The organism is Streptomyces actinomycinicus, assembly GCF_016741775.1.
In the GTDB taxonomy this organism is placed as follows: domain Bacteria; phylum Actinomycetota; class Actinomycetes; order Streptomycetales; family Streptomycetaceae; genus Streptomyces; species Streptomyces actinomycinicus.
The window spans coordinates 111059-168037 of record NZ_JAERRK010000001.1; the positions used below are offsets into that span (position 1 = coordinate 111059).

Annotated in this window: 48 protein-coding genes and 1 tRNA gene (1 of these 49 running past the window's edge); 18 read left to right on the forward strand and 31 right to left on the reverse strand. The window is 72.2% G+C overall.

Annotation, left to right across the window (positions count from 1 at the left end; genetic code table 11):
- Window positions 1-751 carry the 5' portion of a M6 family metalloprotease domain-containing protein gene (locus tag JK359_RS00570; RefSeq protein ID WP_201830463.1) on the reverse strand. 500 nt of this gene lie to the left of the window's left edge, so 751 of the gene's 1251 nt are visible here — the first part of the coding sequence; its start codon is at window positions 749-751; its stop codon lies off the left edge, out of view.
- Window positions 752-1072: 321 nt separating this feature from the next.
- Here JK359_RS00570 and JK359_RS00575 point away from each other — a divergent pair, with 321 nt between their 5' ends.
- Window positions 1073-2878 (forward strand): putative bifunctional diguanylate cyclase/phosphodiesterase, encoded by a 1806-nt coding sequence (locus JK359_RS00575; protein WP_201830464.1) that lies wholly within the window; start codon window positions 1073-1075, stop codon window positions 2876-2878.
- Here JK359_RS00575 and JK359_RS00580 read toward each other — a convergent pair.
- From JK359_RS00580 to JK359_RS00600, 5 genes are all read right to left on the reverse strand, one after another.
- Complete coding sequence (locus tag JK359_RS00580) at window positions 2857-3954, reverse strand: LLM class flavin-dependent oxidoreductase (protein ID WP_201831627.1); 1098 nt, start codon at window positions 3952-3954, stop codon at window positions 2857-2859. The two genes, JK359_RS00575 and JK359_RS00580, sit on opposite strands and share 22 nt — an antisense overlap.
- Window positions 3955-4220: 266 nt before the next feature.
- Window positions 4221-5558, reverse strand: a complete 1338-nt coding sequence (locus JK359_RS00585) for an AAA domain-containing protein (RefSeq protein ID WP_201830465.1) — start codon at window positions 5556-5558, stop codon at window positions 4221-4223.
- Entirely contained in the window at window positions 5555-7144 is a 1590-nt protein-coding gene (locus JK359_RS00590) for a hypothetical protein (RefSeq protein WP_201830466.1), read from the reverse strand. Before JK359_RS00590 ends, JK359_RS00585 begins: the two co-directional genes overlap by 4 nt.
- Window positions 7135-8331 carry a hypothetical protein gene (locus JK359_RS00595; RefSeq protein WP_372445328.1) on the reverse strand — a complete coding sequence of 399 codons (1197 nt, stop codon included), beginning with the start codon at window positions 8329-8331 and terminating at the stop codon, window positions 7135-7137. The genes JK359_RS00590 and JK359_RS00595 overlap by 10 nt, the downstream gene beginning before the upstream one ends.
- A complete protein-coding gene (locus JK359_RS00600; RefSeq protein ID WP_201830467.1) occupies window positions 8228-9172 on the reverse strand; it encodes a phosphatase PAP2 family protein in 945 nt (314 codons plus the stop codon). The genes JK359_RS00595 and JK359_RS00600 overlap by 104 nt, the downstream gene beginning before the upstream one ends.
- Window positions 9173-9423: 251 nt before the next feature.
- Here JK359_RS00600 and JK359_RS00605 point away from each other — a divergent pair, with 251 nt between their 5' ends.
- A complete protein-coding gene (locus tag JK359_RS00605) occupies window positions 9424-10020 on the forward strand; it encodes a histidine phosphatase family protein (RefSeq protein ID WP_201830469.1) in 597 nt (198 codons plus the stop codon).
- A gap of 430 nt (window positions 10021-10450) precedes the next feature.
- Here JK359_RS00605 and JK359_RS00610 read toward each other — a convergent pair whose 3' ends face one another.
- Entirely contained in the window at window positions 10451-11992 is a 1542-nt protein-coding gene (locus tag JK359_RS00610; protein ID WP_201830471.1) for an NsdA family TPR-like regulatory protein, read from the reverse strand.
- Window positions 11993-12257: 265 nt separating this feature from the next.
- Between JK359_RS00610 and JK359_RS00615 the strand changes: the two genes are divergently transcribed.
- The 3 genes from JK359_RS00615 to JK359_RS00625 all read left to right on the forward strand — a co-directional run bounded on the left by JK359_RS00615 (window position 12258) and on the right by JK359_RS00625 (window position 14146).
- Window positions 12258-12668, forward strand: coding sequence for a hypothetical protein (locus JK359_RS00615; RefSeq protein ID WP_201830473.1), 411 nt, complete (start codon window positions 12258-12260; stop codon window positions 12666-12668).
- Between the two features lie 102 nt (window positions 12669-12770).
- Window positions 12771-13640 carry a spermidine synthase gene (locus JK359_RS00620; protein ID WP_201830475.1) on the forward strand — a complete coding sequence of 290 codons (870 nt, stop codon included), beginning with the start codon at window positions 12771-12773 and terminating at the stop codon, window positions 13638-13640.
- A gap of 155 nt (window positions 13641-13795) precedes the next feature.
- Window positions 13796-14146 (forward strand): hypothetical protein, encoded by a 351-nt coding sequence (locus tag JK359_RS00625; protein WP_201830477.1) that lies wholly within the window; start codon window positions 13796-13798, stop codon window positions 14144-14146.
- A gap of 63 nt (window positions 14147-14209) precedes the next feature.
- Here the strand turns inward: JK359_RS00625 and JK359_RS00630 are convergent, their stop codons facing one another.
- Entirely contained in the window at window positions 14210-14722 is a 513-nt protein-coding gene (locus JK359_RS00630) for a hypothetical protein (protein WP_201830479.1), read from the reverse strand.
- A gap of 99 nt (window positions 14723-14821) precedes the next feature.
- Here JK359_RS00630 and JK359_RS00635 point away from each other — a divergent pair, with 99 nt between their 5' ends.
- The 4 genes from JK359_RS00635 to JK359_RS00650 all read left to right on the forward strand — a co-directional run bounded on the left by JK359_RS00635 (window position 14822) and on the right by JK359_RS00650 (window position 19859).
- Window positions 14822-15529 carry a response regulator transcription factor gene (locus JK359_RS00635; protein WP_201830480.1) on the forward strand — a complete coding sequence of 236 codons (708 nt, stop codon included), beginning with the start codon at window positions 14822-14824 and terminating at the stop codon, window positions 15527-15529.
- Window positions 15526-16929 (forward strand): sensor histidine kinase, encoded by a 1404-nt coding sequence (locus JK359_RS00640; RefSeq protein ID WP_201830481.1) that lies wholly within the window; start codon window positions 15526-15528, stop codon window positions 16927-16929. Before JK359_RS00635 ends, JK359_RS00640 begins: the two co-directional genes overlap by 4 nt.
- Window positions 16930-17061: 132 nt before the next feature.
- On the forward strand, window positions 17062-18558 hold the full coding sequence (locus JK359_RS00645; RefSeq protein WP_201830483.1) for a glycoside hydrolase family 18 protein: 1497 nt from the start codon (window positions 17062-17064) through the stop codon (window positions 18556-18558).
- Window positions 18559-18728: 170 nt separating this feature from the next.
- The gene (locus tag JK359_RS00650) at window positions 18729-19859 is read left to right on the forward strand and encodes an SH3 domain-containing protein (RefSeq protein WP_201830484.1); all 1131 of its coding nucleotides are present in this window, start codon (window positions 18729-18731) and stop codon (window positions 19857-19859) included.
- Between the two features lie 11 nt (window positions 19860-19870).
- Here JK359_RS00650 and JK359_RS00655 read toward each other — a convergent pair whose 3' ends face one another.
- The 4 genes from JK359_RS00655 to JK359_RS00670 form a co-directional block, all read right to left on the reverse strand.
- Window positions 19871-21301 (reverse strand): GH1 family beta-glucosidase, encoded by a 1431-nt coding sequence (locus JK359_RS00655; protein WP_201830486.1) that lies wholly within the window; start codon window positions 21299-21301, stop codon window positions 19871-19873.
- Window positions 21302-21523: 222 nt separating this feature from the next.
- Window positions 21524-22411: a carbohydrate ABC transporter permease gene (locus JK359_RS00660; protein WP_201830488.1), complete on the reverse strand. Its 888-nt coding sequence runs from the start codon at window positions 22409-22411 to the stop codon at window positions 21524-21526.
- Window positions 22408-23433, reverse strand: a complete 1026-nt coding sequence (locus JK359_RS00665; protein WP_201830490.1) for a carbohydrate ABC transporter permease — start codon at window positions 23431-23433, stop codon at window positions 22408-22410. The genes JK359_RS00660 and JK359_RS00665 overlap by 4 nt, the downstream gene beginning before the upstream one ends.
- Window positions 23430-24755, reverse strand: coding sequence for an ABC transporter substrate-binding protein (locus JK359_RS00670; RefSeq protein WP_201830492.1), 1326 nt, complete (start codon window positions 24753-24755; stop codon window positions 23430-23432). Before JK359_RS00670 ends, JK359_RS00665 begins: the two co-directional genes overlap by 4 nt.
- Window positions 24756-25140: 385 nt before the next feature.
- On the opposite strand from JK359_RS00670, the gene JK359_RS00675 reads away from it, so the two are divergent.
- On the forward strand, window positions 25141-26196 hold the full coding sequence (locus JK359_RS00675) for a LacI family DNA-binding transcriptional regulator (protein WP_201830494.1): 1056 nt from the start codon (window positions 25141-25143) through the stop codon (window positions 26194-26196).
- Window positions 26197-26444: 248 nt separating this feature from the next.
- Here the strand turns inward: JK359_RS00675 and JK359_RS00680 are convergent.
- The 4 genes from JK359_RS00680 to JK359_RS00695 all read right to left on the reverse strand — a co-directional run bounded on the left by JK359_RS00680 (window position 26445) and on the right by JK359_RS00695 (window position 29215).
- A tRNA-His gene (locus tag JK359_RS00680) sits at window positions 26445-26517 on the reverse strand.
- A 115-nt stretch (window positions 26518-26632) separates the two neighbouring features.
- Window positions 26633-27235 (reverse strand): oligoribonuclease, encoded by a 603-nt coding sequence (orn, locus tag JK359_RS00685; RefSeq protein WP_201830495.1) that lies wholly within the window; start codon window positions 27233-27235, stop codon window positions 26633-26635.
- 117 nt (window positions 27236-27352) lie between these two features.
- Complete coding sequence (locus tag JK359_RS00690; RefSeq protein WP_201830497.1) at window positions 27353-28567, reverse strand: helix-turn-helix domain-containing protein; 1215 nt, start codon at window positions 28565-28567, stop codon at window positions 27353-27355.
- A 360-nt stretch (window positions 28568-28927) separates the two neighbouring features.
- Complete coding sequence (locus JK359_RS00695; RefSeq protein WP_236677108.1) at window positions 28928-29215, reverse strand: hypothetical protein; 288 nt, start codon at window positions 29213-29215, stop codon at window positions 28928-28930.
- Between the two features lie 327 nt (window positions 29216-29542).
- On the opposite strand from JK359_RS00695, the gene JK359_RS00700 reads away from it, so the two are divergent.
- On the forward strand, window positions 29543-30070 hold the full coding sequence (locus JK359_RS00700) for a universal stress protein (RefSeq protein ID WP_201830499.1): 528 nt from the start codon (window positions 29543-29545) through the stop codon (window positions 30068-30070).
- 126 nt (window positions 30071-30196) lie between these two features.
- Complete coding sequence (locus JK359_RS00705) at window positions 30197-30754, forward strand: acetate uptake transporter family protein (RefSeq protein WP_201830500.1); 558 nt, start codon at window positions 30197-30199, stop codon at window positions 30752-30754.
- A 166-nt stretch (window positions 30755-30920) separates the two neighbouring features.
- Here JK359_RS00705 and glmS read toward each other — a convergent pair whose 3' ends face one another.
- Both glmS and JK359_RS00715 read right to left on the reverse strand, forming a co-directional pair.
- Complete coding sequence (glmS, locus tag JK359_RS00710) at window positions 30921-32738, reverse strand: glutamine--fructose-6-phosphate transaminase (isomerizing) (protein WP_201830501.1); 1818 nt, start codon at window positions 32736-32738, stop codon at window positions 30921-30923.
- 46 nt (window positions 32739-32784) lie between these two features.
- Complete coding sequence (locus tag JK359_RS00715; protein WP_201830502.1) at window positions 32785-33042, reverse strand: hypothetical protein; 258 nt, start codon at window positions 33040-33042, stop codon at window positions 32785-32787.
- 165 nt (window positions 33043-33207) lie between these two features.
- Between JK359_RS00715 and JK359_RS00720 the strand changes: the two genes are divergently transcribed.
- Complete coding sequence (locus tag JK359_RS00720) at window positions 33208-34773, forward strand: purple acid phosphatase family protein (protein ID WP_201830503.1); 1566 nt, start codon at window positions 33208-33210, stop codon at window positions 34771-34773.
- A 54-nt stretch (window positions 34774-34827) separates the two neighbouring features.
- Here JK359_RS00720 and JK359_RS00725 read toward each other — a convergent pair whose 3' ends face one another.
- Window positions 34828-35700, reverse strand: coding sequence for a DUF4429 domain-containing protein (locus JK359_RS00725; RefSeq protein WP_201830504.1), 873 nt, complete (start codon window positions 35698-35700; stop codon window positions 34828-34830).
- Window positions 35701-35762: 62 nt separating this feature from the next.
- Between JK359_RS00725 and JK359_RS00730 the strand changes: the two genes are divergently transcribed.
- A complete protein-coding gene (locus tag JK359_RS00730; protein ID WP_201830505.1) occupies window positions 35763-37385 on the forward strand; it encodes a beta-N-acetylhexosaminidase in 1623 nt (540 codons plus the stop codon).
- A 62-nt stretch (window positions 37386-37447) separates the two neighbouring features.
- Here the strand turns inward: JK359_RS00730 and JK359_RS00735 are convergent, their stop codons facing one another.
- The 10 genes from JK359_RS00735 to JK359_RS00780 form a co-directional block, all read right to left on the reverse strand.
- A complete protein-coding gene (locus tag JK359_RS00735) occupies window positions 37448-39217 on the reverse strand; it encodes an IucA/IucC family protein (RefSeq protein ID WP_201830506.1) in 1770 nt (589 codons plus the stop codon).
- Complete coding sequence (locus tag JK359_RS00740) at window positions 39214-39753, reverse strand: GNAT family N-acetyltransferase (protein ID WP_201830507.1); 540 nt, start codon at window positions 39751-39753, stop codon at window positions 39214-39216. Before JK359_RS00740 ends, JK359_RS00735 begins: the two co-directional genes overlap by 4 nt.
- Complete coding sequence (locus JK359_RS00745; RefSeq protein WP_201830509.1) at window positions 39750-41027, reverse strand: lysine N(6)-hydroxylase/L-ornithine N(5)-oxygenase family protein; 1278 nt, start codon at window positions 41025-41027, stop codon at window positions 39750-39752. Before JK359_RS00745 ends, JK359_RS00740 begins: the two co-directional genes overlap by 4 nt.
- Window positions 41011-42453, reverse strand: a complete 1443-nt coding sequence (gene desA, locus JK359_RS00750) for a lysine decarboxylase DesA (RefSeq protein WP_201830517.1) — start codon at window positions 42451-42453, stop codon at window positions 41011-41013. Before desA ends, JK359_RS00745 begins: the two co-directional genes overlap by 17 nt.
- Before the next feature lie 113 nt (window positions 42454-42566).
- Window positions 42567-43421 carry a siderophore-interacting protein gene (locus tag JK359_RS00755; protein WP_201830518.1) on the reverse strand — a complete coding sequence of 285 codons (855 nt, stop codon included), beginning with the start codon at window positions 43419-43421 and terminating at the stop codon, window positions 42567-42569.
- A 105-nt stretch (window positions 43422-43526) separates the two neighbouring features.
- Window positions 43527-44573, reverse strand: coding sequence for an ABC transporter substrate-binding protein (locus JK359_RS00760; RefSeq protein ID WP_201830521.1), 1047 nt, complete (start codon window positions 44571-44573; stop codon window positions 43527-43529).
- 160 nt (window positions 44574-44733) lie between these two features.
- The gene (locus JK359_RS00765) at window positions 44734-45894 is read right to left on the reverse strand and encodes an acyl-CoA dehydrogenase family protein (RefSeq protein WP_201830523.1); all 1161 of its coding nucleotides are present in this window, start codon (window positions 45892-45894) and stop codon (window positions 44734-44736) included.
- A 5-nt stretch (window positions 45895-45899) separates the two neighbouring features.
- Window positions 45900-46841: a hydroxymethylglutaryl-CoA lyase gene (locus JK359_RS00770; protein ID WP_201830525.1), complete on the reverse strand. Its 942-nt coding sequence runs from the start codon at window positions 46839-46841 to the stop codon at window positions 45900-45902.
- Entirely contained in the window at window positions 46838-48856 is a 2019-nt protein-coding gene (locus JK359_RS00775; protein WP_201830527.1) for an acetyl/propionyl/methylcrotonyl-CoA carboxylase subunit alpha, read from the reverse strand. Before JK359_RS00775 ends, JK359_RS00770 begins: the two co-directional genes overlap by 4 nt.
- An 11-nt stretch (window positions 48857-48867) precedes the next feature.
- Window positions 48868-50484: a carboxyl transferase domain-containing protein gene (locus tag JK359_RS00780; RefSeq protein ID WP_201830528.1), complete on the reverse strand. Its 1617-nt coding sequence runs from the start codon at window positions 50482-50484 to the stop codon at window positions 48868-48870.
- Between the two features lie 97 nt (window positions 50485-50581).
- Here JK359_RS00780 and JK359_RS00785 point away from each other — a divergent pair, with 97 nt between their 5' ends.
- From JK359_RS00785 to JK359_RS00800, 4 genes are all read left to right on the forward strand, one after another.
- Entirely contained in the window at window positions 50582-51184 is a 603-nt protein-coding gene (locus JK359_RS00785; protein WP_201830530.1) for an SACE_7040 family transcriptional regulator, read from the forward strand.
- A gap of 266 nt (window positions 51185-51450) precedes the next feature.
- On the forward strand, window positions 51451-52608 hold the full coding sequence (locus JK359_RS00790) for an acyl-CoA dehydrogenase family protein (protein WP_201815619.1): 1158 nt from the start codon (window positions 51451-51453) through the stop codon (window positions 52606-52608).
- A gap of 34 nt (window positions 52609-52642) precedes the next feature.
- On the forward strand, window positions 52643-53509 hold the full coding sequence (gene tesB / locus JK359_RS00795) for an acyl-CoA thioesterase II (protein WP_201830531.1): 867 nt from the start codon (window positions 52643-52645) through the stop codon (window positions 53507-53509).
- A gap of 307 nt (window positions 53510-53816) precedes the next feature.
- A complete protein-coding gene (locus tag JK359_RS00800; RefSeq protein ID WP_201830532.1) occupies window positions 53817-54200 on the forward strand; it encodes a hypothetical protein in 384 nt (127 codons plus the stop codon).
- 85 nt (window positions 54201-54285) lie between these two features.
- On the opposite strand, the gene JK359_RS00805 is transcribed toward JK359_RS00800, so the two are convergent.
- Together JK359_RS00805 and JK359_RS00810 are read right to left on the reverse strand one after the other, a co-directional pair.
- Window positions 54286-55074, reverse strand: a complete 789-nt coding sequence (locus JK359_RS00805) for a phosphatase (RefSeq protein WP_201830533.1) — start codon at window positions 55072-55074, stop codon at window positions 54286-54288.
- A 77-nt stretch (window positions 55075-55151) separates the two neighbouring features.
- On the reverse strand, window positions 55152-56816 hold the full coding sequence (locus JK359_RS00810) for a PucR family transcriptional regulator (protein ID WP_372445329.1): 1665 nt from the start codon (window positions 56814-56816) through the stop codon (window positions 55152-55154).
- Between the last annotated feature and the right edge of the window lie 163 nt (window positions 56817-56979).

The window sequence follows — 56979 nt, forward strand, 5'->3', positions numbered from 1 at the left end:
AAAGGCCGAACTGGCTGCCCATCAGGTCCCAGTCGCCGACGTACGTGTCCCAGTCGCCCTTGCCGTCCACCGGGCGGTGGTACAGGTCGGGCAGGTCGAAGACATGGCCGGTCTCATGGGCGAGGACCAGCCGGTCCGGCGGATGGTGCTCGAACACGGTGACGACCCGGCGGACGTCCGTGCCGTCCAGGCGCAGGGGCGTGTCGAGGTTCACGACCTTGGTCGCGTCGGAGTCGACGCCGGGCGCGTCCGGGTCGGCGACGAAGTACACGACCGGGTAGCGCGAGAAGTCGACCTCCGGGTCGGCCGCGGCGAACGCGTCGCGCAGGTAGGCGGCCCGGTCCTCCTCGCTCCAGTCCCGCTTCATGGCGTACGCCGTCGACGGGTGCGGCATCCGCAGCCAGCGCTTCAGCGGGTGCGGGCGCAAGGTGAACCTGCCGTAGGAGGCCTGTTCGTAGAAGCGGCTGGTGGCCGGGAAGTGGTCCGCGGCCAGCTCGGCAGGGGTGGTGCGTGGGGTGGCGTCCGGGAAGGAGAGGAAGATCATCACCGCGTCGAGCGTGCGGGCCGGCCGGGTGTAGGCGGCGTTCCAGGTGTCCACGCCCTCCGAATGGTGGACCTCGCTGCGGCGCAGCGCGCAGGGGGCCGGCGAGAAGGGCTCGGCGACGGACGGCCCGGTGAAGATCGAGGTTGCGGCCAGCGCCGACATCGTGGTGCACAAGGCGGCGGTGCTGCGCAGCTTGGCCACGGACATGACCTCCGGATGCGGTTCACGGGACCCGCACCCAGATTGCTGGTCTCAGTCATGTTTTGCCCTGTTTGCCTGCACCAGAAGGGTGAGAGTGCCGTCACCCGGTACGGGCGGGCCGCGGCGTCCGACACCCCGAAACACTCACGGAACGTCACAACTGGTCGGTGGCTTGAAGAACCCGTCCAGGTGCGGGCAGAAACGATCTGTCAGATGCTGTGCTCCGTCCGGGAGACTGGAGAGTGGCTGGAAGGGCCCGGGGCCAGCCTCTATGATCGGCACACTTTCCGGCACGGACAGAGATCGAGTGCACTGCGGGAGCAAGCGGTGAGCGGAACGTCCGAAGGGCCGACGCCCGCGGCAGACCTCGACCGGTCAGCCGTTACAGACAGTGATTACACCACCTACCACCGTGTCTTCACGACCGCCCCGCTCGCCATGGCCGTCGTGAACCCCGAGGGGCTCGTCGTCAGCGCCAACGCCGCCCTCGGCGAACTGCTCGGCAGCGATCCGGAGACCCTCACCGGACGGGTCGGCGCCGACCTCGTGGACCTCGCCTCGGACACCCGCAGCTGGCACGCCTACCGCGAGGTGCTGCGCGGCCGGCAGGCCCGCCTGCGCTGCACCCGCCGGCTCAAACACCCCGAGGGGCACTCGGTGTGGGTGCAGGTCACCGTCGCGCCGCTGGCCGGTGGCCGGCCGGGCGTACTGCTGTCGGTCACCGACGTCAGCGCCCGCCGCGAACTCCAGGCGCGGCTGCGGCACTTGCAGATGCACGACCCGGTGACCCGGCTGCCCAACCGCACCCTGTTCTTCGAACGCCTGACGGCCGCGCTGGAGGCCGAGTCGTACGAGCAGAGCGGCACCGGCCGGATCGGCCTGTGCTACCTCGACGTCGACGGCTTCAAGGCCGTCAACGACACCCTCGGCCACCGCTTCGGCGACCGGCTCCTCGCGGCCGTCGCCGAACGCCTGACCCGGGTCGCCGACGAGGCCGGGTACGCCCGCACCGCGACTCCCCTCGTGGCCAGGCTCGGTGGTGACGAGTTCGCCCTGCTGGTGGAGGACTCCACCGGCACCGAACAGCTCGCCGATCTCGCCGAGTCGGCGCTGAAGGCGCTGGAGGAACCCTTCGATCTGGCCGGACACCGGCTGTCGTTGACGGCGTCCATCGGGGTCGTCGAACGGCAGGCGGCGGGGACCACCGCGACCGGACTGATGCAGGCCGCGGACACCACCCTGTACTGGGCGAAAGCCGACGGCAAGGGCCGCTGGACCCTGTTCGACCCCGAGCGCAACGCCCACCGCGTGACCCGCCAGGCCCTGTCCTCCACCCTCCGCCCCGCCATCGAGCGGGGCGAATTCGCCCTCGAGTACCAGCCGTTGGTCGGAATGGAGGACGGACGGCTCAGCGGGGTCGAGGCGTTGATCCGCTGGAATCATCCTCAGTTCGGCACACTGGCGCCGAATCGGTTCATCGGACTGGCCGAGGAGGACGGTTCGATCGTGCAGCTCGGCCGCTGGGCGCTGGCCACCGCCTGCCGGCAGGCCCGCCGCTGGCAGCTGGACCACCCCGGTGAGCCGCCCATCTTCGTCAGCGTGAACGTGGCCGTGCGCCAGGTCTGGGACTCCGACCTGGTGGCGGACGTCGCCGAGACCCTGTCCGAGACCGGACTCGCCCCGCACCTGCTCCAGTTGGAGCTGACCGAGTCCGCCGTCATGGGCTCTGCGGGCCGGCCGCTCCAGGCCCTCCAGGCGCTCAGCGACATGGGCGTACGCATCGCCATCGACGACTTCGGCACCGGCTACTCGAACCTCGCCTACCTGAGCCGGCTGCCGGTGTCGGTCCTGAAGCTCGACGGCTCCTTCGTGCGCGGCTTCCAGTACGAGGGCGACAAGAAGGCGATCGCCCCCAACCCGGCCGACGAGGTCATCGTGGAGGCGATGATCCAGCTGGCCCACCGGCTCGGCCTCACGGTCACCGCCGAGTGCGTGGAGACCTCGGCCCAGGCCACCCGGCTGCGCCGGATCGGCTGCGACACCGGGCAGGGCTGGCTGTACTCCCGCCCGGTGTCGCCGGACCGTATCTCCGAACTGCTGGGGGCGCAGACCTACGCGGTCGGCAACCCGTAGGCGTCCGCGATCAGTTCGTAGGAGCGCAGCCGCAGTTCACCGCGGTGGGCGTGGGAGACGAGCATCAGCTCGTCGGCGCCGGTGCGCTTCTGCAGGTCGTCCAGGCCCGCGCGGACCTCGTCGGCCGTGCCGTGCACGATGTTGCTCGTCCAGGAGACGACGAACTCCTCCTCCAGCGGGCTGAACTCGTGCCGCTCCGCCTCGGCCGGGTCGGGGAACAGGCCGGGGCGGCCGGTACGCAGCCGGAGCATGTTCAGCGCCATCGCCCGGGTCTGCCTGCGGGCCTCCCGCTCGTCGTCCGTGGCGAGGGCGGAGACGCCGATGAGGGCGTACGGCTCGTCGAGCACCGCGGAGGGGCGGAAGGTCTTCCGGTACAGGTCCAGGGCCGGGACGGTGTTCTGCGCCGAGAAGTGGTGCGCGAAGGCGAACGGCAGGCCGAGCGTGCCGGCCAGGCGGGCGCTGAAGCCGGAGGAGCCGAGCAGCCAGACCGGCGGCCGGTGCGGGGACTGAACACCGCCCGGCGCGGAGCCCTGCACGGGGCCCGGGATCGCGTGGATCCTCCGGTAGGGGTGCCCGTCGGGGAAGTCGTCGTCCAGGAACCGCAGGAGTTCCGCGAGCTGCTGCGGGAAGTCGTCGGCGCCCTCGTCGAGGGTCTCGGTGCGGCGCAGGGCCGCGGCCGTGGCGCCGTCCGTGCCCGGCGCCCGGCCGAGGCCCAGGTCGACCCGGCCCGGCGCCATCGCCTCCAGCGTGCCGAACTGCTCGGCGATCACCAGCGGGGCGTGGTTGGGCAGCATCACGCCGCCCGAGCCGAGCCGGATGCGGTCGGTGTGGGCGGCGAGGTGGGCGAGGATCACGGCGGGCGATGAGGAGGCCACGCCGGGCATGGAGTGGTGCTCGGCGACCCAGTACCGGTGGAAGCCGCGGGACTCGGTGAACCGGGCCAGCGCGACGCTGGTGCGCAGGGCGTCGGTGGCGGTGCTGCCCGCGCCGACGGTCACCAGGTCCAGTACGGAGAGGGGGACGGGGGCGGTCCCGTGCGTCGTGCCCCGGATCTCGTCTGCGTCGGCTGCGGACACGGTGTGGGCCTCCAGGTTCCGGATGAACAGTCCTGCCACGCGTTAACTGGAGGCTGTCCCCGCTTATTCCCGGACCACACGGCCCCGGGGCGGACGGCGGGGTCATGGGTGCAAGGGCACTCGGTGTTCCGTGAGGTGGGCCAGGACCGCGTGGTTCGCCTCCCAGCCGTCCGGGGCTGCGGCCGTCGGCCGCCTCCGGCGGCGTGCCGGACTCCGTCCGGCGGATCGGGGGTGTGCTGGTGTTCTGCGGGGTGGGGGAGTGGGGGTCATGGGTGGAAGGGCACTCGGTGTTCCGTGAGGTGGGCCAGGACCGCGTGGTTCGCCTCCCAGCCGTCCGGGAACTTCGTCAGGGTGCCCAGCTGGACCGGTTCCGTGGACGGGTAGTCGTCCAGGAGGCCGGTCACGCCCGCGCGGCAGACCACGATGCAGGCGTGGCGGTGGCGGGAGGCCAGCACGCACAGGCGGCCGGTCTCCAGGTGGAACGCGGTGGCGTCGGGACGGCCGGAGAGCGGGTGCAGGACGACCGTGACGTCGTACTCGCGGCCCTGCAGCCGGTTCGCGGTGTCTACCGTCACGTCCGGCACACCCAGTTCGGTCAGGGCCGCGCGGATCGCCGCCGCCTGGTCGCGGTGGGCCGTGCCGACGGCGATGCGGTCGGCGGTCAGCGGCGCCGGGTCCGGTGAGCGTTCGGACGTCGCCGCGCCGCCCCTGTCCAGCAGACGGCGGACGACCGTCGCCACCGCCCGCACCGCCTCCGGGTCCGTGCGCGGGGTGTGCCGGGCGGGCAGCTCCAGCAGGCCCCAGCCGGAGTCCGCGGCCTCGTCGATCACCCGGTCGGGGCCGGAGCCGTCGGAGGGGACGGCGAAGCTCAGGCGGCGGTCGCCGTGGTCCGTGCCGCTGCGGAACGGGGTGTACGGGTAGAAGGCGTCCGAGACCAGCGGCGCCGCGGAGGCCGGCAGGCGCCAGGAGACCGGGAGGCGGTGCTGGGGGAGGTCCGGATTGTGGGCCAGGAGGGTGCTGACCGCGGACGCCGAGGGGTCGTACGACAGGCCTGCCCACTGCTCGCTGCCGACGATCGCGAATGGGTCCAGCTGCCCCGGGTCGCCCACGAACAGCGCCCGCTCGAACAGGCCGGCCACGGCCAGCAGGGAGTCCGAGCGCATCTGGTACGCCTCGTCCACGATCGCGTGCCGCCAGGGCTCGTCCACCTTCACGTGCGCCCACTTCGCGGCGGTGGACAGCACGACCGGCAGCCCGCCCAGGTCGGCCGCCTTCGCCGACGTGCGCACCTGCGGCAGGTCGTCCAGCGCCTTGTCGTAGGGGTCGGTGTCGCTGCTGTGCAGCCGGCCGACCGGCAGGTCCGGATCCTTCTCGGCCAGCCGCAGGACCAGGTCGTCGACCTGGGCGTTCGTCTGGGCCACCACCATCAGCGAGCGGCCCGCCCCGGCGAGTTCCAGGGCCGCGCGGACCACCAGCGTGGACTTGCCGGCACCGGGCGGGGAGTCCACGACGACGCCCCGCTCGCTGCCGTGCAGCGTGTCGTGCAGGATCGCGTCGGTGGCCCGGTCGGCCGCGGCCCCGGGCTCGAAGTCGACGGTCGTCACAGCACGTCCTCCTCGGTCACGGTGTCGGGGGCCTCGGCCGCGGGCTCGCCCGGCGGCCCGCCGTGCGTCCACGGCGTCTCCTCCGGGTCGGGCAGCTTCGCGCCGCCCCGCTGCTCGTGCTCGAAGAGCGTGAAGCAGATCCGGTCGCCCTTCTCCGGCACCGAGCCGGGCTCCGGCTCCTTGCCGCGGCCCATCTTGTCCAGGATCCGCAGCACCAGCACGTCGTCACCCTCATACCCGACGATCTCCGCCGACTGCGGCCTGCCGCCCAGCGAGCGGTACACCCTCGCCCGCTCCGCCGCCTGCGGCCGGTCGTCGGTGCGGACCGTCACCAGCGGGCGCGGGCTCGGCCGCCTGCCCTCGCTGTACGCCATCACGGCATCGGTCACCTCGCCCGCGAACGCCTCCCCGGCCAGCCGCCGCCCGGCCATCACCAGCGGATCGTCCAGTGCCTCCTGCGCCTCCAGCCGGGCCTGCTCCCGCTCGCGCGTGGCCAGCTTGTTCGCCGCCGTCACCGCGTCGTCCCGGCGGGGCTGCGGGGGCTCGCCGGCCAGCACCCGGTCGCGGTGCCCGGTGAACGACCACCGGTCCCGGGTCCAGCGCTCCTCGACGTGCGCCCCCTCGGGCAGCGTCCGCAGCAGGTCCAGGCCCCGCCACACCGCGTCCCAAGTGGGCCGGACACGGCTCTCGACCAGCTCGCGGACCGCCAGTTCGGCCCTGGTGAGCGCGGCGAGCCGGTCGTCGGCCTCCAGCGGGTCCTCGGCGGCGGCCAGCGCGGTGCGCGCCCGGTCGTAGCGCTCGATCGCCGGGGCCAGCAGCTTGTTGTCGAACGCCGGGTCGGTCGCGGGACCGGCCGGCGGGCACAGCAACTGCCCGTCCGCGTCCCGCTCCAGCTCGGCCCGGCGCGCGGCCTCGGCACCGGTGAGGCCCTCCGGCGGGTCGATCCAGGCCAGCAGCGCGCCCAGGTGCTGGTCCTCCAGCCCGGACTGGCCCGTCGCCCAGTGCCGGGACAGCACGTCGGTCAGGGCCAGCAGCAGCGAGGAGCCGGGCACCCGGGCCCGCTCGCCGTAGTGGGTCAGCCAGCGGCCGAGGAGGGGCACCCGGGGCGGCGCCGGGTAGGGCGCGTCCGGATCCTGCTCGGCGGTGCGCCGGAACCGCATCGAGCGGCCCAGCAGCCGTACCAGGTCCAGGCCCGCGCGGCTGGGCACGATCAGCTGGGGCGCGTCCGCGCACAGCTCGGCCTCGACCTTGACCCGCTTGCCGGTCTCCGGGTCCGTCTCGGTGCGCTCGGCCGCCTCCACCGACCCGGCGTGGGTGTCGATGCAGGGCAGGACCACGTCGGCCAGGTCGGCGAGGAACGTGAAGCGCAGGTCGCGGTCGCGGGGCTGCGGTACGACCAGCAGCCGGGGCCGGTCGCGGTCGGTGCCGACCAGCGCGCCGAGCGGGGCGCCGGTCTCGCCGGCCGTGACGAGCGGCACGAACACCAGCGGCCGGTCGGACAGATGCCGGTGCCGGACGGTCGCCGTGGGCTGGGCCCGGCCGCTGCCGACGGCCTCCAGCCGGGCGAGGGTGGTGATCAGGGACACGGGGCCACCTCCGCGGCTGCCGCCAGTGCCTCGGCGCGCAGGGCCGCCGCCCGGCGCAGGGCGGCCACCGCCGGGTCGTCCGGGTCGTCCGGGTCGCCGGCCTCGCCGCGGGCCGCCGCGAGGACCTCCTCGACCGTGGCCAGTCCGCCGAGTTCGGCCCGCAGCGGCCGGCCGAGGCGGGTGACGGCGCCGGCCGCACCGGCGCGTTCCCGGCAGTGGAAGGCCAGTTCGCAGGCGGACAGGCACTCGGGCGCGTACGTCGCCGGTACCGCCTCCACCGCCGCCGTCAGCTCCTCGGCGGGCCGGTCGGGTGCGAAACAGACACCCTCCGGCAGGGCGCCGGCGATCTCCTCGATGCGGGTGAGCCGGGCCAGCTGGCGTGCGGTGACCGCGCGTTGCTTGCGGATGTCCACGGCGGAGCCCGTGGCCAGGTTGGAGAAGTCCTTGGGGCACACCAGCAGGACGCGGTGGTGCACGCGCGGGGCGGGTTCGAGCCGCGCGGCCACGTTCTCCAGGGCCAGCACGTACACCGCGGCCTGCCGGGCCGCCGCGCCCACCTTCGCCGGGTCCGCGGCGCCGTCCACCATGGGGAAGGACTTGATCTCCACCACCGACCAGCTGCCGTCCGGGTGCACCACCACCGCGTCCGGCTCCAGGAAGGCGAGCGACCCGGCCACGTCCAGGGCGAGCATCGGATGGTCCAGCAGCGTCCAGCCGCCGGCCTGGACGGCCTCGCGCAGCGCCAGCGCCGTACGGGCCGTACGACCCTCCGGGCCGTGCGCGGTCAGGTCCGGCACGGCCGCCGCGGCGGGCGGTTCGGCACCCGGGTCGAGCCGGGCGTGCACCAGCCGCAGCAGCTCGGCACCGCCGTCCGCCTTCACGCGCGCCTCGAAGGCGTTGCCCCGGGTCAGCGCGAACTGGGACTGCCCGAAGCCGGACGGTGCGCCCAGCGCGGTCGCCAGCCGGGCCTTGTCCACCCCGGCGCCGTCCAGGATCGCCCGCCGGGCGCACCCGGGGTTGGCGGCGAGCGCCGCGAGGGCGCGCGCGTCCAGGGACTTGGCGGGTACGTCGGGGCCGCGCAGCTCAGCGAGCCGGTGCCGGAGCCCCTTCTCCCGCGTCGGAGGGGGAGGCGTCCGGTCCGGCCGCGGTGTCGAGCTGCGACTCGCGCTGCCGTGGAATTCGCTCACCCGCGGAAGTCTGGCATCCGGCACTGACAATCGGGGAACGCGTGCCGGCCGGGACCGGTGCCGTGGGCCGGAGTACCCGGGCCCGGACCAGGTCCACGACCCGCATCACCCGCGGCGCCAGCAAGTAGCCGACGCCCATCACGGCGACGCCCGCGACCGCGTCCAGGAAGTAGTGGTTGGCGGTGCCCATGACCACGAGCGCGGTCACCAGCGGGTAGACGACGGCGAACACCTTCGCCAGGCGCGTGCCGCCGTACCGCCACAGCATCACACCGCACCACAGCGCCCAGCCCACGTGCAGGCTCGGCATCGCCGCGTACTGGTTGGTCATGCCGCCCATGCCGCGCGGGGCACTGGCCTCGCCGCCCCACCAGCCGTAGTCGCTGTACTGCGCCATGCCGTCCACGAAGCCGTGGCCGGCGGAGAGCAGGCGGGGCGGGCAGGTCGGCAGCAGGGTGAAGCCGATCAGGCCCAGGAACGTGGACGTCATCAGCCAGGTGCGGGCCGCCCGGTAGTGCCGGGCACGCGCACGGAACAGCCAGACCAGCAGCACGGGTGTGACCAGGTAGTGCAGCGAGGCGTACCAGAAGTCGGCCGGCACGCCGATCCACGCCTCGCGCGTGAACAGCCGGTTCAGCGGGTGCTCGGCGTCGAGGTGCAGGGCCTTCTCGATGCGCAGGATCGCCAGACCGTGGTCGACGGCGCTGCCGACGTCACCGCGCGCGAGGAGCCGGCCGGCCGAGTAACAGCCGTAGACCAGCAGGATCAGCGGCAGCTCGGTCCACCAGCGCAGCCGGGATCGCGGGGTCACCTCGGTGCCCGGTGTCTCGGTCTGCGGCAATCCGATCGCCCTCCCCCTTCTGCTGTGCGGCGCGCCCCGGCGGGCGACCGTGCCACTTTACGGTGTCCCCGTGCCGCCCATGACGGGCCCTGCCGGATCCCGCGCATCGGCGTTCAGCTCCGGAAGACGCCGGGAACGCCCGTCGGGTTGCCCGGGGCCGGGGTGCGCGATGATGGAGGGACCCGCATCCGCTCGTCGTCCCCCGTTGTCCGTGGCGTCCCTGTGGCGTCACCCACCCGGAGAGGTCTCCCATGGCACCGCGCATCCTGCTGGCCCGGCACGGACAGACGGCGTGGTCGCTGTCCGGCAAGCACACCGGCAGGACCGACGTGCCGCTCCTGGAGGAGGGCCGGCGCGGGGCCAAGCTGCTCGGCGAGCGGCTGCAGCACACCGCGCCGGACGGGCTGGCGGGGGTGGAGGTGCGCACGAGTCCGCTGGCACGCGCGCGTGAGACGTGCGAACTCGCCGGGTTCGGGGCGCGTGCCGAGACCTGGGACACCCTGATGGAGTGGGACTACGGCGCGTACGAGGGCATGACGCCGGCCGAGATCCAGGCCGTGCGGCCGGGGTGGCTGATCTGGCGGGACGGCGTGCCGGAGGGCGAGACCATCGCCGACGTGACCGCGCGCGCGGACGAGGTGGTGGCGTGGGCGCGGTCCGCCGACCGCGATGTGCTGGTCTTCGCCCACGGGCACATCCTGCGGTCCATCGGGGCGCGGTGGCTGGGCCTGCCGCTGGACTTCGCGGCGCGGATACGGCTGAACCCGACGTCGCTGTCCGTGCTGGGGTGGGCCTACGGCGAACCGGCGATCGAGAGCTGGAACGACACAGGCCACTTGCCGGCCTGACCCCCCGCCCGCACCCCGTCAGGGCCGGTTGACCGCGCGACCACCCCGGCACGCCCGCGCAGGGCGACGCGCCCCGTCAGGGCCGCGGGGAACTGCGCGAGCGACCGGGCACGCACTCGGGGTGGCGCGCCCCGTCAGGGCCGCGGGGAACTGTGCGAGCGACCGGGCACGCACTCGGGGTGGCGCGCCCCGTCAGGGCCGCGGGGAACTGTGCGAGCGACCGGGCACGCACTCGGGGTGGCGCGCCCCGTCAGGGCCGCGGGGAACTGCGCGAGCAACCCGGCACGCACCCGCGGACCGCCGGCCACGGCGCACCCCACCTCGTACCCGGAACCAGGCACTCCCGGGATGTCCTACCCGCAACCACGGCAGTCGCACTCCCGGGATGTCGTCCCCGGAACCTGGCACTCCATGGACGTGGCGCCCGGGACTAGGCCCTCCCGGAACGTGGCACGGACGCGTGCCGGTCCAGGAACTCCGACACCCCCGAAGCCCGCCGGTGCGGCAGCAGCACCCGTGCCGTACCCGCCAGCATCGTCTGGATGCGGGAGGACTGGACCTGGTCCAGCAGGGCGAGGACGCGCAACCCCGCCTCCGCCGCCTCGTCGGGACGACCCTCACGGGCGAGGTCGTCGGCCAGTTCCGCCGTGTAGAGCGCGATGTTGCGGGTGAAGTGCGGATCCTGGAGACGCGCCGCCCGCCGCGCGTGCCGCGCCGCCCGCCGCCAGTCGCCCAGCGTGGACCAGCACTGCGCCTCGAGTCCCTCCAGCTCGGCCTCTCCGTAGAAGCTCATCCACTCGGGGTCGGCGTCCGCGTGGCCCCGCTCGAAGAAGGCCTGCGCGCGCGCCAGCGCCTGTTCGCAGCCGGTGCGGTCGGCGAGCCCCGCCCAGCCGCCCGCCTCGCGCAGCGCCAGCAGGGACATCAGCCGGGCGGAGCCTAGGGGCCGCGCGGCGCGTTGCGCGGCCTGCGCGGCCCGGACCGCCTCCCGGGGGCGCCCGGTGTCCCGGGCCAGGAACGCGGTGTTGCAGAAGGCGTGCGCCTCCAGCCCCGGGTCGCCGGTCATGCGGGCGGTGGCAAGCGCCTCCGCGTAGTGCGAGCGTGCGTCGTCGAAGCGGCCGGAGTCGTGGGCCAGCCAGCCGACGGAGATGGCGAGTTCACCCGCGCCCGAGTGCAGCCGGTCGGCGGTGGTCTGCCGGGTCGCACCGGCGTCCAGCAGCGCGTAGGCCGCACGCAGCGGTGCCGCCGCGCGCCGGTAGAGGCCGTCCGCGCCGTGCCGGTCGTCGAGCAGCCGGATGCGGCGGACGGCCTCCTCCAGGGCGGCCGCCTCGGAGGTTCCGGCCCGCCGCAGCGGCCGTTCCGCGGCCGTGGCGGCGGTGTTGAGTCCCAGCGGGGCCAGCGTGGCGGCGGCCACCGTGGCGCCTCCGCCGGTCATGAATGCGCGACGCAGCACGTCGCTCTCCTCGTGGTTCAGGGGGTCTTTCTCGTGGTGATCCCCTCTGTTCGAGCGTTGCCGTGAACGTGGGGGAGGTTCGTTCGGTTCGTGCGGGCCGGCCGGATCCTTCCTGTCATACGGTGCGGAGGCCGCCCGCGACTCACCGGGCGCCCCGCCCGGCTCCGCCCCGGCCGTGCGCGCCCCGGGCGCCGCCGTGGCTCCCGGCGCCGCCGGGCCCGTACGGGCCGCTCGTCCGCGGACGGACGAGCGGGGCGCGAAGCCCAGGTCGGTGAGCGTGCGGCCGGGGAACATGTGCAGGAACACCCGTTCGTATGCGTAGTTCGGGCAGCGGATCTCGCCCGCCTCGACCCGGCCGATGTAGCGCGCGTCACAGCTCACCCGCTCACCGATCTCGCGCGCGGCCCGCCGCACCAGCGCCGCGAACTCGGCCGGTGAGCGCCGGCCGCGCAGCTGCCGGAAGGCGAGGTTCGGCCGGGGTGGCCGTTCGGGCTGTGACGAGGTCGCGGTTGACGACGCCATGGCCGGGTCCTCTCGTGCGAACCGTCGAACCATGCCGGGACGGGGGCGTCCGGGGACGAGTTGTCCGTGTGGCGCCCTGATCCCGGCGGGCATGAACGTACCTGCTGTGAAGGACCCGCCACGCTGTGTTTGGCTACAAACCGGATATCTCATCCCTGATCTGCCATGAAGTGCCATCCTTTGCGGCGCACTTGTGCCGTAGCCGTTGACGCGCTCGCGCGTTGGACTCCATGGACCGCAACAGGGCTGTGTGGTGGAGGCCGGCATGGAGACCAGCCAGAGCAACGAACCTTGTACGTCGCCGTCGTCGCCCGCGCTCGCGGCATGCGACCCGGCATGCGACCTCGTGACGGTGCCGGCGCGGCAGGGGCTGGAGGCGGTCGACATCCTGCGGCGCGGCGCGCTGGACGCGGTGGGGCCCGTCCTGCACGACGACGGCTGCGACACCCTCGGCTTCCTGGTACCGGCCGGTACGGCGGCCGGCTGGGACGTGCCGGGCAGCACCTGCACCGAGACGAACGGGCACGGGCTGCGGCTGACCCCCGAGCCGCCGGTGGAGGGCTCCGACTGGCTGCTGCCGCCCGGCGACGCCGACCTCGCCACCGATCCGGCCGTGCTGCGCCGGGCCCTGGGGGAGGCGGCCCGGCTGATCGAGGCCGCCGACAGCTGCCGATGACGCACGCGCGGGGCCGCCGACGGCTACGGACGACGCACGCGTGCGATGCCGTCGGCAGTTGCCGATGACGCACGCGCGGGGGGCAGCTGCGAAAATGGACGGATGGGCAGATCCAGGGACCACCGGCGCAGGTCGGCCGCCGTCACGACCGTCGAGGAGCCGGTCGACGGCGGACTCGCGCAGCTCGTACCCGATCCGGACCGCGGCCGTGCCTGGACGCTGCTGATCGACGGGGCGCCCCAGTCGCACGTCGACCTGGACGATCCCGCGTACCTCTCGTTCGAGTACCAGCGCCGCCTCGGCCATGTCATCGATCTCGTCGCGCCGCCCGGCAGACCCGTACAGGTGCTGCACCTCGGCGGCGGTGCGTTCACCCTCGCCCGGTACGTCGCCGCGACGCGGCCCCGCTCCACCCAGCAGGTGGTGGAACGCGACGCGAGCCTGGTCCAGCTGATCCGCCGTGAGCTGCCGCTGGATCCGGGCGCCCGCATCCGGGTGCGTGCGACGGACGCCCGAGCCGGGCTGGCCAAGGTGCCGGAGGGCTGGGCCGACCTGGTCATCGCCGATGTCTTCAGCGGCGCCCGCACCCCTGCGCACCTCACCTCCACCGAGTTCCTGGACGAGGTCCGCCGTGCCCTGAAGCCTTCCGGTGTCTACGCGGCCAACCTCGCCGACGGGCCGCCGCTCGCACACCTGCGCGGCCAGATCGCCACCGCCGCGGCCCGGTTCGGGGAACTCGCGCTGCTCGCCGACCCGGCCGTGCTGCGCGGCAAGCGCTTCGGCAACGCGATCCTGGTCGCCTCCGACCTGCCGCTGCCGCTCGCCGAACTCACCCGCCGTGCCGCCTCCGACCCGCACCCCGCCCGGCTCGAACACGGCGGCAGGCTCACCGACTTCACCGGTGGCGCGGTGCCCGTGACGGACGATGCCGCGGTGGCCTCCCCGGCCCCGCCGCCCTCGGTGTTCCGCTAGGACCCCGCTCCCGTCTCCGGAACGGTCGCCACCAGGACCACGATCTGTCGGAATCGGTCTTTCCTGGTGCAACTCATGCCATTTCAGAAGGCATCCGCGTGTCGTTTTGTGCCTACTGCTGACCTGGTCTTCCACCACACCGGAAGGAAACGGTCATGAGCGCTGCTGTCCGACGGACGGCCTGCACCCTGGGCGCGGTCGCCGCGGTCCTCCTCGCCCTGGTCGCGTTCGGCTCGTTCGCCCCGTCCCAGGCCGATGCCGCGGCCGCCACCCCCGTCGTCAGGTCGAAGTACTTCACGACCGGCGCCACCACGATCTCCTGTCCGTCCGGCTGGTCGGCCACCGGCGGCGGCGTCGGCGTCGACCTGCAGAGCAGCATGTACGTCGCGCGCACCGAACCGGTCAAGAACTCCGCCGGCAGGCCGGTCGGCTGGAAGGGCGACGTCCGGCAGCGGGTCAACGGCCAAGCGGCCAGCGGCAGCATCTACGTCGTCTGCGTGCCCTGAGCCGGGAAGCACCGGCGGTCATGGGGGCCGCCGCCGGGCCGGCGGCCACGTGCCGCCGCCCGTTCAGTAGGTGCCGACCTCGACCCGCGGCGGCCCGTCGTGCCAGGTGCAGAACACCGAGACCCGGTCCGCGCCCCGGCTGAACTCCACCCGGATCCAGCTCTCCGTCTTCCACACCTGCATCGACCAGCCCGTGCCCGGCGTCGCCGAGACCAGGGTCGCGGCGGCCGGGCCCAGCTCGAACACCGCCCGGCCGCCGTCCGTGCCATAGGACTTGACCTGGCCGACCGGGGTGGCGGGCGCACTGGAGGAGGCGGTGGGCGTGCGGGCGGGGGTCCGGCCGGGCGTGGGCGTCGGCCGGGCGGACGGCGTGCGGGACGGGGCCGGGGACGAAACCGGCGGCCGGGACGCCGACTTCACGTCACGGTCCCGTGCCTCGGCCGCCGCGACCGGCAGGGCGCGCGGCGGGTCGTACGCCGTCCCCGCCATCACCGTGTGCACACCCCACCACGACAGCGTGACCGCCGCTCCCGTCGCGAGCAGCCACGCCAGTACGTGTACGAGTCCTCTGCGCATCGCGGCCCATACTGCCCCAGGGGAACGGCGGTGCGCACATGCTCCGAGTTGTCCACAGGCGCCCGCCCGGCATCGCCCGCATGGCGTACGGTGCGGCGCATGGCAAGTGTGCTCGTGGTCGAGGACGACCAGTTCGTACGCTCGGCGCTCATCCGGCACCTGACCGACGCCGGGCACACCGTGCGCAGCGTCGGCACGGCACTGGAGGCGCTGCGCGAGGTCGCCCATTTCCGCTTCGACCTGGTCATCCTGGACCTGGGGCTGCCCGACCTGGACGGCTCCGAGGCCCTGAAGATGCTGCGCGGCATCACCGACGTGCCGGTCATCATCGCCACCGCCCGGGACGACGAGACGGAGATCGTCCGGCTGCTGAACGCGGGGGCGGACGACTACCTCACCAAGCCGTTCTCCGTCGAACACCTCTCCGCCCGCATGGCCGCCGTCCTGCGCCGGTCCCGCTCGGGTGGCCAGGAGAGCGCACCCTCGTCGGTGCTCCGCGTCGGCGGACTCACCGTCGACCCGCTGCGCCGCCAGGCCGAACTCGACGGAGCCCGGCTCGACCTCACCCGCCGCGAGTTCGACCTGCTGGCCTTCCTGGCCGGCCGGCCCGGGGTCGTCGTACCGCGCAAGGAACTCCTCGCCGAGGTCTGGCAGCAGTCCTACGGCGACGACCAGACCATCGACGTCCACCTGTCCTGGCTGCGCCGGAAGCTGGGCGAGACGGCCGCCCGGCCGCGCTACCTGCACACGCTCCGCGGCGTCGGCGTGAAGCTGGAACCCCCGGCGGACGGGGAGGCGTCGCGATGAGGTGGGCTCTGGTCAAGGTCTGCCTGGCGGTCACCACGATGGTCGTGGTCGCCTTCGCCGTGCCGCTCGGACTGGTCGTCGAGGAGATGGCCCGGGACCGCGCCTTCTCCAACGCCGAGCGGGAGGCCGCCGCGGTCGCCCCCGCGCTGTCCATCACCACCGACCGGGACGAGCTGGAGCGGGTCGTGGCCTCGGCCGGCGCCGACTCCGGAATGGCCGTTCATCTGCCCGCGGACGGCACCCGGGCCGCGCTCGACCTCGGCCGGCAGCGCGCCGCCGACCGCGACGTCGGGATGGTCCGCAGACTCGGCCGCGCCTCCACCACCTCCGTGCCCGGCGGCTCCACCCTGCTCCAGCCGGTCGCACTCGGCACCGGCGCGATCGCGGTGGTCGAGGTGTACGTCCCCGAGTCCGCGATGACCAACGGCGTCGGCACGGCCTGGGCGGTGCTCGCGGGCGTCGGCCTCGCGCTGGTCGTCGGCTCGGTAGCGGTCGCCGACCGGCTCGGGGTACGCATGGTGCGGCCCGCCCAGCGGCTCGTCGCGGGCGCGCACGAACTGGGCGAGGGCAGACTGGGCGCCCGGGTGCGGGAGGAGGGCCCGACCGAACTCCGGCTGGCGGCGGTCGCGTTCAACTCCATGGCCGACCAGGTGGTGCAACTCCTCGCCAACGAACGGGAACTGGCGGCCGACCTCTCGCACCGGCTGCGCACCCCGCTCACGGTGCTCCGGCTGAACGCGGCGTCGCTGGGCGCCGGACCGGCCGCCGAGCAGACCCGCACCGCGGTCGCCCAGCTGGAGCGCGAGGTCGACACCATCATCCGCACGGCCCGGGAGGCCAAGCCGCAGACGGCCGCCGCCGGGCCCGGCGGCGGATGCGACGCGGCCGAAGTGGTCCGGGAGCGGATGGAGTTCTGGTCCGCGCTCGCCGAGGACGAGGGCCGCAAATGGCGGGTGGCCGGCGTCGACCGGCCGGTGCGCATACCCGTGGCCCGCGCCGACCTGGCCGCCGCGCTCGACGCCCTGCTCGGCAACGTCTTCCGGCACACCGCCGAGGGCACCGCCTTCGCGGTCGACGTGCACAACGGCGACGACGCGGTGATCGTGCTGGTCTCGGACGCGGGCCCCGGCATACCCGACCCCGAGGCGGCGATGGCCCGCGGCCGGGGTTCCGGGAATGCCGGATCGACCGGGCTCGGCCTGGACATCGTGCGCCGGCTCGCCGAGGCCACCGGTGGCGACGTCCGCATCGGCTCCTCGGTGCTGGGCGGCACCGAGGTGCGGATCTGGTTCCAGCTGGACGGGCGGAAGCCGGCGGGCCGGGGCCACCGCGGGGCGGTGCGCCGCCGCCGGCCGGGCAAATTGGTCTCGACCTTTAACCGACCCCGATCGCTTCCTTAAGCGCACCATAAGGACGTCAACGCCCGCCGGGAACAGGTCGTTTGTCCGAATCCGGCTCGCTAGCGTGCTGCCGCACCCCACAGGACCCGCACCCCTGTGGACCCCCAGTGAGCAGTGAAGGCAGGCAGGCGCATGAGCACGCACCGGCGCAGGATCAGTGGCAGGAACAAGGCGATAGGCGGCCTGGTGGCCGCGGCCGTGGCCGGCGGCGGCGCGGTCCTGCTCACCGGCACCGCGAACGCGGCCGGGGTGAACGCGGCGTACACCAGGACCAGCGACTGGTCGACGGGCTACACCGCGCAGTACGTCGTCACCAACAACAGCAGCCGCGCCGAGAAGAGCTGGACACTGGAGTTCGACCTTCCCGCGGGCGCCGGGCTCGGCTCACTGTGGAACGGCGAGTCGAAGGTCAGCGGCCGGCACGTCACGGTGCGGCCGGCCACCTGGGACACCGAGGGTCTGGCCCCCGGCAAGTCGGTGACCGTCGGCTTCGTGGTCAACGGCACCGGCGACCCGACAGGCTGCCGGATCGACGACGCGCGGTGTTCCGCCGACGGCGGCGCGACCCCCGAGCCGAGCGGCCGCCCCACCGGGACCCGGTCACCCGCCCCGACCGGCACGGCCGCACCCACCAGGACGGCCACCCCCACGCGGAGCGGCACCCCCACGCAGAGCACGCCCCCCGCGCAGAGCGCGACCCCGGTCCCCACGGGCGGCACCGGCAGCGGCACCACCGCCGCGGCCGGCTTCGCCCCCTACGTCGACACCTCCCTCTACCCGGCCTTCGACCTCCTCGGTGCCGCCGACGCGACGGGCGTGAAGAACTTCAACCTCGCCTTCCTCACCGACGGCGGCGGCTGCACCCCCAAATGGGGCGGTGTCACCGACCTCACCGGCGACGGCGTGGCCGCGCAGATCGGCGCCCTGCGCGCCAAGGGAGGCGACGTCCGGGTCTCCTTCGGCGGTGCCTCCGGCTCCGAGCTGGCCACCACCTGCTCCTCGGCGGACGCGCTGGCGGCGGCGTACGGCAAGGCGGTCGACGCCTTCAAGCTGACCAAGGTCGACTTCGACGTCGAGGGCGGCGCGCTGCCGAACGCGGCCGCCAACACCCGCCGGGCCAAGGCCATCGCCGAACTCCAGGCCCGCCACCCCGGCCTGGACGTCTCCTTCACTCTCCCGGTGATGCCCGAGGGCCTGACCCAGGACGGCGTGAACCTCCTGTCCGCCGCCAAGTCCAACGGCGTGAGGATCGACACCGTCAACATCATGGCGATGGACTACGGCGCCTCGTACAGCGGTGACATGGGCACCTACGCCGAGCAGGCCGCGACCGCCACCCAGGCGCAGGTCAAGAGTGTGCTGGGCCTGTCGGACGCCGCCGCCTGGAAGGCGGTCGCCGTCACCCCGATGATCGGCGTCAACGACGTATCCACCGAGGTGTTCAAGGTCGACGACGCCACCCAGCTGGTGAACTTCGCCAGGTCCAAGGGCCTCGGCGGGCTCTCCATGTGGTCCGCGACCCGTGACAAGAGCTGCGCCGGCGGCCCCAGGCCCACCGCCGACGCCACGTGCAGCTCGATCGCCCAGGACGCCTTCGCCTTCTCGAAGGCGTTCGGGGCGTACAAGTAGTCGCGCGAACTGCTGACGCGTGCATAACGGGCCCGGCGGATCACATTCGCCGGGCCTCGCCCCATTCACCCCTGCCGTCGCAACCGGCCGAATTCAGTGGCCGTGGCCGGAAATGCGCCGCTACGATTCCCGAGCCGTTGTGCGCCGGTAAGGAAATCGGGGGGAGCGCCATGGGCTCGATACGCACGCGTGTGACCGCACTGCTTCTTGCGGGGACATCGATATTCGCCCTGGCGGGTATGGGCGGCTGCGAGAAGCAGTCACCGTCCGCCTCCTTCACACCGGAATTCGTGCCGGTGACCTTCACGCTCGACGCCGACGGGAAGATCAGTGTCTCCGTGGGCAAGAACTTCGTGACGCCGATCGGAACGTTCAGCGTCGACACCGGTGTGGAGCACCAGTTCGAGATCAGTCCCAAGGGATATCTCACGGCCGTCATCCGGCACATCGACAAGAAACTCGGACTGGTCGAATCCGGTTATCTGGTCCACACCGATCACAAGGTGGAACCGGCACTCGACGGAATCACCCTGGCCCCGGCGCAGGGAATTGTCCGGGCCGACTTCACGCACCGGAAGTCCGGCGGAGAACTGAAGATCTCCGACACCCGGCAGAACACTCCGGTTCCCACCGCATCGGCGTCCTCCTGCCCGGGCTCGGGGAGCGTCCCGGTCACCCTCCCGGAGGTCTCGGCCGGCGACTCGGTCGCGGACACGGTGGCCGAACTGTCCGCCGCCTGCCTCACCGTCCAGTACGCCACCGAGCCGGCCGACCAGGCCGACGGCACGGTGACCCGCGTGGTGATCCCCACCGCGGCCGGGGGATCCGTCCAGCTGCCCCCGGCCGCCGACGGTGATCCGGGCCCGGGCGACAAGGTCACCGCGAGCGCCGAGCAGCCGGCCACCGTCTACGTATCCGGGCCCGCCGTCACGCCGAGCCCCTCACCGGCCGACGACTCGCCCTCGCCGGCCGGCTCCCCCTCGCCGGCCGGCTCCGGCCCCTCGCCCGTGGACTCGCCCGAGGTCACCCCGGACGCCCCGCCCAGCGGCACCACTCCCGTGCACGCCCACGCCGATGCGCCCGTGCGTTCGGCACCGGGCCGGTCGGCTGCGCAGGTCGGCAGCGTCGTGGCCGGCAACGACTACCCGGCGCTCTGCAGCGAGCAGGGCGAGGAGGTCACCGCCAACGGCGCGACCAGCAGCGTCTGGGTCCGACTGCACCTGAGTGCCGGCGGGACGGGCTGGGTCACGGCCACCGCGCTCGACGGCGCCCCCGAAACGCTCGTACCCACACCCTGCTGACCGGGCCCGCGCTAGACGGATCCCACGGCCGGCAGCAGCCCCGTCCGTGCCGCCTCCCCGTACCACCGCGCGCTCGACTTCGGCGTCCGTTCCAGCGAGCCGTAGTCCACGTACACCGCGCCGAACCGCTTGCCGTAGCCGTACGCCCACTCGAAGTTGTCCATCAGGGACCACAGGAAGTAGCCGCGGACGTCGGCGCCGTCAGCGATGGCACGGTGCACCGCGGAGAGATGGCCGTGCAGATAGGCGATGCGCTCCGGGTCGTGGACGCGGCCGTCGGGGTCGGGCTTGTCGTCGTAGGCCGCGCCGTTCTCCGTCACGTACAGCGGCAGTCCCGGGGCCTCGCGCGTGTAGCGCATGAGCAGGTCGTACAGGCCGGTCGGGTCGATCGTCCAGCCCATCTCCGTACGGTCGCCGGGTGTCTGGTGGAAGAGGACGTCGTCGGCGCCGGGCCAGGGGGAGTGTTCGCTGGCGCCGTGGCCGTCCGCCCGGGGGCCCCTGACCTCGCCGGGCGCGGCCGAGACCAGCGCCGGGGTGTAGTAGTTGAGGCCGAGCGCGTCCAGCGGGGCGTTGACGGTGCGCAGGTCGCCGTCGAGGACGTACGACCAGTCCGTCACCGAACGCGTCGCGTCCAGCAGGGACTCGGGGTACGACCCGTGCAGCATCGGACCGTGGAAGACGCCGTTGGCGAGGTCGTCGATGCGGCGCGCGGCCGCCAGATCGGCCGGGTCCTGGGAGAGCGGCCGCACCACGGAGGAGTTGAGGCTGACCGCGATCCGGTTGCGGGCCGGCATCGCCGCGCGCAGCGCCGAGGCGCCCAGCCCGTGCGCCAGGTTGAGGTGGTGGGCGGCGCGCAGGGCGGCCACCGGGTCGGTGCGGCCGGGCGCGTGCACCCCGGAGCCGTAGCCCAGGAAGGCGCTGCACCACGGCTCGTTGAGGGTGATCCACTGCTCCACCCGGTCGCCCAGGGCGTCCGCGACGAGCCGCGCGTAGTCGGCGAACCGGAGCGCGGTGTCCCGTTCCGGCCAGCCGCCCGCGTCCTCCAGCTCCTGCGGCAGGTCCCAGTGGTAGAGGGTGACGGCGGGCTGGATGCCGTGCGCGAGCAGCTCGTCCACCAGGCGGCGGTAGAAGTCCAGGCCCCGCTGCACCGCCGGCCCCCGGCCCGTCGGCTGCACCCGGGACCAGGAGACGGAGAACCGGTACGCGGTCAGGCCCAGCTCCGCCATCAGCGCGACGTCCTCGCGGTAGCGGTGGTAGTGGTCGACCGCGGTGTCCCCGGTCTCGCCGCCGGCCGTCCTGCCGGGCGTATGGCTGAAGGTGTCCCAGATCGAGGGGGTGCGGCCGTCCTCCTGCACCGCCCCCTCGATCTGGTAGGCCGAGGTCGCGGCGCCCCAGAGGAAGGCGGGCGGGAAGGTCACGGGCGACGGTACGGAGTCAGGCATGGAAGCGCTCCCATATGGGGTCGGAAGAGCCGGCGGATGACGGGGGTGAAGGGGGGCGGGGCGACGGCGCCCGGCCCGCGGTAGGGCCGGGAACGGCGCGCCCCTGCCCCGGAAAGGCCAGGGACGGCGTGCCCCCTGTCCCGGGAAAGGCGAGGGACGGCGTGCCCCTGGTCCGGAAGGGCCAGGGAGGGTGTGTCCCCGGCCCCGGAAGGGTCTGGCGGGTCAGCCCTTGATCGCGCCCTGCATGATCCCGCCCACGATCTGCTTGCCGAACAGCAGGAAGGCGACCAGCAGCGGCAGCGTGCCCAGCAGCGCACCCGCCATGATCACCGCCTGGTCGGGGACGTATCCGGTGCCGAGCGAGTTCAGGGCCACCTGCACGGTCGGGTTCTGCTGGTTCAGCGCGATGATCGGCCACAGGAAGTCGTTCCAGGCGAACACGAACGTCAGCAGGCCCAGTACCGCCATCGCCGGGCGTGCCGCCGGGAAGACCACGTGCCAGACGATCCGCAGGCTGCTCGCCCCGTCCACCCGGGCCGCCTCGATGAGTTCGGTGGGCAGCGCCTGGAGCAGGTACTGCCGCATGAAGAACGTGCCGAACGCGGTCACCAGGCTCGGCAGGACCACCGTCTGCAGCTGGTTCGACCAGCCCAGGTCCGACATCCACAGGTACAGCGGTACGACGGCGAGCTGCGGCGGGATCATCATCGTGCCGACGGTCAGCAGCAACAGCAGGCCGGAGAACCGGAACCGCAGCTTGGCGAAGGCGAAACCGGCCAGTGTGGAGAACAGGACCGTGCTCACCGTGATCGTGCCCGCCACGATCACCGAGTTGAACATCGCGGTGCCGAGCCCGGCCTGGTCCCAGGCCGCCCGGAGGTTCTCGAACAGGTTGCCGCCGAACCACAGCGGCGGCGGGGTCTGGGCCAGCCGGCGGTCGGTGCGGGAGGCCGCGATCGCCGTCCACACCAGCGGGGCCAGCGAGACCAGTGCGAAGACGGTCAGCACGACGTAGGTGAGCGGGCCCGCGTGCAGCTGCCGGCCCGCGCCCGTGCGGCCCCGGCGCCGCCGCTCCCGCGGCGCGGCACCCGGAATGGTCACTTCGGTCATTGGGACTTCCTCAGCCGTCGGGTGAGCAGCAGGTTGACCGCGGCGACGATCAGCAGGACCAGGAACATCGACCAGGCGATCGCGGACGCCTTCCCGAGGTTGCCGATGATCCAGCCCTGGTCGTACATGTACAGGCCGAGCGTCTGGAACTGGTGCTCGGAGCCGCCCTTGGAGCCGCTGACACCGCCGAACAGCAGCGGCTCGCCGAAGAGCTGGGTGGCGCCGATGGTGGAGACGACGACCGTGAACAGGATCGTCGGCCGCAGCTGCGGGACGGTGACGTGCCGGAACTGCTGCCAGCGGTTGGCTCCGTCGATCGCCGCCGACTCGTACAGATCGGCCGGGATCGCCTGCATGGCGGCCAGGTAGATCAGCGCGTTGTAGCCGGTCCACCGCCAGATCACGACGGACGACACCGCGAACTGCGAACCCCAGTCGGACTCACGCCAGTTGACGGGATCGACGCCGAAGAAGTGCAGGATCCAGTTGACCATGCCGCCGTCCCACGAGTACAGCAGCGTGAACACCAGCGTCGCCGCGGCCACGGAGGTGGCGTACGGGGTCAGCATCACGACCCGCCACACGGTCGAGCCGCGCAGCCGGTAGTTGAGCAGGTGGGCGAGACCGAGCGCCGCCAGCAGCTGCGGCACGGTCGAGATCACGCCGATGGTGAGGGTGTTCCCGAGGGCGTTCCAGAAGAAGTCCGAGGACCACAGGTTCTCGTAGTTGCCCAGGCCCGCCCAGGTCTGGTGGTCCAGAGCCGACAGCTGCACGTGGTGCAGCGAGTACCAGGCGGTGTACAGCAGCGGGACCAGGGTGAACGCCCCGAAGAGGACGAAGAAGGGGGCCACGAACGCGTACGGCGACGCCTTCATGTCCCAGCGGTACAGCCGGCTGCGCCAGGAGGCGGCGCCCGCCGGCCCTCCGCGACCACGAGCGCCCCGGGCCGCGCCCGGCGGGGTGCCGGGCGCGGCCTCGGCGCTCGACGCGGTGTGCGCGAGAGCCTGCTTGGAGACGCTCACTGGCCGAGCACGTCCTTGATCTCCTTGGACGCGGCGTCCCAGCCCTGCGCGGGGGACTTGCCCTTCTGCTCGACCTGGAGGATGCCGATGTCACTGATCGCGTTGTCGATCGGCTTGTCCTTGGGGCCGAGGGGCTGTGAGGGGATGGTCTTCGCCGAGTCGGAGAAGATCCGGGTGAGCGGGGCGCCCGAGAAGTACGCCGTGGTCTCGGGCTGCGGCTTCAGGCTCGGGTACACCGACGGGGTCGACGGGAAGCTGGCCTGCTTGGCGAAGACCTTCGCCTGCTGCTCGGGTGCGGTCAGCCACTTCGCCAGCGCGACGGCCTCCTTCTGGTGCCTGCTCGCGGTCGGCACGCCGAGGAAGGAGCCGCCCCAGTTGGACGCCGCCGGTGCCGCGGCCACGTCCCACTTGCCCTTGCCGGAGTCGCCGGACTTCTGCTCGATGTAGCCGATCATCCAGGCCGGACAGGCGACGGAGGCGAAGGTGCCGTTGGCGAAGCCCTGGTCCCACGTCGGGTCGAACTGCTTCAGCTTCGCCGACATGTCGCTCGTGGCGACGGTCATGGCGGTGTCCCACGCCTTCTTCACGCCCGCGGACTTGTCCCAGACGACGTTGCCGTCCTTGTCGTAGTACCGCTCGCTCGCGCCGCCGACCGCCGCGTTGTAGACGGAGGCGGCCGAGTCCACGAACTTGGTGCCCGCGGGTGCCTTCTTCATGTACTGCTTGCCCACCTCGACGTACTTGCTCCAGTCGCCCTTCCACATCTCGGCGAGCTTGGTGCGGTCGGTCGGCAGTCCGGCCTTCTGGAAGAGGTCCTTGCGGTAGCAGACGGCCATCGGCCCGGTGTCGGTGCCGAGCCCGATGAGCTTGCCGTCCGCGGTGGTGGCCTGGGCGTTCTTCCAGTCCAGCCACTGGGACTTGTCGACCTCCTTGCCGAGGTCCGTGAACTTGGCGGCCTGGGTCTGCACGGCCTCGGTGATGTTGCCGATCTCTATGGCCTCGATGTCGTCCGTGCCGGAGCCGGCCTGCAGGCGGGTGAGCACCTTCGGCCAGTAGACATCGGTACGGGTGGTGACGTTCTCCTTGATGCTGATGTCCTTGTGGAGCTTCATGTACTCGTCGTAGAGGCCGGCCTGCTTGTAGCCGAAGACGCCGAAGGTGCCGATGGTCAGCGTGATCCTGCCACTGCCGTTGCCGCCGTCCGAGTGGTCCGACGAGCCGTCGTCCGAGTCCTCGGCGCAGCCGGCCAGCAGCCCCGTGGTCAGGGCGGCGACGGCCGCGAGGGCCATCAGCCGATGGGACCGGCGGATGCTCGTGCGCATTGCGTCCTCCTGTTGCCTGACGTGCCGACCCCCCGGCCGACTACATGGAAATCGGGCCCGTTCGTACTCGCTGCGGCTCGGGCGGGGAACGTGCGGGATGTGTAGGTGTCAGGTAGCGTGGGAGCGCTCCCACAAGTGATGTGTTGAAGAGTCGTCGGTTCCCGTCGGGGTGTCAAGAGAGCGGACGGGGCCAACCGCCTTCAGTTATCGGGACGTTAACCGGCACTCCGCCCGGACGGCCCGGCCCGTGCCGGCCGCCCGTCACGCGGGGCGGGCAGGAGCGTCCCCGGGGCCCCGGCCGCGGGCCCGCGGCGCGGGTCGGGCCCGGCCGACGGCACTGTTAGATTCCAGCCGGAACAGGACGACGGCGAGAAAGGCGGAGCCCATGGCAAGCCACGGAGGGCGGGGCCGGAGCGGGGGACGGCCCACGCTCGAAGAGGTCGCCGCCCGGGCCGGGGTCGGGCGGGGCACGGTCTCCCGGGTGATCAACGGCTCGCCCCGGGTCAGTGACGCCACCCGCGCCGCGGTCGAGGCGGCCGTCGCCGAACTCGGTTACGTCCCGAACACCGCGGCCCGCGCGCTCGCGGCCAACCGCACCGACGCCATCGCCCTGGTCGTCCCCGAGCCGGAGACCCGGTTCTTCGCCGAACCCTACTTCTCGGACATGCTGCGCGGTGTCGGTGCCGAACTCTCCGACACCGAGATGCAGTTGCTGCTCATCTTCGCCGGCAGCGACCGTGAACGGCAGCGCCTGGCGCAGTACCTGGCGGCCCACCGGGTCGACGGCGTCCTGCTGGTCTCGGTGCACGCCGACGATCCCCTGCCCGATCTCCTGGGCCAGCTGGAGATCCCGGCCGTGATCAGCGGCCCGCGCTCGGCGGCCGAGTCGCTCACCTCGGTGGACTCGGACAACTACGGCGGGGCCCGCTCGGCGGTGGAGCACCTGCTGGCCGGGGGCCGCCGCCGGGTCGCGCACATCACCGGCCGTCTGGACGTCTACGGCGCCCAGCGCCGCGTCGACGGCTACCGCGACGCGCTGCGCGACGCGGGCCGTACGGCGGACGAACTCCTGGTCGAGCCGGGGGACTTCACGGAGGAGGGCGGCCGGCGCGCGATGACGGCCCTGCTCGCCCGGCACCCGGACCTGGACGCGGTCTTCGCCGGCTCGGACGTGATGGCGGCGGGCGCCCGGCAGGTGCTCCGCGAGGCGGGCCGCCGTATCCCGGACGACGTGGCCCTGGTCGGCTACGACGACTCGGCCATCGCCCGCCACATGGACCCGCCCCTCACCAGCGTCCGCCAGCCCATCGAGGAGATGGGCCGCGCCATGATCGACCTGCTCCTCACGGAGATCGCCGACCGCCGCCCGGCCGTCTCCCGAGGCCTGGACCGGCGCCGGGCGGTCCTGCCGACCGAGCTGGTGGTGCGGGCGTCGTCGTGACCGGGCCGCCGGCGCCGGGCGGTACCGCCGCCGGGCGCCGGGGCGGGGGCGGAACGGCGGCCTCCGGGTCGGGGGACGAACAGCGGCCTCCGGGGCGGGGGCCGTGCCGGCGAGGGGGCGGGCCTCCGCTGAACGCCGCGGTCTGCTCGCGCTGCTGGAGGAGGTGCCGCTGCGCGGTGGGCCGGCGCGGACACAAAAGAATCAGCCGGTGACCCGTCTTTCGACGGAGTCACCGGCTGATCACTCAGGGTGAGTGACGGGACTTGAACCCGCGACTTCCTGGACCACAACCAGGTGCTCTACCAGCTGAGCTACACCCACCATGACCGGCGGTCGAACTTGTCGTTTCCCCGACCGGCCGAGAAGAAGTCTACAGGGTCCGAAGGGGTGCTCGCGCACACCTTTTCGCGCGGGCCGCCGAGCGGACCCTGGCGGGCTACTGCGCGGGCAGGACGTGCTTCGCCGCGATCGCCTTCGCGGTGTCGGAGTCCGGGCCGGGCTGCGGGACGAAGACGGCCTCGCGGTAGTAGCGCAGCTCGGCGATCGACTCGCGGATGTCGGCGAGGGCCCGGTGGTTGCCGTTCTTCTCGGGGCTGTTGAAGTACGCCCGCGGGTACCAGCGGCGGGCCAGCTCCTTGATCGAGGACACGTCGACGATCCGGTAGTGGAGGTAGTCCTCAAGCGTCGGCATGTCGCGCAGCAGGAAGCCGCGGTCGGTGCCGACGGAGTTGCCGCACAGCGGGGCCTTGCCGGGCTCCTTGACGTGCTCGCGGACATAGGCGAGTACCTGCTCCTCGGCCTCCGCCAGCGTCGTGCCGTTCTCCAGCTCGGCGAGCAGCCCGGACGCGGTGTGCATCTGACGCACCACCTCCGGCATCGTCTCCAGTGCCCGGGCAGGCGGCCGGATGACGATGTCCACCCCCTCGCCGAGTACGTTCAGCTCGGAGTCGGTGACGAGGGCGGCCACCTCGATGAGCGCGTCGTCGGACAGCGAGAGGCCGGTCATCTCGCAGTCGATCCACACCATGCGATCGTTCATGCGACCACCCTAAAGCGGACCTGTGCTTTTGTGGTCCCCCTGTGCCGGTGCCGGGGTCTGCCGGCCCCACGGGAAAGAGGTGGGCGAGCCGGTGCTCGCCCACCTCTTGCGGTGACCTCAGTTGCCGCTGCGCGGCCCCGGCAGCAGGCCCACCGCGCCGGCCGCCGTACGACGGCTCTGCATCGGCACCCCGCTGTCCGGGTGCAGCACGGGCACGTGGCCCATCGGCCCGGGCCCGCCCGCCAGACCCGGCGGTGGGCCCGGCTGGCCGGGTTGCGGCATCGCCGCCTCCGGCTCACCCGGCTTGTCGCCCTGCGGCCTGCGGGCCCGGTAGGCGGCGCGGTAGGCGGCGGGGGACGAGCCGAGCTGGCGGCGGAAGTGCCCGCGCAGCGCGACCGGTGAGCGGAAGCCGCAGCGGCCCGCCACCTCGTCCACCGAGTAGTCCGACGTCTCCAGCAGCCGCTGCGCCTGGAGCACCCGCTGTGTGATGAGCCACTGCAGCGGAGCGCTTCCGGTGAGCGAGCGGAACCGGCGGTCGAACGTGCGGCGGCTCATATAGGCGCGTGCCGCCAGTGTCTCCACGTCGAACTGCTCGTGGAGGTGTTCCAGCGCCCAGGCGACGACCTCGGCCAGCGGGTCGGCGCCGATCTCCTCCGGTAAAGACCGGTCCAGGTAGCGTTCCTGCCCGCCCGACCGGCGTGGCGGGACCACCAGGCGGCGGGCCAGCGCGCCGGCCGCCTCGTTGCCGTGGTCCGTCCGCACGATGTGGAGGCAGAGGTCGATCCCGGCCGCCGTGCCCGCCGACGTCAGCACATCGCCGTCGTCGACGAACAGCTCCCGTGGATCGACGTGCACCGACGGATAGCGCTTGGCCAGCGTCGGCGCGTACATCCAGTGGGTGGTCGCCGGGCGTCCGTCCAGCAGTCCGGCCGCGGCGAGCACGAAGGCGCCCGTGCACAGCCCGACGATGCGGGCGCCTTCCTCGTGTGCCCGGCGCAGCGCGTCCAGCGCCTCCTCCGGCGGCGGCGAGGTGATCGAACGCCAGGCCGGTACGACGACCGTCCCGGCGCGTGAGATCGCCTCCAGCCCATGCGGTGCGGTGAGTTCCAGGCCCCCTGTGGTCCGCAGCGGGCCTTCCTCGCCGGCACACACCAGAAGGCGGTAGCGCGGCACGCCGGCGTCCTGGCGGTCAATCCCGAACACCGACAGCGGAATGGAACTCTCGAAGATGGGGCCGCCGCTGAACAGCAGCACCGCGACGATCTCCTTGCGGCGTCGTCCGGAGAGTTTCCGGACGCCGGCATCCTGCGTGGCAGTGGAGTCGTGGCTCATACTGCTAAGCCCCCCTCGGTGGTCGCGGCTCCTCGGTTGTGTCGCTCCTGCACGTTTCCCCTCGGTCCTGCACGAGTCCCCCGCCGTAAAGACAGTCAAGATCGAATTTACTGGCTCCCGCGATCGCACGGTGGCCAGTTCCCCACGCGGCACATTGTCGACATGACAACTTGGCGTGAAGCATTCGATCACGAAGCGTTGCACTCGTGAGCCGTGCAGGGAAGTGCGCCTTGTCGCAGTGGCCAAACCGCGTAGGGTGCGCAGCGGCCCGTAGACCCTTTCCGTGCAGGTGGAACGGGGGTTGGGGGGTGGTTCGGACCCCTCCTGGCCGATATCCAGAAGTTGGCTGAAAACCAGCGTTCAGAGGTGCGGAAACCGGTCAGTCGACCGGTGTCTGCCCCCGGGTGTGACGTCCGCCTCTTTGCGTGGCGCAACGCTCGCCCCCCGCTCGGAGCGGCGCAGCAGCACCCGGCAGGCCGCCGTGACGGCGGCGAGGCCCAGCGCCGCGCCCGCGGCGCCGGCCAGCGAGGTGCCGTACCAGACGAGGACCACCGGCACGAGGACGCAGCTGAAGGCGGCCCAGCGGATCACATCGCTCACGGTGTCCGGCGTGGGGTGCGGGTCGCGAGGGGATCGGGGTCCGGGCATCTCGTACTCCCTGTGGCGGCGGTTCACCGGGGTTCAACGTCCGTCCCACCGGTCGGTCACCGGCCGCGCATCTGTGAATCCCGCGCAAACCGCCTGTACGGGGCAGCAACCATTGCGTTACGGGCGCGGCTCGTGCATGCTCCGGTGAACCCCTACGGACACCGGGGGACCGCTTACGGAGCGTGCGCGGGATCTGGGCTCAGGAGGCGTGCCGCCGTACCCTTGGGGGTATGGGGTTGGGAAGATGTTTCCCGGACACAGCTCCGCCGCACGCTTTTGACGCACACTGTCGTCCCGCCCATAAAGGATCACAACGCCGAGACAGTCATGGCCGGTCACGAATTCTTCGAACCCGCGGACCGCAAGCGGCCGGTCGCCGATCCCACGGCGGCCGACCCCCTGGCGGCGGCAGAGTCGCGCCCGTCCTGCGACCCCGCCTTCCGGCACGGAGTCGTCGTCGGTTTCGACGGCTCCACCTCCAGTGAGCGCGCCCTCGCCTACGCGATCGGCATGGCCCACCGCTCCGGCTCCGGCCTGATCATCGTCCATGTCGCCAACCGGCTCCCCACCACCGTGTGGGCCGGCTGCGAGCCGCCCGTCTTCGTCGACGTGCCCGACCACCGCACCGAGGTGCTGGGCCTCGAGCTGGCCTGTGCGGACTATCTGGCCGAGGTGCCCTGGATCCTGGTCGAGCGGGGCGGTGACATCTGCCACGAACTCGAAGAGGTGGGGCGGGAGTACGAGGCCGACGCGATCGTCGTGGGCTCCACGCACGGCATCGTCGGCAGGATCTTCGGCTCCGTCGCCGGGCGGCTCGCCAAGCGGGCGAAGCGGCCCGTGATCGTCATCCCCTAGGCACCTCACGCCTCGTCAAGTCCCTTTGTGCACCCTTGAACTACTCGCGCGTACTAGGTGTTTGTGCTCTTGTGAAGGGCATATACCGGTCACCGCACAACTGCACATGCATGAAGGGAGCCCGCCGTGGACAACGACGTCTCTGCGGGAAGCGTGAGCACTACCGTGGTCGGCCGACTCGCCCTCGGGATAACCCTGTTGGCATTCGGGCTCGGTCTGACCGGCGTGATCGACGGCGTGGGGGCCTCCGACGCCGTGACCGTGGCCCACTACGTGGGCGGGGTCGCCCTCTTCCTCGTCGGCCTGCTGGCCCTGCGTGAGTCCGGCGCCTCCGGCGCGGGCTTCGTCGCTCTCGGTGCCCTCTGGTTCACCTGGGCCGTGTCGGCCCACGGCTCGGCGAACGCGGCCGGGCTCTTCCTGCTCCTGTTCGCCCTGGTGGCGCTCACCCTGACCCTCGCGGGCGGGGACACCCTCGGACAGCTGATGTACGCGCTGCTGTTCCTGGCGATGGTGGTGCTGGCCGTAGCGGCCTTCGCCGACAGTTCCGCCCTCACGAAGGTCGGCGGCTGGGTGGCCGTCGTCTCCGGTGCGGTGGGCTGGTACGCGGCAACGGCGGCGGTGGCTCACTGGCCGACAGCCCTTCCCGGGCGTGCCGCCGGCCGGGGGGTGACGGCCGCCGGCTGACAACGCGGCACGGAAAGGACCCCCACGTGTCAGGTGGCACACGTGGGGGTCCGTTCCGTGGTCTTGCCGGTGCGGGTGCGTGGGGCCGGCCGCGCAGATCCCCGCGCCCCTTACAGGGCGCTCCCCGCGAGGCGCTCCTCAGGAGGCACCGCCGGCGGGGCGCCGGCTACTCCACCGTCACCGACTTCGCGAGGTTCCTCGGCTTGTCGATGTCGCGGCCCAGGGCCTTCGCCGTGTGGTACGCCAGGAGCTGGAGGGGGATGCCCATGAGGATCGGGTCCAGCTCGTCCTCGTTCTTGGGGACGACGATCGTCTGGTCGGCCTTCTCCTGGTGCTGGTGGGCCACCGCGAGGATCTTGCCCTCGCGGGCCTTGATCTCCTCCAGGGCGGCGCGGTTCTTCTCCAGCAGGTCGTCGTCGGGGACGATCGCGACCGTCGGCAGGGCCGGCTCGATGAGGGCCAGCGGACCGTGCTTCAGCTCGGAGGCGGGGTAGGCCTCGGCGTGGATGTAGGAGACCTCCTTGAGCTTGAGAGAGGCCTCGCGGGCCACCGGGTAACCCCGGACACGGCCGATGAAGAGCATCGAGCGGGCGTCGGCGTACAGCTCGGCCAGCTCCTTGACCTTCTCCTCCTGCTTGAGGATCTCGGTGATCTGCTCGGGCAGCTTCCGCAGGCCCGCGATGATCCGCTTGCCGTCGCGGACCGAGAGGTCACGGGTGCGGCCCAGGTGCAGGGCGAGCAGCGCGAAGGCGACCGTCATGTTGGTGAAGCACTTGGTGGACACCACGCAGACCTCGGGGCCGGCGTGCACGTAGATGCCGGCGTCCGCCTCGCGGGCGATCGCCGAGCCGACGACGTTGACGACGCCGAAGACCCGGGCGCCCTTGCGCTTCAGCTCCTGGACGGCGGCGAGCACGTCGTACGTCTCACCGGACTGGGAGACGGCCACGTAGAGGGTGTCGGGGTCGACCACCGCGTTGCGGTAGCGGAACTCGGAGGCCGGCTCGGCGTCGGCGGGGATGCGGGCCAGCTCCTCGATCATCTGGGCGCCGATCATGCCCGCGTGGTACGAGGTGCCGCAGCCGAGGATCTTCACGCGGCGGATCTGCCGGGCCTCGCGGGCGTCCAGGTTGAGGCCGCCGAGGTGCACGGTGGAGAAGCGGTCGTCGATGCGGCCGCGCAGCACGCGGTCCACGGCGTCGGCCTGCTCGTGGATCTCCTTGTGCATGTAGGTGTCGTGGCCGCCCATGTCGTACGACGCCGCCTCCCACTCCACGGTGGTCGGCTCGGCCGAGGTGCGGGTGCCCTCGGTGGTGTACGTGCGGAAGTCGTCGGCCTTGAGGGTGGCCATCTCGCCGTCGTCCAGCGTCACTATCTGCCGGGTGTGCGTGACCAGGGCGGCGATGTCCGATGCGACGAACATCTCCTTCTCGCCGATGCCGAGGACCACGGGCGAGCCGTTGCGGGCCACCACGATGCGGTCGGGGAAGTCGGCGTGCATCACCGCGATGCCGTAGGTGCCCTCGACCACCCGCAGGCTCTCGCGGACCTTGTCCTCGAGCTTCTCGGCCTGGGAGCGGGCGATGAGGTGGGTGAGGACCTCGGTGTCGGTCTCGGAGAGGAACTCGACGCCGTCCGCCTCCAGCTTGCGGCGCAGGTCGGCGGCGTTGTCGATGATGCCGTTGTGGACGACGGCGACCTTGCTGTCGGCCGACATGTGCGGATGGGCGTTCATGTCGGAGGGGGCGCCGTGGGTGGCCCACCGGGTGTGGGCGATGCCGGTGGTGCCCTTGAAGCGCGCCGGGACCTTGGCCTCCAGGTCGCGCACCCGGCCCTTGGCCTTGACCATCTTCAGGCCGGGCGCCTTCGGGGAGGTGACGACGATGCCCGCGGAGTCGTAGCCGCGGTACTCCAGCCGCTGCAGCCCTTCCAGGAGCAGCGGGGCGACGTCACGCTTCCCGATGTATCCGACAATTCCGCACATATATAGAGGTATCCCTTGGCTGTCGCTGGTCCGGAACGGCTGGTTCTCAGCCGTAGACCATGCGGCGCAGCTGCCTGAGCGTCAGCTCCGGCGGCGCCACCGCCCGGTATTTCAGGTCCGCCTCGATCCGTTCGAAGATCTCCGTGTTCACCAGGCCCCGGGCCTGGAGTTCACGGTGGCGGCGACGGACGAAGTCCTGCGTCGTCTCGTCGAAGTAGGCGAGGACGTCCTGGACCACCCGCAGCGCCTCGCCCCGGCTCAGGGGCGTGGACCGCGTCAGGTGATCGACAAGTTCCTCGTGCACCCGGTAGATCCTGGAGTAACGGCGGCCGTTTCGCAAGATTCGTGCCCGATTCCGGGCAGGCCCCTGTTGAAACTCTTATGGATCTCTGTTCGCGAAGTGTCCATCCTGCGTCTTGCGTCCCGTTGCCCGAACGGACGAGTTTCAGACGCCATGGACATTCCTCGTATGGGAGTACCCGAGAAGCTGGCCGAGCGCATGAGCATGGCCGAGCAGCACGAGTACCTGCGCGCCAGATTCTCGCGGCGCACCATGATCAGGGGCGGTGCCGTCACGCTGGGCGCCGTCGCGGGCGGCGCGTTCGTGCCCGGCGCCACCGCCCAGGCGGCCGTCCCGACCCAGCGCACGGCCTCCGCCGCCGCACCGGTCGACGGCGCGCTCGTCGCACCCTTCGGCCGCCACCTGGCCTGGGGCAACGACCCGCGGACCGAGGTCACCGTCTCCTGGCAGGTCCCGGTCGCGGTGCGCAAGCCGTTCATCCGTGTCGGCGCCCACCCGTGGGACCTCTCGCGCAAGATCGAGGCCGAGGTGCGCACCCTCTACACCCCGGCCGGGGTCGGCGCGAGCGGCGACCGCACCCAGTACTACCTGCACGCCCGGCTCACCCGTCTGCGCCCGGGCAGGACGTACTACTACGGCGTCGGCCACCAGGGCTTCGACCCGGCCGAGCCGCACCTGGCGGGCACCCTGGGCACCTTCACCACCGCCCCGGCCCACAAGGCGCCGTTCACCTTCACCGCCTTCGGCGACGAGGGCGTCAGCTACCACGGCCTGGCCAACAACGCCCTGATCCTGGGCCAGAACCCGGCCTTCCACCTGCACGCCGGTGACATCGCCTACGGCGACCCGGCCGGCCAGGGCAGGACCACCGACACCGGGTTCGACTCGCGCACCTGGGACCAGTTCCTGTACCAGACCGAGTCGGTCGCCAAGCAGATCCCGTGGATGCCGGCCTACGGCAACCACGACATGGAGGCCTGGTACTCGCCCAACGGCTACGGCGGCGAGGAAGCCCGCTGGACCCTCCCGGACAACGGCCCCGACAAGCACAACCTGCCGGGTGTCTACTCCTTCGTGTACGGCAACACGGCGGTCATCTCGCTCGACGCCAACGACGTCTCCTTCGAGATCCCGGCAAACCTGGACATATCTGGTGGAAGCCAGACGAACTGGCTGGAAGGGCAGCTGAAGAAGTTCCGTGCCGCCAGGGACGTCGACTTCATCGTGGTCTTCTTCCACCACTGCGCCTACTGCACCTCCACCGCACACGCCTCGGAGGGCGGTGTACGCCAGGAGTGGGTGCCGCTGTTCGAGAAGTACACGGTGGACCTGGTCATCAACGGCCACAACCACCAGTACGAGCGCACCGACGTCATCAAGGGCGACAAGGTCACCAAGAAGCTGCCGATCGGCGGCACGGCCTACCCCGAGACCGAAGGCGTGGTGTACGTCACCGCCGGCGCGGCCGGCCGCAGCCTCTACGCCTTCTCCGCCCCGGACTCCTACGAGGGGCACGAGCACGAGACCGACTCCGTGGCCTCGTTCGTCAACACCAAGGACGGCCGGGTCGACGAGACCGTCGCCTGGTCCCGGGTGCGCTACCTCAACTACTCCTTCCTGCGCGTGGACGTCACGCCCGCGCCGAAGGGCCGGCAGACCACGCTGACGGTGTCGGGCATCGCCGAGACCGGCGACCGCGTCGACCACTTCACGGTCTCCCGTACGGCGAAGTGAGCGCCCCGGGTGCGCCCGGAAGGCGGGACGCACCCCCCGGCCGGCCGGCGGTCCTCACATCCGTCTGAGGACCGCCTGCTTGGCCAGGGTGAACTCCTCGGCGGTCAGCACACCGTCGCGGTGCAGCTCGCCCAGCTCGCGCAGCCGCCGCAGCAGCGCGTCATGGTCGTCCCCGGCCGCCTCCACGGCCGGCTGCGGGGCGCCCTCCGGCCCGCCGGGCTCCGCCGCCGCGGGGTGCGGCAGGCGTGCCTGCACCGCCGCCGCGACCAGGGCCATCAGCGGATCCTTGCGGAAGCCCCACAGCTCGACCGCGTTCGGGTCGTACTTGGGCGGCGCCGTCGCCGGGGCGCCGCGCACCAGGAAGCGCAGGTGCCCGTTCTCCAGACCGGCCGCCGGCTGCCACTGAACGCCGGTCACGTCCGCGAGGGCGATCGTGCGGGGCCCGGCGGCGGCCTTGGCGTCCTCCGTCTTCCAGTTCCACTCCAGCCGCACCCGCTCGCCGTCGAAGCTCGCCGCGCCGTCCCCGGCCGACGCGGACACCGGCAGCGAGGGTCCCGGCAGCAGATAACCGGCGACCGGTTCCGCGGAAACCCCGTCCAGCAGCAGGGCGTTGCGCATCTCGTCGGCGACGTACTCGGCGACGCCGTACCGGTCGGACTCCACGGTCAGCTGATACGGGTCGTGCGGCTCGGCGAGCCGGCCGCCGGTGGCCTGCAGCAGCGGGTCGGCGCCGTCGCGCAGCCGCAGCCTGAGCCGCCCCGACTTCCGGCCCTGCTCGAAGGAAACGCCGGCCAACGCCCCGAGGGGGACGACGAGTTCGCCCAGCTCACGACGGAACGGACTGACGTTCTTGTCCCGGCCCGGAGTGATGCGCAGGGCGTCGCCGTCGAAGACCCAGGTGCCGTCCTTCTGGATGATTTCCGCCATGCGGGGATTGTTCCACCCGATCTGCGGGACAGTGGTCTCGACCACATCTGAAGGGAGCGCATGTGAGACGGAACCACAGCACGACTCCCCGGACAGCCCGCATCCTCGGTTCCCTGCTGCTGCTCGCGGCGGCCGGCGCCGGTACCGCCGGTGCGGCCCCCGCGGCCCGAGCCGCCGCCCCCGCGGCCCGGGCCGCAGCCCCCGTCCCGTTGGACCGGGTGGTCCCCGCGCCCGCCCAGGTCACGCCGGGCGGAACCCCGTACCGCATCACCCGCGCCACCGGCATCCGTGTCGACGGCTCCGCGGAGGTCCGCCGCATCGGCGCCTACCTGGCCGGTCTGCTGCGGCCCGCCACCGGCTACCCGCTGCCGCTCACCGGGCAGGGCACCGGAGGCATCCGACTCCGCCTGGGTGACGGCGACTTCGGCGCGGAGGGCTACCGCCTGCACAGCGGCGCCGGCGGTGTGGACATCACCGCCCGCACCCCCGCCGGGCTCTTCCACGGCGTGCAGACGCTGCGTCAGCTGCTGCCGGCGGCCGTGGAGAAGAAGACCGTGCAGGCCGTGCCCTGGCGGATCGCCGGCGGCACCGTGCAGGACCGGCCCCGGTACGCCTACCGGGGCGCCATGCTGGACGTGTCCCGGCACTTCTTCACCGTCGCCCAGGTCGAGCGCTACATCGACCAGTTGGCCCTCTACAAGGTCAACGAGCTGCACCTGCACCTCAGTGACGACCAGGGCTGGCGCATCGCGGTCGACTCCTGGCCGCGCCTGGCCTCGTACGGCGGCTCCACCCAGGTCGGCGGCGGCCGGGGCGGCCACTACACCAAGGCCGACTACCGGGAGATCGTCCGCTACGCGGCCTCCCGCTTCCTGGAGGTCGTGCCCGAGATCGACATGCCCGGCCACACCAACGCGGCCCTGGCCTCCTACGCGCAGCTCAACTGCAACGGCGTGGCGCCCCCGCTGTACACCGGCACCGACGTCGGCTTCAGCTCGCTGTGCGTGCCCAAGGAGGCCACGTACGACTTCGTGGACGACGTGATCCGGGAGCTGGCCGCCCTCACCCCCGGCCGCTACCTGCACATCGGCGGCGACGAGGCGCACTCCACCGGCCACGCCGACTACGTGGCGTTCATGGACCGCGTGCAGCCGGTGGTGGCCCGGTACGGCAAGAAGGTCATCGGCTGGCACCAGCTGACCGGTGCCCGCCCGGCCGCGGGCGCCCTCGCCCAGTACTGGGGCCAGGACGGCACCGGCGCGGCGGAGAAGGCACAGGTCGCCGCGGCCGCCCGGAACGGCACGGGTCTGATCCTGTCCCCGGCCGACCGTCTCTACCTCGACATGAAGTACACCAGGTCCACGCGGCTCGGCACGGACTGGGCGGGCCTGGTGGAGGTGAGACGGTCCTACGACTGGAACCCGGGCGCCTACCTCGCCGGGGTGCCCGTCTCCGCGGTCAGGGGCGTCGAGGCACCTCTGTGGTCGGAGACGCTGAAGAGTTCTGCCGACATCGAGTACATGGCGTTCCCGCGGCTGGCCGGGGCGGCGGAGCTGGGCTGGTCACCGGCTGCCCGCCACGACTGGAACGCCTACAAGGTGCGCCTGGCCGCCCAGGGCCCACGCTGGGACGCCCTCGGCATCCCCTACTACCACTCCCCGCAGGTCCCCTGGCCCGCACGCTGACCAACGCCCGACGAGCACCCCGGAGGACCGTACTCCGGGGTGCTCGTCCGCAGGGGTGGCCGTCAGTGGCCTGCGAGGGGGTTCTTCAGGGTGCCGACCAGCTGGAGCGCGCCGGACGGGTCGGCGAGGTCCACCATCTGCTTGTTGTCGCGCAGCTGGAGCCGGTTGAGGCAGGACAGCGCGAACTCGGGGGCGAACATGTCGTACTGGCGGAACCTGTCGGCCAGTTCGGGGTTCGCGTCCTGGTACTCGCGGGTGACCTCGGCGACCGTGCGCCAGAACCCGTCCTCCTCCAGGATGCCCTCGGTGGCGAGATGGGCCGCGAGGAAGCGGAAGAAGCAGTCGAAGACGTCCGTGAAGACGGACAGCAGCTTCTTGTCCTCCGGGACGTCCGCGCGGATCCGCTGCACCTCGGGCGGCAGCGCCGCGTCCGGGTCCATGACGACGATCTCCTCGGCGATGTCCTTGTAGACCGCCCGCCGCACGGCCCCGTCCTCCAGCACCAGGATGACGTTCTCGCCGTGCGGCATGAAGGCCAGGTCGTAGGCGTAGAAGCTGTGCAGCAGCGGGGTGTAGTAGGCCCGCAGGTACTGCCGCAGCCACTCGGTGGGCGGCAGGCCCGAGCGTGCGATCAGCGCGCCCGCGAAGGAGGCGCCCCGGTGGTCCACGTGCAGCAGGGAGGCCATGGTGGCGAGGGACTCGCCGTCCCGCAGCGAGGGCACCGGGCTCTCCCGCCACAGCGCGGCCAGCATCTTGCGGTACGGCGAGTAGCGGTCGGTCGCCCGCTCGTACTCCAGGTGGCGGTAGCCGACGGCCGCCCGTTCCCGGATGATCGTCAGGCCGGTCGCCTTCAGCACCGGGTCGTTCTCGATCAGCCGGGCCAGCCAGTCGTTGATGGCCGGGGTGGCCTCCATGTAGGCGGCCGAGAGCCCGCGCATGAAGCCCATGTTGATGACCGACAGGGCGGTCTTCACGTAGTGCCGGTGCGGGTTGCTGGTGTTGAAGAACGTGCGTATGGACTGCTGGGCCAGGTATTCGTCGTCGCCCTCGCCGAGGCAGACGAGGTGGCCCCGGGCCACCTCGGCGGCGAAGGTGACGCTGAGCTTGTTCCACCACTGCCAGGGGTGGACCGGGATGAACAGGTAGTCGGCGGGGTCGAGGCCCCGGCCCGTCAGGACGGCGCGGAAACGGTTCACCGTCGGCTCGCCCAGCTCGTCCCGCAGGAAGGACTCGTACTCGATCCCGGCACCCGCCGTGAACGCGGCCCGGGAGCGGTGCGCGGCCAGCCACACCAGCCGGACCGGGTTCGCGGTCTCGGGCGCGTACGACAGGTACTCGTGGATGCCGAAGCCGAGCCGCCCGTTGTTCGCGACGAAGCACGGGTGGCCCTCGGTCATGCCGGTCTCGATCGCCTGGAAGCCGCCCTCCGCCAGCTCCGCGGAGGTGACACGGGGCTTGGTGAGCTTGTAGCAGGTGCCCGAGAGGGTGGAGGAGATCTCCTCCAGGTAGACCGGGAGGACCTCGTCGCTGAGCCCCAGGGCCTGGCGGAACTCGATGAAGAAGTCGAGCGCGGCCAGCGGCAGCCGCTCGCCGCCGCGGTGCCGGGTGATGGAGCCGGCGTCGACCTGCCAGTGGTCGAGGGCCCGGCGCACGGCCGAGAACCGGTAGGAGGTCTGCCCGTCGTCGCTGCGGACGACGTAACTCCCGTCCTCCTCCTCGGGGGTGAGCAGCCGCTCGTGGGCGAACTCGGCGAGTGCCTTGCGGATCAGCAGCCGGCCGGCGGTCTCCCAGCGCTCGGGGGACAGGTGGGCCACGGTGTCGGCGGGGGTCATGCGGCCACCGCCTTCTCGAACTGCTCGCGGGTGCAGAAGCTCAGCAGGGCCCGCTTCTCCGGCTTCTGGATCTCCCGCTCGGGCACGAAGCCGACGGCGGCGTTCAGGGCGTGCACTGCCGTGTTCCGCACGTCCGGCTCGACGACCACCCGCCGGGTCGCCGGGTCGGCGAACAGGTGTGTCATGACGGCGGTGATGACGGCCCGGGTGAACCCGTGCACGGGCCGCTCGGCCGGCGCGACCAGGAAGTGCATGCCGACGTCACCGGGCTGCGGCTCGTACAGTCCGGTCAGCTCTCGGTGGGCCGGGTCGTACCGCTCCATCAGGAAGGCGGGCTCCCCGTCGTGCAGTCCGAGCAGCGCGTGGTGGTGTTCGTCGGCCGCGATCTCCATGTAGGCCCGCTCCACGTCCTCCAGCTTCGCGTCCTGCATCATCCAGAACACGGCCTTGGGGTGGGTGACCCAGCCGTGCAGCAGCTCGGCGTCCTTCAGCGGGTCGAGGGGGCGGATCGTGAAGGCCGGCGTCGGGTCGGTCATACGGCGAACTCCTGGAAGGCGACGGTCTTCTCGACCGGGTAGTACTCGGTGCCGAGCAGCTCACGGATGATGTACGCGTTGCGGTAGGCGCCCATGCCCAGGTCGGGGCTGGTGATGCTGTGGGCGTGGACACCGGCGTTCTGCAGGAAGACCCCGCGGCCGGTGACGTCGATGGCGTAGTTCCGCGCGACGTCGTAGTTGCCCTGGGAGTCGTAGCGCAGCCGGTCGCGGACGGGCTTGAGGAACTCGGGCTCGGTGTATTTGTAGCCGGTGGCCAGGATCAAGCCCTCGCTGGTCAGCTCGTAGTCTTTCCCCTGTTCCTCCTGGCGCAGGCCGAGGATGTACGTGCCGTTCTCGTGCCGGGCCGTGGTGAGCGCGGAGTTGGTGAGCAGCCGGGTGGGGACCGGGCCGCCGAGATTCTTCTGGTAGAGCAGGTCGAAGATCTCGTTGATCAGATCGCCGTCGATGCCCTTGAACAGGCCCTTCTGCTGGGCGGTGAGCCGGTAGCGGGTGGCCTCGGGGAGCGCGTGGAAGTAGTCGACGTACTCCGGGCTGGTCATCTCCAGCGTGAGCTTCGTGTACTCGAGCGGGAAGAAGCGCGGTGAGCGGGTGACCCAGGTCAGCTGGTAGCCGTGGACGTCGATCTCGCTCAGCAGGTCGTAGTAGATCTCGGCGGCCGACTGGCCGCTGCCGACCAGGGTGATCGACTTCTTGCGCTGCAGCTCGGCCTTGTGGTCCAGGTAGCGGGAGTTGTGGATGAAGTCGCCGCCCAGGCCCTGGCAGGCGTCCGGCAGGTGGGGCGGGGTGCCGGTGCCCAGGACCAGGTGGCGGGCGCGGTAGACCTCACCGGCCGCGGTGCGTACGACGTAGCGCTCGTCCTCGTACGTCACCTCGGTGACCGTCGTGCCGAAGCGGACGCTGCTCAGTTTGTGGGCGGCCCAGCGGCAGTAGTCGTCGTACTCGACGCGCAGCGGGTAGAAGTTCTCGCGGATGTAGAACGAGTACAGTCTGCCCTTCTCCTTCAGGTAGTTGAGGAAGGAGTAGGGCGAGGTCGGGTCGGCCAGGGTGACCAGGTCCGACAGGAACGGGGTCTGCAGGTGGGCGCCGTCCAGGAACATGCCGGCGTGCCATTCGAAGTCGGGCTTGGACTCCAGGAAGACGCCGTCCAGTCCGGCGACCGGCTCGGTGAGGCAGGCCAGGCCGAGGTTGAAGGGGCCGAGCCCGATCCCCACGAAGTCATAGGTCTTGCTGTGGGCTTCAGGACGCGCGGTCAAGAGACTCTCCCAGGTACTGCTCGGCATGGCCGGCGATCAGATCGAGGACGGCGGTGATGTCGGCCGTCGTGGTCTCGGGGTTGAGCAGGGTGAACTTCAGGTAGTGGCGGCCGGCCACCTTGGTGCCCGCGACCACGGCGTCGCCGGAGGCGAACAGGGCCTTGCGGGCGTAGAGATTGGCCCGGTCGATCTCGGCCGGGTCGGTGACGGCGGCCGGGATGTAGCGGAAGACGAGGGTGGAGAGGCTGGGCTCGACGACGACGTCGTAGCGGGGGTCGGCCGCCAGCAGCCGCCAGCCCTGCCGGGCCAGGTCGCAGACCTCGTCGAAGAGCTGTCCGATGCCGTCGGCGCCCATCGTGCGCAGGGTCAGCCACAGTTTGAGGGCGTCGAACCGGCGCGTGGTCTGGAGGGACTTGTCCACCTGGTTGGGAATACGTTCCTGCACCATGCGGCGCGGGTTGAGGTACTCCGCGTGGTAGGTGGCGTGGCGCAGGGTGGCCGCGTCCCGGACCAGCACGGCGGACGAACTGACCGGCTGGAAGAAGGACTTGTGGTAGTCGACGGTGACGGAGTCGGCGCGCTCGATGCCGTCGATGCGGTGCCGGTGCTTCACGGAGGCGAGGAGCCCGCAGCCGTAGGCGGCGTCGACGTGCATCCAGACGCCGTACTGGGCGCACAGTCCGGCGATCTCCGGCAGTGGGTCGATGGATCCGAAGTCGGTGGTGCCGGCGGTGGCGACGACGGCCATGGGGACCAGGCCGTCCTGCTTGCAGCGCTCCAGCTCGTGGGCGAGGGCGACGGTCTGCATCCGCTTGTCGTGGTCGACGGGGACGGTGACCACGGCGTCCTGGCCGAGGCCGAGCAGTTTCGCGGACTTCTTGACGCTGAAGTGACTGACGTCGGAGGCGAAGACGCGCAGTTTCGCGAGGTCGTCGCACTTGGCCTCCTCCCTGGCCAGCAGCAGCGCCTGGAGGTTGGACTGGCTGCCGCCGGAGGTGAACACGCCGTCGGCGGCCGGGCCGAGGCCGGCGCGGGCGGCCGTCCACTCGATCAGCCTGCGCTCGATGAGGGTGCCGCCGGCCGACTGGTCCCAGGTGTCCAGGGAGGAGTTGACCGCGGAGAGCACGGCCTCGCCGAGCACCGCCGGGATGACGACCGGGCAGTTGAGGTGGGCGAGGTAGCGGGGGTGGTGGAAGTAGACCGCGTCCCGCAGGTAGACGTCCTCCAGCTCGTCCAGGACGGCGGTGGTGTCGCCCAGCGGGCGGTCGAGGTCGATCGCGTCGATGCGGGGGGCGAGGGCGTCCACGGTGACGCCGGTGAACGGACGGTCGGTGGTGGCGAGTTTGGCCGCCACCCGCTCGACTCCTTCGGTCACGGAGCGGCGGTACCGCTCCGCTGTGAGGCCATTGAGCAGGTGCGAGCGCATGTGGGGGTCCTCCGAGGGGACGGTCCGTGCGGGATCAACTTAGGTAAGCCTAACCTAAGTTTGATGCCCGAGGGTGTGCCTGTCCGGTGACCGGCGTCACGTCATGGGGAGGTTTATCCGGCGGCGCGCAGCTGTTCCTCCGTCATGCCCCGCCGCCAGTAGCCGACGAAGGTCACGCGCCGCCGGTCCACCTTGCGCTCGGAGACGAAGTGCCGCCGCAGCGCCTTGACCTGACCGGACTCGCCCGCGATCCACACGTACGCACGCTCGGTGCCGTCGAGCCGGGCGGCCCGTACGGCGTCGACGGCCGTGGGGGACCCGTCGTGCCGTACGAGCCACGTGATCTCCGCGTCCGCGTCCGTGCGCACGTCCTGGATGTCCGCGGCGTGCGGGACCTCCAGCCAGGCCCGGACCCGGGCACCGGCGGGGAGGGACTCGAGGACGGCGGTCGCGGCCGGTACGGCGGTCTCGTCGCCGCACAGCACGACGAGCCCGGTGTCCTCGGGCGGGCGGAAGCGGATCGCGCGGTTGTCGGCGATGGCCGGCCCGAGCAGCAGCACCCGGTCGCCGGCGCCGGCCCGCGCGGCCCAGCGGGAGGCCGGCCCGGCGGGGGAGGGGGCTTCGGGCTCGATGCCGTGCAGGGCGAAGTCGATGTCGATCTCGGCCGTGTGCCCCGAGGCGTCCCGGCGCAGGGCCCGCAGCGTGTACGACCGCATCACCGCCCTTACCCCGTCCGGCAGTTCCCGCCAGGCCTGCCACCAGCCGTCGCCCAGGTCCAGCGGGACGACCGGTTCGGGCTGGCCCGGGTGCGGCAGGAACAGCGACAGCGACTGGTCCCGGCCGTGCGAGTGGAAGGCGTGCAGATCGGGGCCGGTGAAGCTCACCCGGACCAGGGACGGGCCGAGCCGCCTCGTCCGTACGACCTGAAGAGAGAAGAAACGGAACGGGGTGGCCACGGCCGTCGTCATGGGGTGCTCCTGGAACGTGGGGTGAGTGGACCGGCCTCAGGGGCGCGGGGAACTGCGCGGCCGGCCCCGGCCGGCCCGCAGCTCACCCGCGACGTGAGCCGGCGCTCAGCGGACCTTCTTGGCCTTCTCCAGCGCCTCGGCCAGTGTGGTGAGCAGCGGCACGCACTTGTCGTAGGACAGGATCGGCTCCGGAGAGCGCGGGATGACCTGACCCGCCTTCACCGCGGGGAGCTTCTTCCAGGTCGGCTTGGTGATGTCGGCCGCCTGGAGAGCCGAGGACCGGTCGTCGAGCATGATGATGTCGGCCTGGTACTTGTCGACGTTCTCCCAGCTCAGCGACTCGTACCAGCCGCCGCCCTGCTTTTTGGCGCTCTCCGGCGGCTCGACGAAGTTCACGCCGAGGGCCTTGAAGTACTCCAGGTCGACCGAGAGGTTGGTGCCGGAGACGTAGAACAGCTCGTCGCTCGCGCTGCCCGCCAGCACCTTGAGTTCCGGCTTGGCCTTGGCGGCGGCGCGCAGCCGGGCCGCGGCGTCCTCGAACCGCTTCTTGGCGTCGGTGACCTTGGCGGCCTTCATGTCCGCCCCCAGGGACTCGGCGAGGTCCCACATCCGCTGCAGGGGCTGGGTGAGCTGGCGGTCGTAGACCGAGATGCCGACGCTCGGGGCGAGCTGGGCGACCTTCTTGGCGGACTCCTCCGGGACGTACCAGAGGGTGCCGGCGCCGTCGAACATCGTGCTGATGAGCACGTCCGGCGCGAGGGACGCGTACTTCTCGATGCTGAACTGGCCCCAGGCGTTGCCGAGGACCGTCACCTTGCTGATGTCCATGTCGCCGGCCTGGACGTCGGCCTTGCCGCCGCTGGTCCTCGTCGGACCGAAGACGCCCTTCACCTGGATGCCGTAGTCGTACAGCGCGGCGCCGACGCCGGTGAACGCGACGATGTTCGCGGGGGTCTTGTCCAGCTTCACGGCCGTGCCGCGGTCGTCCTTGAAGGACCAGGGACCGGACTTGCCGTTCTTGGCGGCGGCGCCGGAGCCGCTGTCTTCGCCCTTGTCGTCCCCGCAGGCGGCGAGCGCGGCGCCGAGTCCGAGGGCGCCGCCCGCGGCGAGCAGTCCGCGGCGGGTGAGGTGGTTGGCACGGGCTTGGGGCATGGGCATGACTGCTTTCGAACGGGGCGAAGCGCCCGCCGGACAAGTTCGAAGGTAGGTTAGCCTAACCTCAGCTGATGTCCAGGGGGCGGGGCGCCCGGCCCGGGCCCGGGCACGCCGACGGCCCGGAGCCCCGTGGCGTCCGGGCCGTCCGGTGCAACCCTCAGCCCACCAGCCCCAGTTCCCGCGCGATCAGCATCCGCTGGACCTCGCTCGTGCCCTCGCCGATCTCCAGGATCTTGGAGTCGCGCCACATGCGGGCCACCGGGTACTCGTTCATGAAGCCGTAGCCGCCGTGGACCTGCGTGGCCTCCCGGGCGTTGTCGACGGCGACCGTGGAGGAGTAGAGCTTGGCCAGCGCCGCCTCCTTCTTGAAGGGCTCACCGGCCACGAGGCGGGAGGCCGCGTCGCGCCAGGCCAGGCGGGCCGTGTGGGCCTTCATCTCCATGTCGGCGATCTTGAACTGGATGGCCTGGTTGGCGCCGATCGGCCGGCCGAAGGCCTGGCGCTCCTTGGCGTACTTCACCGACTCGTCCACGCAGCCCTGCGCCAGGCCCGTGGCGAGCGCGGCGATGGCGATGCGGCCCTCGTCCAGGATGCGCAGGAACTGGGCGTAACCGCGGCCCTGTTCGCCCAGCAGGTTGGCGGCCGGGACCCGGACGTCCTGGAAGGACAGCTCGCGGGTGTCGGAGGCGTTCCAGCCGACCTTCGAGTAGGGCGCCGCCACCGTGAAGCCCGGCGTGCCCGACGGCACGATGATCGAGGAGATCTCCGGCCTGCCGTCCGGCTTGCGCCCGGTGACCGCGGTGACCGTCACCAGGCCCGTGATGTCCGTACCGGAGTTGGTGATGAAGCACTTGGTGCCGTTGATGACCCACTCGTCCGTGTCCGGGTCCAGGCGGGCCGTGGTGCGCGTCGCCCCGGCGTCCGAGCCGCCGTCCGGCTCGGTCAGCCCGAACGCGCCCAGGATCTCGCCGGCGCAGAGGCGGGGCAGCCACTCGCGCTTCTGCTCCTCGGTGCCGAAGAGGTGCAGGGGCATGGCGCCCAGTGAGACACCGGCCTCCAGGGTGATGGCCACCGAGGAGTCCACCCGGGCCAGTTCCTCCAGGGCGAGGCCGAGGGCCAGGTAGTCGCCGCCCATGCCGCCGTACTCCTCCGGGAACGGCAGGCCGAACAGGCCCATGCGGCCCATCTCACGGACGATCTCGTACGGGAACTCGTGCCGCTCGTAGAAGTCGCCGATCTTCGGCGCCACCACGTCGTGCGCGAACTCCTCCACCGTGCGGCGGAGTTCCTCCAGCTCGGGGCTGAGACGGTGGTCCATGCTGATCACTGGTCCTTGTGGGAGAGAGCGCGGACGGTACGGGAGGGACTGGGCCTGCCCAGCTGCTCGGCCATCCAGGCGCTGGTGGCGGTGAGACGGCCGAGGTCGACCCCGGTCTCGATGCCGAGGCCGTGCAGCATCCAGACGAGGTCCTCGGTGGCGAGGTTGCCGGTGGCGGACTTGGCGTACGGGCAGCCGCCGAGGCCTCCGGCGGAGGCGTCGATCGTCGTGACGCCGTGCTCCAGGGCCGCATAGGTGTTGGCGAGCGCCTGGCCGTAGGTGTCGTGGAAGTGCACGCCGATCGTGTTCGTCGGCACGCCCTCCTCGTTGAGCAGGGAGAGCAGCTCCAGCACATGGCCCGGAGTGGCGACCCCGATGGTGTCGCCGAGGCTCAGCTCGTCGCAGCCCATGTCGCGCAGGGCCGTGCACACCCGGGCCACCTGGTGCAGCGGGACCGCACCCTCCCACGGGTCGCCGAAGCACATCGAGACGTACCCGCGCACGTGCACGCCGGCGTCCTTGGCGCGGTGCACCACCGGCTCGAACACGGCCAGCGACTCGTCCACCGTACGGTTGAGGTTGGCGTGCGCGAAGGACTCGGTGGCGCTGGCGAACACCGCGACCCGGCCGGCGCCCAGTGCCAGTGCCCGGTCCAGGCCCCGCTGATTGGGCACCAGCACGGGCAGGTCGACGGCGAGATCACTGACCTGTGGGAACAGCTGCTCCGCGTCCGCCAGTTGAGGAACCCACTCGGGGTGGACGAAACTCGTCGCCTCGATCGTCGTCAGGCCCGCGTCGGCCAGCCGGCGGATGAACTCGGCCTTCACCGCCGTCGGCACCGCCGTCTTCTCGTTCTGCAGCCCGTCGCGCGCGCCGACCTCGTGGATCCGCACCCGCGCGGGCAGGTCCTCGGCCGGCACGACCATGGGCAGTCCCTCGGTGGTCACCGCGCCACCTCCTCGTGCGGTGCGACGACGGCCAGCACCTGGTCCATGGCGACCGTGGCGCCCGGGGTGACGTCCAGCTCGGCGACCGTGCCCGCGTGCGGGGCGGAGATGACGTGCTCCATCTTCATCGCCTCGACCACCAGCAGGCTCTGACCGGCACTCACCTCGTCACCCACGGCCACCTTCACGACGGTCACCGTGCCGGGCATGGGCGCGGTCAGCGAGTCGGCACCCGCGTGCGCGGACCCGGTGAGGGACGCGGCGACCGGGTCGTGGTCGCGGACGTGCCAGGCGTCGCCGTCCCGGCCGAGCCAGCTGCCGTCCGGCAGTGCGGCGAAGGTGTGGCAGACGCCGTCCAGCCGGAAGGCGAACCGGTGGCCGGCACCGGGCTGCGGGGACACGCCACCGGAGCCCCGCAGCGGTGCGTCCGCGCCCGGCAGCAGCAGCTCCGTGCCGCCGTCCGGTGTGCTGCGCACGCGCACCGTCACCGGCTCGTGGCCCGGCACCTGCAGGTGGTGCGGGGTCCAGGCCCGCTCACCGCCCAGCCGCCAGCCGTCGCCGGCGGCGAACGGGTTCGCCCAGCCGGCGCCGGCGGCGGGTGCGAGGGCGCCCTGGCGCAGCAGGGCCGCCGCCGCGTAGACCTCCGCGGGCACGCCGTCCGGGACGAGCCCGTCCACCTCGCGCTCGACCAGTCCCGTGTCCAGCTCCCCGGCCGTCACCGCCGGATGGGCCAGCAGCCGGCGCAGGAACCCGGCGTTCGTCTGCACGCCCAGCGTGACCGTCCCGGCGAGGGCCGCCCGGAGCCTGCGCAGCGCGGTCTCGCGGTCGGGGCCGTAGGCGATCACCTTGGACAGCATCGGGTCGTACAGGCTGCCGACCTCGGTGCCCTCGGTCAGCCCGGAGTCGGTGCGGACGCCGTCGCCCTGCGGCTCGTTCAGCCGCAGCACCGTGCCGCCGGACGGGAGGAACCCGCGCGAGGGGTCCTCGGCACAGATCCGGGCCTCGACCGCGTGGCCGGTGAGCCGGACGTCTTCCTGCGCGAAGCCCAGCCGCTGCCCGGCCGCGACCCGCAGCTGCCACTCCACCAGGTCCAGCCCGGTGATCAGCTCCGTGACCGGATGCTCCACCTGGAGACGGGTGTTCATCTCCATGAAGTAGTACTGCGAGGGATCGCCGCCCGGCACGATGAACTCCACCGTGCCCGCGCCCCGGTACCCGCACGAGCGGGCCGCCTGCACGGCCGCCTCGCCCATCGCGGCCCGGGTCTCGTCGTCGAGGAGCACGCTGGGCGCCTCCTCGATGATCTTCTGGTGCCGTCGCTGGAGCGAGCACTCGCGCTCGCCGAGGTGCACCACGTTCCCGTGGCCGTCGGCCAGCACCTGGATCTCGATGTGCCGGGGCCGGTCGATCCACCGCTCCACCAGCAGCGTGTCGTCACCGAAGGAGGCGCGGGCCTCACGGCGGGCCGCGGCGATCTCCTCGGCCAGCCTCCCGGCGTCCCGGACCAGCCGCATGCCCTTGCCGCCACCACCGGCGGACGGCTTCAGCAGCACGGGCGTCCCGATCTCGCGGGCCGCGTCGGCGAGCTGGGCGTCGGTCAGCCCGCTGCCGCTCGACCCGGGCACCACCGGAACCCCGGCCGCCTGCACCGTCTCCTTGGCACGGATCTTGTCGCCCATGAGCGCGATGGCGTCCGCCGGAGGGCCGATGAAGACCAGCCCCGCCTCCTCGCACGCGCGCGCGAAGCCCGCGTTCTCGGCGAGGAAGCCGTACCCCGGGTGCACGGCCCGGGCGCCGGTGCGGGCGGCGGCGTCGAGCAGCCGTTCCACCGACAGATAGCTCTCGGCGGCCGGCGCCGGTCCGATCCGGACCGCGGTGTCGGCCTCCCGGACGTGCCGCGCGTCGGCGTCGGCGTCGGAGAAGACCGCCACCGAGCGCACGCCCAGCGAGCGGAGCGTACGGATGACGCGTACGGCGATCTCGCCCCGGTTGGCGACCAGCACTGTGTCGAACACGGTTCCCCTCCTCACATCCGGAAGATGCCGAACTGGGGGTCTCCCAGCGGCGCGTTGGCGCAGGCGGTCAGGGCGAGGCCCAGCACCTGACGGGTGTCCAGCGGGTCGATGACGCCGTCGTCCCAGAGCCGGGCGGTGGCGTAGTAGGCGTTGCCCTGGCGCTCGTACTGCGCGCGGATGGGCGCCTTGAAGGCGTCCTCGTCCTCGGCCGGCCACTGCTCGCCGCGCGCCTCCAGCTGGTCGCGCTTGACCGTGGCGAGGACGCTGGCGGCCTGCTCGCCGCCCATGACGGAGATCTTGGCGTTGGGCCACATCCACAGGAAGCGGGGGGAGTAGGCCCGGCCGCACATCGAGTAGTTGCCCGCGCCGTACGAGCCGCCGACCACGACGGTCAGCTTCGGCACGCGTGTGCACGCGACGGCGGTCACCATCTTGGCGCCGTGCTTGGCGATGCCGCCCGCCTCGTAGTCCTTGCCGACCATGAAGCCGGAGATGTTCTGCAGGAACACCAGCGGGATGCCGCGCTGGTCGCACAGCTCGATGAAGTGGGCGCCCTTCTGGGCGGACTCGGCGAACAGGATGCCGTTGTTGGCGACGATTCCGACCGGGTGGCCGTGGATCCGGGCGAAGCCGGTGATCAGGGTCTGCCCGAACTCGGCCTTGAACTCGGCGAACCGCGAGCCGTCGACCACGCGCGCGATGATCTCGCGCACGTCGTAGGGGGTGCGGGAGTCGACCGGGACGGCGCCGTACAGCCCGTACGGATCCACCTTGGGCTCCGTGCCGGGCGTGACCTCCCAGGGGAGGGACCGCCGGGCGGGCAGCGTGGCGACGATGTTCCGGACGATCCGCAGGGCGTGCGCGTCGTCCTCGGCGAGGTGGTCGGTGACCCCGGAGACCCGCGAGTGCACCTCGCCGCCGCCCAGCTCCTCGGCGGTGACGACCTCGCCGGTGGCGGCCTTCACCAGGGGCGGCCCGCCCAGGAAGATCGTGCCCTGGTTCCGGACGATCACGGCCTCGTCGCTCATCGCCGGGACGTACGCGCCACCGGCCGTGCACGAGCCGAGGACGGCCGCGATCTGCGGGATCCCGGCGCCGGACATCCTGGCCTGGTTGTAGAAGATCCGCCCGAAGTGCTCCCGGTCGGGGAAGACCTCGTCCTGCATCGGCAGGAAGGCACCGCCCGAGTCCACGAGGTAGACGCAGGGCAGCCGGTTGTCGAGGGCCACCTCCTGGGCGCGGAGGTGCTTCTTCACGGTCATCGGGTAGTACGTGCCGCCCTTGACCGTGGCGTCGTTGGCGACGATCACGCACTCGCGCCCGCTGACCCGGCCGATCCCGGCGATCACGCCGGCCGCCGGGGCCTGTCCCTCGTACATCCCGTCGGCCGCCAGCGGGGCCAGCTCCAGGAAGGGCGAGCCCGGGTCGAGCAGTGTGTCCACCCTGTCCCTGGGCAGCAGCTTGCCGCGCGCGGTGTGCCGGGCACGTGCCTTCTCGCCGCCGCCGAGGGCCGCCGCGGCCAGCTTGGCGCGCAGTTCCCCGACGAGTGCGAGGTGGGCCTGTTCATTGGCCCGCCAGGCCTCCGACGCGGGATCTGCCGCGCTCGTCAGCTCCGGTGCCTCCTGCATCCTGCGGTCCCCTCACCCGGTGTTCGAACCTGTTAATGAGCGTTAACCATTTCCTTCAGGTTAACGACCGCTAACCTCCCTGTCTAGAATTGCCTGCATGGTCACCAGAACCGACGCCACCACCCGCCGCGAGCAGATCCTGAAGGAAGCCGCCCGGCTCTTCGCCGAACGCGGCTTCCACGGCGTCGGTGTCGACGAGATAGGCGCCGCGGTCGGCATCAGCGGCCCCGGGCTCTACCGGCACTTCCCGGGCAAGGACGCGATGCTCGCCGAACTGCTGGTGGGGATCAGTGGCCAGCTGCTGACCGGGGCGAAGCGGCGCCTGGCGGAGGCCGACGGGGTGGCCGCGACCCGGGTCCTCGACTCGCTCATCGAGGGCCACATCGACTTCGCGCTGGACGACCGGCCGCTGATCACCCTGCACGACCGCGAGCTGGACCGGCTGCGCGACAGCGACCGCAAGCTGGTCCGCCAGCTGCAGCGGCAGTACGTCGAACTGTGGGTGGAGGTGGTCCGCGAGGTGTACCCCGACCTGACGGAGCCGGCCGCCCGCTCGTCGGTCCACTCGGTCTTCGGCCTGCTGAACTCCACCCCCCACCTCGGCCGCGCGGGCACCCTCCCCGGCCGGGGGACCACGGCGGCCCTGCTGCACCGGATGGCGCGCGGGGCTTTCGCGGCGGCGGGCGCCACCGAGGGCTGAGCCCCCGGGCGGCGTCCTCGGCTCCCGCCTGCGCCGGGCACCGAGCCCCCGGGCGGCGTCCTCGGCTCCCGCCTGCGCCGGGCACCGAGCCCCCGGGCGGCGTCCTCGGCTCCCGCCTGCGCCGGGCACCGAGCCCCCGGGCGGCGCCCCGGGTCCCCGCCGGTGCCGGGCGGGTGGCACAGCTCACCCTGGACGCTCACCGTACTCGTCGGTATCTTCGGATGAGCAAGCGCTTAGACATGCCGAAGTACGTGGAGGTGGCGAACGTGCGCCGTACGGTGTTCAACGAGGATCACGAGGCGTTCCGGGAGACCCTTCGCGCCTTCATCGAGGCCGAGGTCGTTCCGGTCTACGACGAGTGGTTCGCCGCCGGCCAGGCGCCGCGCGACTTCTACTACAAGCTCGGTGAGCTGGGCATCTTCGGCATCAACGTGCCCGAGGAGTTCGGCGGCGCAGGCATGGACAGCCACAAGTTCGAGGCGGTCCTCTACGAGGAGACCGCCCGCGCGGGCGTCCAGTTCGGCGGCTCCGGCGTGCACGTCCTGCTCGCCCTGCCCTACATCAAGATGCTCGCCACCGACGAGCAGAAGAAGCGCTTCCTGCCGAAGTTCGTCAGCGGCGAGGAGATGTGGGCCATCGCGATGACGGAGCCGGGCACCGGTTCCGACCTCGCGGGCATGAAGTCCACCGCCAAGCTCTCCGAGGACGGCACGCACTACGTCCTCAACGGTGCCAAGACCTTCATCACCGGCGGTGTGCACGCCGACAAGGTGATCGTCTGCGCCCGAACGGCCGCGCCCACCGCCGAGGACCGCCGCCACGGCATCTCCCTGTTCGCCGTGGACACCAAGTCCGAGGGCTACTCCGTCGGCCGCAAGCTGGACAAGCTGGGCCTGCGCACCTCCGACACCGCCGAACTGGCCTTCGTCGACGTCAAGGTCCCGGTCGAGGACCTGCTCGGCGAGGAGAACAAGGGCTTCTACTACCTCGGCCACAACCTGGCCTCCGAGCGCTGGGGCATCGCCTTCGGCGCCTACGCGCAGGCCAAGGCCGCCGTCCGGTTCGCCAAGCAGTACGTGCAGGAGCGCACCGTCTTCGGCAAGCCGGTCGCCCACTTCCAGAACACCAAGTTCGAGCTGGCCGCCTGCCAGGCCGAGGTCGACGCCGCCGAGGCGGTCGCCGACCGCGCGACGGAGGCCCTGGACGCCGGTGAGCTGACGCCCGCCGAGGCCGCCTCCGCGAAGCTCTTCTGCACCGAGGTCGCCCACCGCGTCATCGACCGCTGCCTCCAGCTGCACGGCGGCTACGGCTACATGAACGAGTACCCGATCGCCCGCCTGTACGCGGACAACCGCGTCAACCGCATCTACGGCGGCACCAGCGAGATCATGAAGTCGATCATCGCCAAGGACATGGGTCTGTAAGTCCCCGCCGTCACCGGCCGGTACAACTGACGCCATGAGCCAGGCACTCCAGGATCTCCTCGATCTGCTCGACCTGGAGCAGATCGAGGAGAACATCTTCCGCGGCCAGTCCCGCTCCGCCGTCGTACCCCGCGTCTTCGGCGGGCAGGTCGCGGCGCAGGCGCTGGTCGCCGCCGGGCGGACGGTCCCCGCGGACCGCCCGGCCCACTCCCTGCACGCCTACTTCCTGCGCCCCGGCGACCCCGGCGCGCCGATCGTCTACACCGTGGACCGCATCCGCGACGGACGGTCCTTCACCACCCGCCGGGTGGTCGCCGTCCAGCACGGCAAGCCGATCTTCCACCTCTCGGCGTCCTTCCAGACGTACGAGGAGGGCCTGGAGCACCAGGCGCCCATGCCGGCCTCGCCCGACCCGGCGACCCTGCCGACCTCCCAGGAGCGGCTGCGCGGCTACGCCCACCTCGCGCCCGAGGTCGTCGAGAAGTTCCTGGAGGCCCGCGAGGCGATCGACCTCAGGTACGTGGACGAGCCGCCGTACGGACAGTACGGCGAGGCGCGCGAGCCGCACTCCCAGGTGTGGTTCCGCACCAACGGCAAGCTCGACGACGACCCGTTGCTGCACGTCGTCCTCGCCACCTACGTCTCCGACATGACCCTGCTCGACTCCGTGCTGCTCGCACACGGGCGCGGCGGCTGGGCCGTCGGGGACGTCGTGGGCGCCTCCCTGGACCACGCGATGTGGTTCCACCGGCCCTTCCGTGCCGACGAATGGCTGCTGTACGACCAGGAGTCGCCGTCCGCGCACGGCGGCCGGGGCCTCGGCCAGGCGCGTATCTACACCCAGGACGGGCGGCTCGCCATCACGGTCATCCAGGAGGGTGTCGTCCGCGTCCCGAGGTGACCGTGACACGCGTGGTGCTCAAGATGACGAGTGACGCAAGCGGGTCTAGGCTCTTTGAGTGAAAGCCGCAGCGAACGGCATGCCCCGTACACGGGTTGCCGGAAACCCGGGATCCCCGGTCGCGGCACCCAAGGCGGGACCACGCGCGGGTGCCGCGGGGGCATAGGTGAATGCGCCGCTTCGTTCATTCCTGCTGCGGGACACCTGAAGACCGCGCCGCGCCTTCCTCAGTGCTGCGGCGACGGCCATCCACCTCGCACCTTCCCTCAGGGAATCGCGAGAGACGATGGAGATGGAAGGTACTCCCATGCGATCACAGCGCACGAGGCGCCTTGTCGCGTTGTCCGCCTCCGGCCTGCTGCTGGCCGGCGGAGCCGCGATCGGCACGTCCGGCACAGCCTTTGCCTCCGGACACAGCGACCACAGCTCGTACAGCTCGGACTGGGGCGACCACAGCTCGTGGGGCGACGACGATGACGACGACGACTACGGCTGGGGCGGCGGCTACGACGACGACGACGATGACGGCGGCTACGGCGGCGACCACGACGGCGGCTACGGCGGCGACCACGGCGGCGGCTATGGCGGCGGTGGCGACCACGGTGGTGGCGGTTACGGCGGCGGCGGTGGCGGCGGCCACGGTGGCGGCGGTGGCGGCGGCCACGGCGGCGGTGGAGGAGGCGGCCACTGATCCGACCACGAACTGATCGCGGTGTGCGGCCCCGTGCGCAGGGGCCGCATGCCGGCTGCCGCCGTGCTGTGCCGGGTCCGCCGGGTCAGGCCAGGTCCGCCGCGGCGAGCAGGTATGCCGTCATCGGGTCGTAGTGGCGGGGGCTGACCACGTGGTCGTCGAGCGGGACGACCACCTGCACGGTGCCCTCGGCCTCCGCGAGGAAGAGCGCCGGGTCGTTGCAGTCCGCGTACCCGACCGAGTCCACGCCGTGCTGCCCCGCGTACCCGGCCCAGCCGTGGTCGGCGACCACCAGGTCCGGCAGCGGACGCCCCGCGTGCTCAAGTCCCCCCAGGACGGCCCGCATCGGCTCTCCGGAGTGGGTGTGCCACAGCGTCGCACCGTGCTCCAGCACGGCCACGTCCGCGAACTGCATGACGTACCCCTCGTCCGTCTGCAGCCCGTCCGGGATGACGACGATCTCGCAGCCAGCGGCGCGCAGTGCGGCGGCCGTGGCCCGGTGCACGTCCAGCAGGCCGCCCGGGTGCCCGGTCGCGAACAGCACCCGCTGGCGCCCCTCGGCCGCCTTGCGCAGCCGTGCCGCCAGGCGGTCGAGGGCGTCCACGGTCAGCTCGGGATCGATGGTGTCCTGCCCGTACCGGTACTCGGGGTCGTCGTTGACGCCCACCCGTTCGGCCATGACGGCGAGCACGTCCTGCTCGTCCGTCCAGCGGTCGCCCAGCTCCAGGCCGAACCAGAAGTTGCGGACACCGTTGGCGAGCTGACGGTAGTGGGAGAGGTTGTTCTCGCGGGGTGTGGCGACGTCCCCCGCGATACGGGTCCTCACCAGGTGGTCGACGAGCTGGGCGCGGCTGGGTGTCCCGGATATCGGCATGCCTCCATTGTGAGGCAGCGCCCCGCCGGGCGTCCTCGGCATATCGCCCCCTGGGACGGGCGTCACCCGTTCCCTGCTCAGCCCTGCCGCAGCGCGAACCACAACTCCATGCGTACGTCCGGATCGTCCAGGTCGGCCTCCAACAGGCCTGCGCACCGGGCGATCCGCTGCCGCACGGTGTTGCGGTGCACGTCCAGGGCCACCGCGGTGCGGTCCCAACTGCCGTGCAGCGACAGCCAGGTACGCAGGGTCTCGGCGAGCGCGGTCTGCCCCGCGAGCGGCGCGAGCAGGGCGCGGGCGTGCGACTCGGCGTCGGCCCTGGGCACCAGGTCCTCCAGCGCGGGCCGGGCCGCGTGCCGGACCAGCGGGGAGCGGGTGGCGCGGGCGCGGGCGAGGGCACGGGCCGCCTGGGTGTCGGCGGCAGGCCAGTCGTGCGGTCCCACCGGGGCGCTGACCCCGAGCGTCCAGCCGGGCTGCGGCTCCGGTTCCCGTCCGGCCGGCACCAGCACCCGTACGACGTCACGGCCGAGGTCGACCAGCGGTGACCCCAGGGCGGCACCGAGGGCGGAGGCGGCGACCGCGTCCTGGGGATCGCCCCTGCCGGGGCGCGGCCGGGATCCCGGCCGCGCCCCGCGCTCCGGGCGCGCGTGCACCACGAGCCACCGCCCGCCGGAGCCCAGCAGGGGAGCCACCTCCGCGGGCGGGGTGCCCAGCAGCAGCCGCACCAGGGCCGAGGAGCGGGCCGCGCCGGCGCCGCTGCGGTGCTCTCCGGTCAGCAGGGACAGCAGTACGGCGGCGACGGAGGCGATGGTGTGGTCGCCGGGCTCGCGCCGGGGCGTGGCGACGCCGAGCACGAAGCCCTCGCCGGCGCCGAGCGCGTAGACGGCGAGGTGGGTGGGGCCGAGGGTGTCGGTGGCGGAGGTGGGCAGCGGCCGGGAGGCGGCGGGCGGGCCGCCCGCCACGTGGTCCGTCGCCCTGGCCGCCGGCCGGACCACCGCGGTCAGCTCCGCCAGCGCCGCGCGCACCCCGTCCGCCGGGTCGCGGCCCGCCGCGGCCAGTTCGGTGCCGTCGGGACCGTGCAGCGAGGCGTGTCCGCCCAGCCGCTGGGCCAGCTGGCGCAGCACCGAGGGCACCGGGTCCGGGCGGGAGGCCGCGGCCGCGAGGCTCTGCTGGGCCTCCGTGACCCGGCGCAGCTCGGCCAGGCGGGCCTGGGCCATCAGCTGCCACACCGCGCGGGCCACCCCGGAGAAGGTGGTCTGCGGCGGGACCTCCAGCAGCGGCAGGCCGTGGCGGTCGCAGGCGGCGACCAGGGCGCCCGGGACCGTGTCGTGCACCGGCGCCAGCCCGAAGCCGAGGGCGGCGCCGCCCGCGGCCACGATCCGGGAGACGTAGCCGTCGAAGTAGTCCCCCGGGCTCCCGGCCCCGCTCGGCCGCGGAGCGCCACCCTCCTCCGGTCCGGCCGTCTCCGGGACGTGCAACCGGGCCGTCTCCGGGGCGTGCAACCGGGCCGTCTCCGGGACGTGCACCCCGGCTGTCAGCAGCAGCTCGCCGCCCAGCAGGTACGGGTAGGGGTCGGCCATCTCCGAGGTGTGCGCCCAGTGGATCACGATGCCGGGGTGCGAGGGGCCCGCGATCTGCCGCAGGGCGAGATCCTCACGGGCCAGCAGGGCCGACAGCGGTACCGGTGGGGTCGGTGGGACTGCTGGTGCGATCGTTTCCGGCATGGTGTGCACATCCTCCATCCCACCCCGTCCATATGGATGAAACGTACACTTCGCAGTCGCTTTCCGGCCACCTAGTGTCAAGTCCGGACCGGGAGCCGCGGGTACGGGCGGATGTCCCCGCGATCAGCTCCCGGCACACCCCCACGTCTCTGCACGACACGCCACCGGATGTGCGCGAAGG

Coding starts and splice junctions, on each gene's coding strand:
- JK359_RS00740 (WP_201830507.1), bottom strand. CDS start 39,753: ATGACCGACCCGACGCCGGCCTTCACGATCCGCCCCCTCGACCCGCTG.
- JK359_RS00755 (WP_201830518.1), bottom strand. CDS start 43,421: ATGACGACGGCCGTGGCCACCCCGTTCCGTTTCTTCTCTCTTCAGGTC.
- JK359_RS00675 (WP_201830494.1), top strand. CDS start 25,141: ATGGCAAGCCACGGAGGGCGGGGCCGGAGCGGGGGACGGCCCACGCTC.
- JK359_RS00605 (WP_201830469.1), top strand. CDS start 9,424: ATGGCACCGCGCATCCTGCTGGCCCGGCACGGACAGACGGCGTGGTCG.
- JK359_RS00785 (WP_201830530.1), top strand. CDS start 50,582: ATGGTCACCAGAACCGACGCCACCACCCGCCGCGAGCAGATCCTGAAG.
- JK359_RS00805 (WP_201830533.1), bottom strand. CDS start 55,074: ATGCCGATATCCGGGACACCCAGCCGCGCCCAGCTCGTCGACCACCTG.
- JK359_RS00645 (WP_201830483.1), top strand. CDS start 17,062: ATGAGCACGCACCGGCGCAGGATCAGTGGCAGGAACAAGGCGATAGGC.
- JK359_RS00695 (WP_236677108.1), bottom strand. CDS start 29,215: ATGCCCGGACCCCGATCCCCTCGCGACCCGCACCCCACGCCGGACACC.
- JK359_RS00670 (WP_201830492.1), bottom strand. CDS start 24,755: ATGCGCACGAGCATCCGCCGGTCCCATCGGCTGATGGCCCTCGCGGCC.
- JK359_RS00735 (WP_201830506.1), bottom strand. CDS start 39,217: ATGACCCCCGCCGACACCGTGGCCCACCTGTCCCCCGAGCGCTGGGAG.
- JK359_RS00610 (WP_201830471.1), bottom strand. CDS start 11,992: ATGGCGTCGTCAACCGCGACCTCGTCACAGCCCGAACGGCCACCCCGG.
- tesB (WP_201830531.1), top strand. CDS start 52,643: ATGAGCCAGGCACTCCAGGATCTCCTCGATCTGCTCGACCTGGAGCAG.
- desA (WP_201830517.1), bottom strand. CDS start 42,453: ATGCGCTCGCACCTGCTCAATGGCCTCACAGCGGAGCGGTACCGCCGC.
- JK359_RS00690 (WP_201830497.1), bottom strand. CDS start 28,567: ATGAGCCACGACTCCACTGCCACGCAGGATGCCGGCGTCCGGAAACTC.
- JK359_RS00660 (WP_201830488.1), bottom strand. CDS start 22,411: ATGACCGAAGTGACCATTCCGGGTGCCGCGCCGCGGGAGCGGCGGCGC.
- JK359_RS00635 (WP_201830480.1), top strand. CDS start 14,822: ATGGCAAGTGTGCTCGTGGTCGAGGACGACCAGTTCGTACGCTCGGCG.
- glmS (WP_201830501.1), bottom strand. CDS start 32,738: ATGTGCGGAATTGTCGGATACATCGGGAAGCGTGACGTCGCCCCGCTG.
- JK359_RS00780 (WP_201830528.1), bottom strand. CDS start 50,484: ATGCAGGAGGCACCGGAGCTGACGAGCGCGGCAGATCCCGCGTCGGAG.
- JK359_RS00725 (WP_201830504.1), bottom strand. CDS start 35,700: ATGGCGGAAATCATCCAGAAGGACGGCACCTGGGTCTTCGACGGCGAC.
- JK359_RS00620 (WP_201830475.1), top strand. CDS start 12,771: ATGGGCAGATCCAGGGACCACCGGCGCAGGTCGGCCGCCGTCACGACC.
- JK359_RS00700 (WP_201830499.1), top strand. CDS start 29,543: ATGGCCGGTCACGAATTCTTCGAACCCGCGGACCGCAAGCGGCCGGTC.
- JK359_RS00630 (WP_201830479.1), bottom strand. CDS start 14,722: ATGCGCAGAGGACTCGTACACGTACTGGCGTGGCTGCTCGCGACGGGA.
- orn (WP_201830495.1), bottom strand. CDS start 27,235: ATGAACGATCGCATGGTGTGGATCGACTGCGAGATGACCGGCCTCTCG.
- JK359_RS00615 (WP_201830473.1), top strand. CDS start 12,258: ATGGAGACCAGCCAGAGCAACGAACCTTGTACGTCGCCGTCGTCGCCC.
- JK359_RS00655 (WP_201830486.1), bottom strand. CDS start 21,301: ATGCCTGACTCCGTACCGTCGCCCGTGACCTTCCCGCCCGCCTTCCTC.
- JK359_RS00800 (WP_201830532.1), top strand. CDS start 53,817: ATGCGATCACAGCGCACGAGGCGCCTTGTCGCGTTGTCCGCCTCCGGC.
- JK359_RS00720 (WP_201830503.1), top strand. CDS start 33,208: ATGGGAGTACCCGAGAAGCTGGCCGAGCGCATGAGCATGGCCGAGCAG.
- JK359_RS00640 (WP_201830481.1), top strand. CDS start 15,526: ATGAGGTGGGCTCTGGTCAAGGTCTGCCTGGCGGTCACCACGATGGTC.
- JK359_RS00625 (WP_201830477.1), top strand. CDS start 13,796: ATGAGCGCTGCTGTCCGACGGACGGCCTGCACCCTGGGCGCGGTCGCC.
- JK359_RS00650 (WP_201830484.1), top strand. CDS start 18,729: ATGGGCTCGATACGCACGCGTGTGACCGCACTGCTTCTTGCGGGGACA.
- JK359_RS00760 (WP_201830521.1), bottom strand. CDS start 44,573: ATGCCCCAAGCCCGTGCCAACCACCTCACCCGCCGCGGACTGCTCGCC.
- JK359_RS00765 (WP_201830523.1), bottom strand. CDS start 45,894: ATGGACCACCGTCTCAGCCCCGAGCTGGAGGAACTCCGCCGCACGGTG.
- JK359_RS00810 (WP_372445329.1), bottom strand. CDS start 56,816: ATGGAGGATGTGCACACCATGCCGGAAACGATCGCACCAGCAGTCCCA.